Source organism: Congregibacter litoralis KT71 (genome assembly GCF_000153125.2).
Taxonomy (GTDB): domain Bacteria; phylum Pseudomonadota; class Gammaproteobacteria; order Pseudomonadales; family Halieaceae; genus Congregibacter; species Congregibacter litoralis.
Genome location: NZ_CM002299.1, coordinates 4,280,382 through 4,338,052, shown reverse-complemented (window position 1 = coordinate 4,338,052; position 57,671 = coordinate 4,280,382). Strand labels below are relative to the sequence as shown.

42 protein-coding genes and 1 tRNA gene (1 of these 43 only partly in view) are annotated in these 57,671 nt (G+C 57.8%); 31 read left to right on the top strand and 12 right to left on the bottom strand.

The features are described from left to right. From KT71_RS19480 to KT71_RS19470, 3 genes are all read right to left on the bottom strand, one after another. Positions 1–716 carry the start of an alkaline phosphatase gene (locus KT71_RS19480; RefSeq protein WP_008293592.1) on the bottom strand. The gene continues 925 nt to the left of window position 1, outside the view, so only the first 716 of its 1,641 coding nucleotides appear in the window; its start codon is at positions 714–716; its stop codon lies beyond the left edge, outside the window. 74 nt (positions 717–790) lie between these two features. After that, entirely contained in the window at positions 791–1,795 is a 1,005-nt protein-coding gene (locus tag KT71_RS19475) for an NAD(P)H-dependent glycerol-3-phosphate dehydrogenase (protein ID WP_008293593.1), read from the bottom strand. Positions 1,796–1,837: 42 nt separating this feature from the next. Then, a complete protein-coding gene (locus tag KT71_RS19470) occupies positions 1,838–3,571 on the bottom strand; it encodes an HAD-IB family hydrolase (RefSeq protein WP_008293594.1) in 1,734 nt (577 codons plus the stop codon). Positions 3,572–3,698: 127 nt separating this feature from the next. Here KT71_RS19470 and KT71_RS19465 point away from each other — a divergent pair, with 127 nt between their 5' ends. The 11 genes from KT71_RS19465 (at position 3,699) to KT71_RS19415 (ending at position 18,133) form a co-directional block, all read left to right on the top strand. Then, entirely contained in the window at positions 3,699–5,417 is a 1,719-nt protein-coding gene (locus tag KT71_RS19465; RefSeq protein WP_152025282.1) for a hypothetical protein, read from the top strand. Next, entirely contained in the window at positions 5,414–6,232 is an 819-nt protein-coding gene (locus KT71_RS19460; protein WP_008293597.1) for a class I SAM-dependent methyltransferase, read from the top strand. Before KT71_RS19465 ends, KT71_RS19460 begins: the two co-directional genes overlap by 4 nt. 83 nt (positions 6,233–6,315) lie before the next feature. Continuing rightward, a complete protein-coding gene (locus KT71_RS19455; protein WP_008293598.1) occupies positions 6,316–8,376 on the top strand; it encodes an SDR family oxidoreductase in 2,061 nt (686 codons plus the stop codon). Between the two features lie 71 nt (positions 8,377–8,447). Beyond that, positions 8,448–9,470: a glycosyltransferase family 2 protein gene (locus KT71_RS19450; protein WP_008293599.1), complete on the top strand. Its 1,023-nt coding sequence runs from the start codon at positions 8,448–8,450 to the stop codon at positions 9,468–9,470. A 40-nt stretch (positions 9,471–9,510) separates the two neighbouring features. Then, the gene (locus KT71_RS19445) at positions 9,511–11,196 is read left to right on the top strand and encodes a hypothetical protein (RefSeq protein ID WP_008293600.1); all 1,686 of its coding nucleotides are present in this window, start codon (positions 9,511–9,513) and stop codon (positions 11,194–11,196) included. A 24-nt stretch (positions 11,197–11,220) separates the two neighbouring features. Beyond that, entirely contained in the window at positions 11,221–12,912 is a 1,692-nt protein-coding gene (locus KT71_RS19440) for an amidohydrolase (RefSeq protein WP_008293601.1), read from the top strand. A gap of 73 nt (positions 12,913–12,985) precedes the next feature. Beyond that, a tRNA-Val gene (locus KT71_RS19435) sits at positions 12,986–13,062 on the top strand. Between the two features lie 170 nt (positions 13,063–13,232). Further along, on the top strand, positions 13,233–14,600 hold the full coding sequence (locus tag KT71_RS19430) for an MATE family efflux transporter (RefSeq protein ID WP_008293602.1): 1,368 nt from the start codon (positions 13,233–13,235) through the stop codon (positions 14,598–14,600). A 102-nt stretch (positions 14,601–14,702) separates the two neighbouring features. After that, positions 14,703–16,019: a Zn-dependent hydrolase gene (locus KT71_RS19425; protein WP_008293603.1), complete on the top strand. Its 1,317-nt coding sequence runs from the start codon at positions 14,703–14,705 to the stop codon at positions 16,017–16,019. A gap of 89 nt (positions 16,020–16,108) precedes the next feature. Next, positions 16,109–17,293, top strand: a complete 1,185-nt coding sequence (locus tag KT71_RS19420) for a prenyltransferase (RefSeq protein ID WP_008293604.1) — start codon at positions 16,109–16,111, stop codon at positions 17,291–17,293. A gap of 285 nt (positions 17,294–17,578) precedes the next feature. Further along, entirely contained in the window at positions 17,579–18,133 is a 555-nt protein-coding gene (locus KT71_RS19415; RefSeq protein ID WP_152025281.1) for a PepSY-associated TM helix domain-containing protein, read from the top strand. A gap of 307 nt (positions 18,134–18,440) precedes the next feature. On the opposite strand, the gene KT71_RS21190 is transcribed toward KT71_RS19415, so the two are convergent. Then, positions 18,441–19,031 (bottom strand): hypothetical protein, encoded by a 591-nt coding sequence (locus KT71_RS21190; RefSeq protein WP_238549445.1) that lies wholly within the window; start codon positions 19,029–19,031, stop codon positions 18,441–18,443. A gap of 248 nt (positions 19,032–19,279) precedes the next feature. Between KT71_RS21190 and tauD the strand changes: the two genes are divergently transcribed. The 8 genes from tauD to KT71_RS19375 all read left to right on the top strand — a co-directional run bounded on the left by tauD (position 19,280) and on the right by KT71_RS19375 (position 29,575). Further along, positions 19,280–20,101, top strand: a complete 822-nt coding sequence (tauD, locus tag KT71_RS19410; RefSeq protein ID WP_008293608.1) for a taurine dioxygenase — start codon at positions 19,280–19,282, stop codon at positions 20,099–20,101. 259 nt (positions 20,102–20,360) lie between these two features. Further along, positions 20,361–21,659 (top strand): hypothetical protein, encoded by a 1,299-nt coding sequence (locus KT71_RS19405; RefSeq protein ID WP_008293609.1) that lies wholly within the window; start codon positions 20,361–20,363, stop codon positions 21,657–21,659. A gap of 180 nt (positions 21,660–21,839) precedes the next feature. After that, entirely contained in the window at positions 21,840–22,769 is a 930-nt protein-coding gene (locus KT71_RS21265) for a hypothetical protein (protein ID WP_202962375.1), read from the top strand. An 81-nt stretch (positions 22,770–22,850) separates the two neighbouring features. Beyond that, positions 22,851–24,638, top strand: coding sequence for a hypothetical protein (locus KT71_RS19395; RefSeq protein ID WP_023660387.1), 1,788 nt, complete (start codon positions 22,851–22,853; stop codon positions 24,636–24,638). 72 nt (positions 24,639–24,710) lie between these two features. Then, positions 24,711–26,045 (top strand): serpin family protein, encoded by a 1,335-nt coding sequence (locus tag KT71_RS19390; RefSeq protein ID WP_008293613.1) that lies wholly within the window; start codon positions 24,711–24,713, stop codon positions 26,043–26,045. A gap of 215 nt (positions 26,046–26,260) precedes the next feature. Continuing rightward, the gene (locus KT71_RS19385; RefSeq protein ID WP_008293614.1) at positions 26,261–26,929 is read left to right on the top strand and encodes a LuxR C-terminal-related transcriptional regulator; all 669 of its coding nucleotides are present in this window, start codon (positions 26,261–26,263) and stop codon (positions 26,927–26,929) included. A 243-nt stretch (positions 26,930–27,172) separates the two neighbouring features. Next, complete coding sequence (locus KT71_RS19380) at positions 27,173–28,594, top strand: sensor histidine kinase (protein WP_238549561.1); 1,422 nt, start codon at positions 27,173–27,175, stop codon at positions 28,592–28,594. Positions 28,595–28,693: 99 nt separating this feature from the next. After that, positions 28,694–29,575, top strand: a complete 882-nt coding sequence (locus KT71_RS19375) for a hypothetical protein (protein WP_023660384.1) — start codon at positions 28,694–28,696, stop codon at positions 29,573–29,575. A 33-nt stretch (positions 29,576–29,608) separates the two neighbouring features. Here KT71_RS19375 and KT71_RS19370 read toward each other — a convergent pair whose 3' ends face one another. After that, positions 29,609–30,937: a sensor histidine kinase gene (locus tag KT71_RS19370; RefSeq protein WP_008293617.1), complete on the bottom strand. Its 1,329-nt coding sequence runs from the start codon at positions 30,935–30,937 to the stop codon at positions 29,609–29,611. After that, positions 30,934–32,271, bottom strand: a complete 1,338-nt coding sequence (locus KT71_RS19365; RefSeq protein WP_008293618.1) for a sigma-54-dependent transcriptional regulator — start codon at positions 32,269–32,271, stop codon at positions 30,934–30,936. The genes KT71_RS19370 and KT71_RS19365 overlap by 4 nt, the downstream gene beginning before the upstream one ends. A gap of 166 nt (positions 32,272–32,437) precedes the next feature. On the opposite strand from KT71_RS19365, the gene KT71_RS19360 reads away from it, so the two are divergent. Genes KT71_RS19360 through KT71_RS19350 form a run of 3 tightly spaced genes read left to right on the top strand, consistent with a single transcriptional unit; the run spans position 32,438 to position 36,840 of the window. After that, positions 32,438–33,688 carry an efflux RND transporter periplasmic adaptor subunit gene (locus tag KT71_RS19360; protein WP_023660383.1) on the top strand — a complete coding sequence of 417 codons (1,251 nt, stop codon included), beginning with the start codon at positions 32,438–32,440 and terminating at the stop codon, positions 33,686–33,688. A gap of 13 nt (positions 33,689–33,701) precedes the next feature. Further along, on the top strand, positions 33,702–34,412 hold the full coding sequence (locus tag KT71_RS19355; protein ID WP_008293620.1) for an ABC transporter ATP-binding protein: 711 nt from the start codon (positions 33,702–33,704) through the stop codon (positions 34,410–34,412). Continuing rightward, on the top strand, positions 34,402–36,840 hold the full coding sequence (locus KT71_RS19350) for an ABC transporter permease (protein WP_008293621.1): 2,439 nt from the start codon (positions 34,402–34,404) through the stop codon (positions 36,838–36,840). Before KT71_RS19355 ends, KT71_RS19350 begins: the two co-directional genes overlap by 11 nt. Positions 36,841–36,870: 30 nt before the next feature. Here the strand turns inward: KT71_RS19350 and KT71_RS19925 are convergent, their stop codons facing one another. Next, positions 36,871–37,938: an alpha/beta hydrolase fold domain-containing protein gene (locus KT71_RS19925; RefSeq protein ID WP_008293622.1), complete on the bottom strand. Its 1,068-nt coding sequence runs from the start codon at positions 37,936–37,938 to the stop codon at positions 36,871–36,873. A gap of 72 nt (positions 37,939–38,010) precedes the next feature. Between KT71_RS19925 and KT71_RS19340 the strand changes: the two genes are divergently transcribed. The 9 genes from KT71_RS19340 (at position 38,011) to KT71_RS19300 (ending at position 51,190) form a co-directional block, all read left to right on the top strand. Beyond that, positions 38,011–38,442, top strand: coding sequence for a helix-turn-helix transcriptional regulator (locus KT71_RS19340; RefSeq protein ID WP_023660382.1), 432 nt, complete (start codon positions 38,011–38,013; stop codon positions 38,440–38,442). A 167-nt stretch (positions 38,443–38,609) separates the two neighbouring features. Next, positions 38,610–39,578, top strand: coding sequence for a hypothetical protein (locus tag KT71_RS19335; protein WP_023660381.1), 969 nt, complete (start codon positions 38,610–38,612; stop codon positions 39,576–39,578). Between the two features lie 16 nt (positions 39,579–39,594). After that, the gene (locus KT71_RS19330) at positions 39,595–43,938 is read left to right on the top strand and encodes an anthrax toxin-like adenylyl cyclase domain-containing protein (protein WP_169729174.1); all 4,344 of its coding nucleotides are present in this window, start codon (positions 39,595–39,597) and stop codon (positions 43,936–43,938) included. Then, a complete protein-coding gene (locus KT71_RS19920; protein ID WP_008293626.1) occupies positions 43,929–45,254 on the top strand; it encodes a hypothetical protein in 1,326 nt (441 codons plus the stop codon). The genes KT71_RS19330 and KT71_RS19920 overlap by 10 nt, the downstream gene beginning before the upstream one ends. Positions 45,255–45,258: 4 nt before the next feature. Then, positions 45,259–45,777, top strand: a complete 519-nt coding sequence (locus KT71_RS19320) for a hypothetical protein (protein ID WP_023660380.1) — start codon at positions 45,259–45,261, stop codon at positions 45,775–45,777. Beyond that, complete coding sequence (locus KT71_RS19315; protein WP_008293628.1) at positions 45,777–47,957, top strand: TonB-dependent receptor; 2,181 nt, start codon at positions 45,777–45,779, stop codon at positions 47,955–47,957. Before KT71_RS19320 ends, KT71_RS19315 begins: the two co-directional genes overlap by 1 nt. Before the next feature lie 211 nt (positions 47,958–48,168). Beyond that, a complete protein-coding gene (locus tag KT71_RS19310; RefSeq protein ID WP_008293629.1) occupies positions 48,169–49,338 on the top strand; it encodes a sulfotransferase in 1,170 nt (389 codons plus the stop codon). Next, entirely contained in the window at positions 49,335–50,483 is a 1,149-nt protein-coding gene (locus tag KT71_RS19305; RefSeq protein ID WP_008293630.1) for a glycosyltransferase, read from the top strand. The genes KT71_RS19310 and KT71_RS19305 overlap by 4 nt, the downstream gene beginning before the upstream one ends. After that, complete coding sequence (locus KT71_RS19300) at positions 50,480–51,190, top strand: polysaccharide deacetylase family protein (RefSeq protein ID WP_008293631.1); 711 nt, start codon at positions 50,480–50,482, stop codon at positions 51,188–51,190. Before KT71_RS19305 ends, KT71_RS19300 begins: the two co-directional genes overlap by 4 nt. A 12-nt stretch (positions 51,191–51,202) precedes the next feature. On the opposite strand, the gene KT71_RS19295 is transcribed toward KT71_RS19300, so the two are convergent. From KT71_RS19295 to KT71_RS19275, 5 genes are all read right to left on the bottom strand, one after another. Next, positions 51,203–51,433 carry a hypothetical protein gene (locus tag KT71_RS19295; protein ID WP_008293632.1) on the bottom strand — a complete coding sequence of 77 codons (231 nt, stop codon included), beginning with the start codon at positions 51,431–51,433 and terminating at the stop codon, positions 51,203–51,205. A 171-nt stretch (positions 51,434–51,604) separates the two neighbouring features. Continuing rightward, complete coding sequence (locus tag KT71_RS19290; RefSeq protein ID WP_008293633.1) at positions 51,605–52,402, bottom strand: UDP-2,3-diacylglucosamine diphosphatase; 798 nt, start codon at positions 52,400–52,402, stop codon at positions 51,605–51,607. 43 nt (positions 52,403–52,445) lie between these two features. Continuing rightward, positions 52,446–54,161, bottom strand: coding sequence for a bifunctional ornithine lipid synthase OlsF (olsF, locus tag KT71_RS19285; RefSeq protein WP_008293634.1), 1,716 nt, complete (start codon positions 54,159–54,161; stop codon positions 52,446–52,448). 231 nt (positions 54,162–54,392) lie between these two features. Continuing rightward, positions 54,393–56,129 (bottom strand): GGDEF domain-containing protein, encoded by a 1,737-nt coding sequence (locus KT71_RS19280; RefSeq protein ID WP_023660379.1) that lies wholly within the window; start codon positions 56,127–56,129, stop codon positions 54,393–54,395. Beyond that, positions 56,110–57,390 carry an ABC transporter substrate-binding protein gene (locus tag KT71_RS19275; protein ID WP_023660378.1) on the bottom strand — a complete coding sequence of 427 codons (1,281 nt, stop codon included), beginning with the start codon at positions 57,388–57,390 and terminating at the stop codon, positions 56,110–56,112. Before KT71_RS19275 ends, KT71_RS19280 begins: the two co-directional genes overlap by 20 nt. Positions 57,391–57,671: the final 281 nt, after the last annotated feature.

Here is a 57,671-nt window from a genome sequence, read left to right as displayed (position 1 = left end):
TTCAAGCCCTCCCGGGATGCCAGAAACTGCGCAGCGATATCTTTGCATCCCTGGGTTTTTGCGTCCTCCGGTAGCTCTCCATCGTCTTCCCAGTCACGAGCGGCGGTTTTTGCGTAGGTAGCCGCAGGCGTGGCGTGGGTCATGCGCGCCGTGCTCACAACGCCCGTGGCCTTGCCGGCCAATTCTGCGATCTCCAGGAGGGACAGCAGCTCAATGCCCTGACTGCTTTGGCAGTCCTCCTGAATGACCCGCTCATCGACGCCAAACACGCCAATCTTGGTTTTTACACCGGTCATGATGGCGCTCATGGTGCCGGCGGAGTCGGGTGTCTGAGAGTCAACGTTGTAGGTTTTGACCAGACCGGTGACGGGGAAATTCTCAAAGCTGAGACGGTTTTCCTCACCGGGATTGCCGGCTTTCTGGCCCTGGAGAATTCGCGCTGCGGTAATGGTCGAGATGCCCATGCCATCGCCGAGGAAAAGCACCACGTTCTTTGCCTGCCCTCTCTCTTTGGCGGGTGCGCTCGCTACCCGGGATTGCGCATCGGTGTACCAGGGGCTCTCGCGCTGATAATCGGGAATGGGCGAGGTGCCCACGGTGGCGACGGCTGAGCGGGACGTAGACTGTGTATCGGAGGTGTCCGATTCAACCACGGTGATGTTCATGCATCCTGTCAGCAAGAGGCTCAGGGTCAGGGGATAGCTTGCGCGGATCATGGATTGGGGTCTCTTCATAGTTTCAATTTACGCGGTTTTTCAATCGGTTTTTCAATCGGCTTTTGCCTCAGCTTTTAACCGGGTTCTGACTCGGCGCCCGCCGCGGTCCTCAACAGGCCTCGGTAAGCGCCCCGGGCGTTAGTCTCGCCGGTCACCACGCGGAAGACATCCCGAGCGATAGGCATATCGATACCGTATTGCTCAGCCAGGGCCATTACGGCTGGCGCACTTTTTGCGCCCTCGGCAACCATGAACATCTCATCGGCGATCTGTTCCATGGTTTTGCCCTTGCCCAGCTGGATTCCCACATGGCGATTGCGGCTCTGGGCACTGGTGCAGGTGGCAATCATATCGCCCATCCCCGCAAGACCCGCAAAGGTTTCTGCGCGCCCCCCCATGGCTACCCCCAGGCGGGTGACTTCAGCCAATCCCCGCGTGATCAGCGCTGCCCGGGTGTTGTCGCCTGCGCCCTGTCCATCGCCCATACCCACGGCGATGGCGATAATGTTTTTGAGCACGCCGCCCAGCTCACAACCTATGACGTCGGGATTGGTATAGACGCGGAAAAGGCCGCTTTTAAAGATCTTCTGCAGGGCGCGCACGATAGTGCCGTCGTTCATGGCAATGACGCTGGCCGCGGCCTGTCCCGCCATGATTTCCCGCGCCAGGTTGGGCCCCGTCAGTACCCCCACGGGGTGCCCGGGCAGGATCTCAGAAATAATTTCGGTCATGCGCATGCGGGTGTCCAGCTCCAGACCCTTGGTGAGGCTGACCACGGGCACCCACGCGCGCAAATGCTTTTTGACCTCCAGGAGCACGCTGCGGAAGTTCTGGGAAGGAATCCCCATAACGACGACATCCGCATTGGCAACGGCTTCTCCAATGTCATTCGTGGCGCGCAGGCTCTCCGGCAAAACCGCATCGGGTAAATAGGTCTGGTTGCGATGGGCATTGTTGATTTCGTCTACCGTTGCAGGATTCCGGGCCCAAATCGTGACGGGGGCATTCCGCGTCGTCAGTGCTGCCACGGTAGTACCCCAGGAGCCGCCCCCCAGGACGGCGACATTCAGTTCGCTCAATTTATTCTCCTTATATGACGAAATGACTAATCTGCCGGTGTGTTAGCTCCCCGCTGACTTGGTGCGTGCTTTCGGTTGTGATTTGGGCCGTGCCTTGGCTGTAGTCTTTGGCCGCGCTTTGGCGGCGGGACGAGCCTTGGTCTTGGCGGTCGTTTTAGCCGGTGTTTTGGGAACAGCCTTGACCCTGGCTTTTGCTTTGGCCTTTGCCCTGGGTGGAGTTTTCGCGGTTGCCTTTGCCTGAGCTTTCGCCTTCGTCGCGGGTTTCTTTTTGGCCTTGGTTTTTGTCGTCGCCTTGGCTTTGGACTGCGCTTTTGCTTTAGTCTTCTTCGCGGTTGGCGCCTTTTCTTCAGGCTGCCCCAGGGTTCTCAAGAACATGTTGCGGACATCACGGATGTGCTCATCCAGGGTGTCGGCGCTCCAGTCACTGGTGTCTACCGGTGGCAGAACATCCACTTCCACGGTCGCGGGACGAAAAACAAAGTCGCCCTTCGGTGCCACGTCCCCGGCATTGCGAATCACCACCGGGACGATGGGTACGCCGGCCTGAATAGCCAGATGGAACGCCCCTTTTTTAAACGGTGCCAGGTTGGGGGATACGGTGCGCGTGCCTTCGGGGGCCAGGGCTACGGACTTCCCCTCATTGCGCATGGCATCCACCAGGGGCTTCATGGCTTCGATCGCTGAGGCGGCGTTCTTGCGATCGATCATGACCACGCCGCCCATCTCCAGCACTTTGCCGATCACCGGCATTTTCCTGATTTCCTGCTTGCCCACGCCGGCCATGTCACGGCGCAGGAGCTTCGCCCCGATGACCACGTCCGCCTTGCTCTGGTGGTTAAAAATGAACACGGCGGGCCTTTCTTTCCACAGGTTTTCTTCGCCGTTCACTCGAAGGTCCAGGTTGATAAGCGCGCTGGCGGTTTCGGCAAATAGATTGATGGAAAAATTCGTCGCTTCCCGCCGGGACCCGGTGAGTGCGTAAATAGGCAGCCCTGCGGCGAAGGTAGGCACCAGGCTCACTGTGGCGGCGATGGAGCGAACAAACTGTCCCAGTGTGGGACGACCCCGGCTACCAAAACTTGCCGTCGGCCAGTTGTTGTCTCTTGCCACTGCGCGCAGTTTGTCGCTGGGATTGAGGGCAACGGGATTGCCGACATGCTCCAGGAGCAGCTGGTCATCGGTGCTGTCGGAATAAAAGAAACCGTTATCCAGATTAGCGCCAACGCTGTCCGCAAGTACCTCGGCCGCATCGACTTTGCCCTGCCCGAAGCAGGTGGGTCTGACGACGCTGCCCGTAAACACGCCATCTATTACTTCAAGCTGGGTACACAGCACATTTTCGATGCCCAGATCCCGCGCTGCGGGTTCCACCTGATAGGGCGTGGCAGAGGAGATGATACCGACGGTGTGGCCCTTGGCGAGGTGCGCGTCAATGAGTGCGCGAGACTCGGGATACACCAGCCGGGCGATCTGCTTGGTGAACAGCTCTTCACCGAGCTCGGTGTAGGCCTGCTCTTCGATACCGCGAATAAACTGCGTAGTGACCGCCATCATGCCGGAGAAGCCGAGGTTTCCCAGTCCAAAGTTGGTCATGGCGCTGGCAAGCTCCAGAAAATCCCGCACGGACAGATCGCCCCGACGCAGCTGCTCGCGGATAAACGCGATGGCGGAATAACCGGAAATTATCGTGCCGTCAAAATCGAAGATGGCGCAAATTTCCGGCCCGTCGGGACTGGCCTCAATGGCCTCGAGGAGGGGCTTTACAGAGCTGCTCATGACGTCAACGTCCTGTACTTTGATTAGTCGCGGAACCTTTGAGTCTAGCATGCGACGATGGGTGCGACAGCGGCGTATTTACCCTCTGCTAGACTGCGCAAACTCCCGCCGTTATCGCGAGCCAGGCTTGTCTCTATCCCCTGACTTCAGTTCTTCGCCGCCACCCCGAGTGCTGTTGTTGGCGCTCCTTGTCCTGGCCTTTTTTCTGCGTGCCGTGCCCGCCCTGAATTATGGACAGGACTGGTATGGCGATGACGGTTTTACCCTGGTGAATTTTGATGAAGGCGGCTCCTGCAGAGCGGCGCTGCGGGGCTTTGATTACTCACCCTTTGTGGGCTGGCAGACCCTGGCGATAGCCGGTGCTCTCGGGGACTCGCCGCCCGAGGGAGGAGTTGGGAGTGCACAGACCGCAAAGGCCTTCTGCCACAGCGAAGGACATCTGCTGATCGCCAGACTGTATTCCGCAACTACCGGGGCACTTACCGTGGGAGCACTGTGGCTCCTTGCAACGCTGTTGTTTCCCGAGCGACCGTGGGTGGCTCCCACAGCCGGTGCCTTGCTGGCGCTCTCGGGCTGGCACATCAGTGAGTCCATGGTGGGGACCGTGGATGCGGCGTCCACCTTTTTTATCTACGCCTTTATCTGCGCTCTGATCTGGAGTTTGCGCCGGGGGGGATCGCGCTGGCTCATAGCGGTGGTGCTTCTTGCGCCTGCGATCTTCACCAAGTACTGGGTGTTTGCCGTGGCGTCCCTCGCGGCGTTCTTACCCCCGGGATTTCTGGCGACGCTGTTTGGGGGGCTGAGCCGTTGGCGCATTGCGATACTGCTTCTGGGCTACGCCGCTGTCTTTGGTTTGGTATCCAACCCTGAGCTGCCTCCTTGGGCCATCTGGCTGCTGCCGGCCGTTTTCTATCTGATTGTGCCCTGGCCGCGTCTGAGCGCAACAGGCAGAGGTTTTTTTCTGCTGGCGCCGTGGTTAGCGCCCCTGTTGATGCAGGTTGATGTGTTTGTGGCTTTTACGGCGGGAAGCCTCGAGGGGCGTTTTGGCACGGACTACGGTGCCATCGGTTGGCATAAGTGGCTGCGCAATCCCATTAACGTCTTCACGGTGCTTGTGATGGGCCTGGGTGTGCCGGCCTTCCTGGGGGCGGTGTATGGCGCAGGGCAACTGTGGAAGCGTGAGGCCTTTGATCGAGTCTGCTTAGCCCTCCTGCCGCTGCCGGCCTTTGCCCTTTACATGGCCTTCCTCGCTCCGGTGACCTACTACCGGCATTACCTGCCTTTACTGCCGGCGGCCTGTCTTCTCGCAGCCCTGGGCGTGAGCTACCTGAGACCATCGCGGCGTGGCCTCGCGGTTGCGTTGATGGTGCTGTGGCAGGCGCTCCTGGCGATGGATCTGGTATCTGATTACCACCTCGATCCCCGTCGTAAACTCATTGCCTGGTATGGCGAGCGATCTCCCACGCGTGTCCTTGTAAGCTATTACGTGAATCCTCCGCCCGATACCGGTGCAGTGCACAGACTCTTTCGCCCCGTTGACGCGGACTCCCGCAGTCAACGCCTGTCCCGGGTCGATGCTGTGATACTGAGCGAGAACTGGTACGACACGGCGTTTGCCAACGAGCTCAATGGCCCCCTGGTCCATGACCTCTCGCATCTGATTAAAACCACGCCCGAGTCTGCGCGTTTTTATCGCCGGGCCATCGCTGATGAGCATCCGATGCTGGTTAAGCGCGAACATTTCCGCGCGCCGAGCTTTATGCCGGAGTTGCTCCTGCATTACACCGTTTACGGCAGTTTTACGCAGTTTGTGGGCGATATTGTTGTCTTTGAGGTTCGGCCATGAGCCGCGAAGAGCAGCGGGTTGCACTTCAGGCCACGCTCTACGCATCGCGCAATCCGACCCGCCGCTATCTCCATTGCGCCCGTCGCGACTGGGTGTTGGCACAGCTTAGGGAGCTGGGGAGTCAGGGCTCTATCAAGCAGGCTCTGGAGCTGGGGCCCGGTTCTGGCGTGTACCTCCCCGCGCTTTCGCAGCTGGCTCAGCGTGTTGTCGCCTTGGACGTGGAGCCCGGTCACCTTCGGGCGGCGAAGCACCTTCTGGCTGCGGAGGGCGAAGCAGTATCCGTCGGGTTTGTGCAGGGGGATCTTCGCTCAGGAATTCTGCAAGGCGGTTCTGTAGATCTGCTTTTGTGCTCTGAGGTGATTGAACATGTTGCAGACTCGGCGGGGTTACTGAAGGCCATGGCCGGGGCATTGTCGCCTCAGGGTACCTTGATTCTCACTACGCCTCAGCCTCTGAGCCCCGTGGAGCTTCTCGGCAAAATTGCCTTTCTGCCGGGGATCATCCACCTGCTGCGCCTGGTTTATCGCGAGCCCGTCGAACCCACGGGACACATCAACCTCCTGTCGGCGGCGCAGCTCAAAACCCAATGCACGGCCGCAGGGTTCGTGGTGCGTAAACAGGCGCGGATGGGCTTTTATCTGCCGATCCTTGGGGAGTTTGGGGGCAACTGGGGACAACGATTCCTCGCGGCAATCGACAGGAAGCTTCAGGGATCACGGTTTGAAGCCGTGTTGTGGACCCAGTGTTACCTCCTCCGGAAAGCAGACGGTGCCGTTCATGGAAGCGCCCAAACTCCCTCTGATGTTGCCGCTTAAATTGATCTATCCTTGGGCACGATAACCACCAATAAAAACAGTCAAGGTCTGATCCAGGGGTCAGGCGCGGTTTGGAGAGCGATATGAATTATTTTGTGACCGGCGGTACGGGTTTTATCGGACGTTTTCTGGTGCCCAAACTTCTGGATCGGGGTGGCAAGGTCTTTGTTTTGGTTCGTCCCGGCTCCGTGCCCAAGCTTGATGCGCTCCGGGAGCTCTGGGGCGCGTCACCGGAGCAGGTCGTTGCCGTGGAGGGCGACCTTAGCAAGCGACGTCTCGGCGTGAAAGCGGCCTGGGTGAAGCAGCAAACAGGCAAGATCGATCACTTCTTCCATCTTGCGGCGATTTACGACATGGAAGCCGACGCCGAGAGTCAGCGCGTCAGCAATGTGAATGGCACCGCCCAGGCGATCTCGCTGGCAAAGGCCCTGAAAGCCGGCTGCTTTCATCAGGTTTCATCCATCGCCGCCGCGGGTCTTTACGAGGGCACCTTCACCGAGGATATGTTTGAAGAGGCGGGCGCTCTGGACCACCCCTATTTCGCCACGAAGCACGAGTCCGAAGGCCTGGTCCGCAAAGAGACCACTATGAAGTGGCGCATCTATCGGCCCGGCATGGTCGTGGGACATTCCGAAACCGGCGAGATGGACAAGATCGACGGGCCCTATTACTTCTTTGAGCTGTTGGACAAGCTCAGCAAGGTGACCCCCGAGGGTCTGCCCCTGATCATGAACAAGGCGGGCCTGCTGAACATTGTCCCTGTGGACTTTGTGGTGAACGCCATGGATTACCTGGCGCACATGGATGGTCCGGATCACGCCTGTTTCTTCCTCACGGATCCCGACGGTATCCGCGTCGGCGATCTCCTCAAGGTGATGATGGAAGTCGGACACGGACCAAAACTTCGGGCGGTGAATCTGCGGCTTCTCGATAAAGCCAGCAAGCTTGCGGGATCGGGAATCAGCAAGATCCCCACGGTGAAGTCCCTCGGGGAGAAGGCCGTGGCGCGTCTGGGTATCCCGCCGCAGGTCATCGGCTATATCAACTATCCCACGCGTTTTGATTCCACCAAAACCCAGGCATTTCTCGAGCCCTCGGGGATCACCTGCCCCAGCTTTGAATCCTATGCGCAGGTACTGTGGGATTACTGGCGGCACTTCCTGCGGGGCGACAAGGATTCCCTGATCCGTGAGGTAGACGGGCTGTTCAACGACTTCATCGGACGTCCCACGCTGGCGGTGCTGCGGCGCAAGGTCAAAGGTCAGGTTGTCATGGTCACGGGAGCGACCAGCGGTATTGGTAAGGAGTGTGCACTGCGCCTTGCCCGCGCCGGGGCCACGGTGCTCCTGGTGGCGCGCACGGTAGAAAAGCTCGACGAGACTCTTCAGGAAATCGCCCAGAAAGGGGGCGATGCCCAGGCCTATTCCTGCGATGTGTCCAGTGAGAAAGACTGCCAGAAGCTGGTCCGAGACGTCCTTCGGGATCATGGTCACGTGGATGTGCTTGTGAATAACGCCGGTCGTTCCATACGACGCTCGGTGCGTCACAGCTATGACCGCTTCCATGATTTTGAACGCACCATGGAGCTCAACTACTTCGGCGCCCTCCGCTTGATCCTGGGATTTTTACCGAGCATGGAAGAGCGGGAGCGGGGGCACATCATCAACATTTCCTCCATTGGCGTGCTCACAAATCCACCGCGTTTCTCGGCTTACGTGGCGTCCAAGTCGGCTCTTGATGCCTTCAGCCTTTGCGCTGCACCGGAATACGCGGCGAACAATGTGTCTTTTACCACCATTCACATGCCCCTGGTGCGCACGCCGATGATCGCGCCGACAAGCCTCTACAAAGCCTTTCCCACCTTGTCGCCGGAGCAGGCGCGGGACCTGGTGATCAAGGCGATTATTGCCAAGCCCAAACGAATGTCTACGGGATTAGGGGTGACCGGCGCCGTGGCCCAGGCCACGATTCCCAGTGTGACCGAAGCGTTTCTCAGTCAGGCGTACGCGCTGTTTCCCGATTCGCCCGCGGCACGCGGTCTGACTGAGGAGGAGGCCGCCGCCGAGCGCGCGAACATGCCTTCCAACAAGCTTGAGCTTGCGCAGAAAATGTTTGCCCAGGTAATGCGCGGCGTCCACTGGTAGACAATGAAAGCCGCAAGGACATCCGAATCCGCTGCTGAGTATGCCGTCGAAGCGATAGCTCCGGGCAAGTCGTGACGGAGCTGTTGTCCGTTGTGGTTCCCGTCTACAACGAGCGTGAGGTCTTGCCGACCTTTCACGATCGGATTCTGGCGGTACTCGAGTCTTTGCCGGTCTCCGTGCAACTGCTCTATGTAGACGATGGCAGCAGCGATGGCTCCAGCGAGTGGCTGGCCGAAAAACAAAGCGATGATGACCGTATCGGCGTTTTACGTCTGTCACGGAATTTCGGTAAAGAGGCGGCCATGTCCGCGGGCTTTGATCACGTCGAAGGCGATGCCGTGGTGGTGATCGATGCGGACCTTCAGGACCCGCCGGAGTTGATTCCCACCCTTGTGGAGCATTGGCGTGAGGGTTACGACGTGGTCTACGCGACCCGGGAGTCCCGGGAGGGTGAGCAGTGGCTCAAACGTCAAAGCGCAGCCCTGTTTTACCGGGTGATGGACCGGCTATCGGATGTCCCTATTCCCCGGGACACCGGTGACTTCCGTTTGCTCAGCCGCCGGGCCGTGGATGCTCTCGCCAAACTTCGCGAGCAGCATCGGTATATGAAGGGCCTCTACGCCTGGATCGGTTATCCCCAGAAAGCGGTTCCCTATGCGCGCGACGCCCGCTCCCTGGGGCGGAGCAAATGGAGCTACTGGCGTCTCTGGAACCACGCCCTGGAGGGCATTACTTCCTTCTCCGCCGCACCCCTGAAGCTTGCTACCTGGCTGGGGCTGTTCACGTCAGTCCTGGCTTTTGCCTACGGTTTGTTCTTTTTATTGCGCACGCTTTTTCTGGGTAATCCCGTGCCGGGCTATCCGTCGCTGATTGTGATCATGCTGTTTCTGGGCGGTGTGCAGCTCGTCTGTCTGGGCATTATTGGCGAGTACCTCGCGCGAACCTATAACGAGAGCAAGGGGCGGCAGCTGTACTTTGTGATGGACTACCGACCCAGCGGTGGCCTTCATCGCCGCGAGACTCTGGCTGACACCTCGGAGGAAACGGCAGTCAGCCCACGCTCCGAAGAAAACGAGCGCCTGCAAAACCCCTGATGCTCGTTACCCATCCTTAATGTCCCCGCTTTCGCCAGTATTGGACGGACCTTTACAGCGCAGTTGGCCCTGGCTGCTCGCTGGTGCGCTCATCTACCTTTCCTTCGGTTTCACCGAAATGATGGGCTCGGATCTTTGGTGGCATATTGCTGCGGGTCGGGAAGTCATCCAGCAGGGAAGCCCCTGGCTGGTCGATGACTGGTCCTTTACGGAGCAGGGCAGCGCCTGGCACAACCACGAGTGGCTGGCGGATCTGTTGTTCTATGGATGGGTGCGTGTCTTCGGTGTGGCGAGCCTGGTCATCTGGAAATGGTCCCTGATCATCGCGACCTTCTGTCTGTTTCAGCAGTTGCTGACCCGCATTAGCGGTAACGCCCTGGCAGCGCTTTTGGCCTGCACCGCGGCTGTGGCGATTGCAGCGCCTTTTCTGGACATGCGACCCCAGCTCTACTCTCTCCTTGGCTTGGCGGTTCTGCTTGAGCTGACGCTGTTTCGGTCGCCACGCCTGAAAGCCCTATTGCCGCTGTTTCTTGTCTGGGTGAACCTCCACGGCGGTTTTGTGTTCGGCCTGATGGTGCTGGCTATTGTGCTGTTTCCCTGGCGCGAATGTTCTTTGGCAGCCCTGCGCCGCGCTGCATTTACCTGGAGCGCCTGCGCGCTCATCTGCCTTGTAAATCCTGATGGCCTGCGCATTTTCTGTTTACCGCTGGTCTACGCACTGAATGCGGACTCGCCCTACCGAAGCCTGGGCGAGTGGCGATCGCCCTTTGAGGCCGGGGGGATTACCTCGGCGTGGTATGCCTACTCCCTGGTGATTGGCGCTGCCTTGAGCCTGACCTGGCTCCTACCCGCGGTGCGACGACGGGTGCGTTTTAGTCCGGAGCTTGTGGCTATCGCTGTACTCAGTGCCGCCATGTCCGCAACCAGCCGGCGCTTTATCATTTTGTGGGCCATGGCGTTTGCGCTCTTACTTGCCCCTTTTGCTGGCGCGTTATTGCGTCAAAAGCTCGTGCAGCCCCTAATGCTCCCGGCGCTATTAGCCCTGACTATCTGGGGAGGGCTTCGCGTCGCGCCTTACTCTTTAAGTTCAGGTATTGCCTTTCACTATCTCACCGCAGAGTACGTGTTTCCCCATGGGCTCGCGGACTTTGTCGAAGCCAATGACCTCCAGGGCAAGACCTTTGCTTTTTACAACTGGGGGGGCTATCTCCATTGGCGCAGCGATGGTGCTCTGAAGGTGTTTATCGACGGCCGTGCAAATACGCTGTTTGATGATGCGACTTACCTGGATTACGTCACGGTACTCGGCGCGCGCCCGGGATGGATAGAGACGGTAGAAGACTCCGGTGCGGAGCTGTTTATGTGGCCCCGGGGTCGCAATGGCGTCCGGTTGACCCGGGGGCTGTTGCAGACCGGGCGATGGCGATTGCTGTACGAGGATGTGCGGGGTGTGCTTCTGGCCCGCGAGGGTTTTGCATTGCCTGTAACCTTGCGTCTCCCGGACGATAGCGTAGATACGCAGCTCACGGCGGCATATCTCGCCTCAAAGAAAGGCGATACCGTCGCGACACTGGCCGCGGCGAGTCGCGCCCACGAACAGCGGCCCTGGGGGCGGGCGACCTGCACCTGGTTACGACGGAGTTTGCAGGCGAACGGTCAGCTCCGGGAAGCTGAATCGGTGATGGAGGCCTGTCGTGCCTACTTTCCCAGTAAGTATTTACGGTAGGCTTGCATTTGTTGAGCTGTGTTTATGAGTCGCCGGCGTTTTCCGGCGGGACTTCCCCATGAGGAGATGTTGATGAATATGCGTGGATGCTTTCTGGCAGCGCTGGTGGTGTTTCCCTTGCAGCTGTCGGCGGCGACCCTGATTCACAACGTGCGTGGTTACACCCTGCACGACGGTGAGCGCTTGTCTTTTACAGCCCTGGAATATGACAAAGGCGTAGTGACAGCGATTTACGACGATGCGGCGTCTGCATCAGCAAGCAAGGCAGCGGAACGTATCGACGGACAGGGGCTGACATTGCTGCCAGGACTCATCGATGCTCATGGCCATGTCGCTGGTTTGGGCAGCGCACTGGCCAGTGTGGATCTCACAGGCAGCGACAGTGAAGGAGAAGCGGTTGCGCGTCTGAGTGCCGTGGCCGAGAACGGAGAAGCTTGGCTGTTCGGTGCGGGATGGAATCAGGTGCTGTGGCCCTCCGGGGAGTTTCCTTCCAAAACGTCTCTGGATGCCGTGATTACAGATCGACCGGTCGCTTTGAGTCGCGTGGATCGTCACGCGCTTTGGGTCAACAGCAAAGCGCTGTCCCTGGCGGGTATCACCGCCGACACCCCGGATCCCGCCGGGGGGCAGATTGTCCGGGACGACGCGGGGGAGCCCACGGGGATTCTCATCGACAATGCCATGCGACTGATCGCCGAGGCGCTACCGGAAGCAACGGTGGAAAGTAAAAAGCGCGATCTCAGCCGGGCGATGCGCTATCTCGTGAGCCTGGGCATGACGGGTGCCCATGACGCCGGATCCACGGCGTTAGAAGTTGATGCCTACGACGCGCTCCTTAAGGACGGCGAGTTTCCCATGCGGATATATTCCATGTTGCGTATGGCTGATCCGCTGATCGAAAAGAAGTGGTTGGAGGGTCCGCGAAAAAGTACCGGCGGGTTGTTTGAGCTGCGGAGCGTGAAGATCTCGGCTGATGGTGCTCTGGGCTCCCGGGGGGCTGCGCTGTTTGAGGATTATTCCGACGATCCGGGTAACAAGGGGCTGCTGCTTTTGTCTGATGAAGAGCTGTCGAGGCAGATCAGCCGCTCCGCGGAATTGGGGTATCAGGTGAATGTGCACGCCATTGGCGATCGGGCTAACGCAAAGGTTCTTGATGAGTTTGAAGCGCTCAACGCGTCTTCCGGGCAGCGAGCCCTGCGCCATCGTGTCGAGCACGCGCAAATCCTCCGCCCCGTGGATATTCAGCGCTTTGCTGAGCTGGATGTCATCGCATCGGTGCAGCCCACCCATGCAACCAGCGACAAGAATATGGCAGGCACGCGATTAGGTGAGGACCGTCTTGAAGGGGCCTACGCCTGGCAGAGTCTTTTTGAGAGCGGCGCAAAGCTGGCAGGGGGGTCGGATTTTCCCGTGGAGCCTCCCAATCCCTTTTTCGGTCTCCATGCCGCAGTAACCCGTCAGGACCGTGATGGTGAGCCGCCCGGCGGTTGGCGCGTTGGAGAAGCACTCAGTCGTAACAAGGCTCTTTCCTTGTTTACGGAAGACGCCGCTTACTCGGGGCATGCCGAGACCCAGGTCGGCCGCCTGCTCCCCGGTTATGCCGCGGACTTTATCCTGGTGCGGGATGATTTCTTCGCGGTGCCACGAGAGCAGCTATGGAAGAACAAGGTTCACGCCACGGTCGTTGCCGGAGAGTTGGTCTTTGGTGAGCTCTGAAGGGCGCCCCGGGGCATTTGGAGAAGGTGGTTGTATCGACCTTGTTCGGGCACTTATAATCCGCCTCCCTTTCAGGACCATAGCTCAGTTGGTTAGAGCGCTACCTTGACATGGTAGAGGTCGGCGGTTCGAATCCGCCTGGTCCTACCAAAAATCAAAACCCGCCAAATGGCGGGTTTTGTGTTTTTGGAGGATTAGGTTTCGATGAGGAGCGTTTTAGACGGCGTCGCTGGCGACGGCGCCCCGCAGGGATTACAACAGGCCTTAGCCTGTTGTGATCAATCCGCCTGAAACGTCGAGCAAGGTCTAGAGCATTTCGAATGGTCTCAAGTATTAGCACCGCTTCTCCAATTACCTGGCGCGCACACCTGGGGGCTGTTGCGCGCCTCGGTCTGCCGCTGGTCGGCAGCCATCTGGCGCAGGTGGCTATCGGCGCGACAGACACGCTGATGCTGGGCTGGTACGGGGTTGGCGCACTTGCCGCGGGCTCTCTGGCTGCTTCTGTGTTCAACCTTCTGATGATCGTGGGGGCGGGCTTCGCCTTCGCCGTGATGCCCCTCGCTGCCGGCGCGGCCACGCGGGGTGACGATGAGCAGTTGGCCGGCGTGACTCGCATGGGTTTCTGGTTGTCGGCACTCTACGCTTTACTGGTGCTGCCTTTGATGTTCTGGTCCGGATCTTTGCTGTTCTTCGGGCAGGATCCTGCCGTGGCCGCCGGCGCCCAGAGTTTTCTGCGCATCGCCTGTTGGGCCATGTTTCCGGCGTTGTTTGCCATGGTTATCAAGAGCCACCTGTCGGCGCTGGAGCGCACGCGCATCATTTTGCTTGTGACCCTCATGGCGGCGGTGTTCAACGGTATCGCTAACTGGTTGTTGATCTTCGGGAAGCTCGGATTTCCCGAGCTGGGTCTGGAGGGTGCGGCGATCGCTTCGTTGATCGCGCACGGCGCGACGCTTGGCGGCCTGGTCGCGTATAGCCGCGTGTCGCCCCGGGCCTCCCGCCGTGGATTGTTCGAAGGTTTCTGGCGGCCCGACTGGGCGTGCTGTCAGCAGGTCTTTCGCCTGGGTTGGCCCATCGGCATCACACTGTTGGCCGAGGCCGGTCTGTTCGCGTTCAGCGCGATCCTGGTCGGCTTGCTCGGCGAGACGGTGCTGGCGGCACACGGCATCGCCATCCAGCTCGCATCAATCAGTTTCATGGTGCATCTCGGCCTGAGTCAGGTTGCCACGGTCCGGGCAGGGCAGGCGATGAGTATGGGGGACCTCGTGTCTCTCCGTCGCGGTGCCGTCGTCGTCGCCGCCTGTTCTGTTAGCTTCTCGATGTTGGCGATCGGGGCCTTCGTGTTCTCGCCGGAGTTTCTGATCGGCCTGTTTCTATCTGCAGATGATGCCCGCTCGCCGGCGATCGTGCCCATCGCCATCACGCTGCTAACGGCAGCGGCGCTGTTCCAGCTGGCCGACGGCGCTCAGGTCGTCGCTCTGGGCCTGCTGCGCGGGGTGCAGGACACGCGTATTCCGATGATTATGGCGGCCGTTATTTACTGGTGTATCGGTGCGCCGGCTGGCTATGTGCTGGGTTTCCATGGGGGCTTTGGTGGGCCCGGCGTGTGGTTTGGCCTGGTGGTCGGATTAGGATTGGCGGCGGTGGCCCTGTCGCTGCGTTTTATCCGACTATTGCCACAGCGCTAGCAGCGCACTGTTTCATTAAAATCTTGCGAAGCGGTTATCGGTATAGTGGGTTGCTTGCCGCGTTTACGCTTCGGCACTGCTCGCGCCATTTAAGGACTATTCATGCGTTTTTCTGTCAACCCAATTCTCCTGGCCGGCCTGATTACACTGCATATTGCGACCCTGTCTTCAGCGTCAGCCCAATCTGATTTAGAGGTAGATGGGGGTCGCCTGAACGGGACCATGGCGACCATGAAGACCTATGGGGGCACGCCCGAGGGTGGGTCCACCCGCGTTGCCTATAGCGATGCCAACAAAGCGGCGCTCGAGTATCTCGATGGACTCATGCGCGAAGCGGGACTTGTTACCCACATTGACGCAGCGGGCAATCTTGTTGGTCGTCGTGAAGGTCGCAGCAGCGACCTGGCGCCGATCGTTGCGGGATCTCATATCGACACTGTGCCCAATGGGGGGCATTACGATGGCATTGTTGGCGTGATGTCGGCTATTGAAGTCGCAAGGACGCTCCATGATCAAAAGGTTTCTCTCCGACACCCGGTGGAGTTTATCGTCTGGTCAAACGAGGAGGGTGGTAAAACCGGTAGTCGTGCAGTCGCTGGTGCTGTCAAACCCAGGGAGTACGCATTGCCCAGTCTTGGTCAGCGAAGCCTGGGCGAGGGAATGCGGTTTCTTGGCGGAGAGCCAGAGCAGCTGGATTCTGTGACCCGAAGCCCCGGCGACATAGCTGCGTATCTTGAGCTGCATATCGAACAGGGAGCCATACTGGATCGCAAGAGCATCGCTATCGGTGTCGTCGAAGGCATTGTTGGTATTCGCCGCTGGAATGTCACCGTCGATGGCTTTGCGAATCATGCGGGGACGACGCCCATGGATCAGCGCAGCGACGCGCTCTATACCGCTGCGCGGTTTGTGACCCTTGTACGTGACACCATCACGGACGTTCCCGGTACCCAGGTAGGCACGGTGGGACGCATTCAAGTGTTTCCGGGGGCACCTAATGTCGTTCCCGGACAGGCAGTTATGAGCCTTGAGATTCGTGACTTGAGTATGGATAAGCTGGGTCTGCTGTTTGATCGGATTTATAGTGCCAGCCAGATTCTTGCCAGGGAAACCGGCGCAAAAATCAGTTTTGAGCAGTTCTACGAGTCCATGGCTGCGCCGACAAACGAAACGCTTCGTCAGATCATAGAAGCGAGCACCGACTCCCTCGGACTGAGCCGCCAGCGAATGCCCAGTGGGGCAGGGCATGACGCACAGAGTCTTGGGACTATCTGCCCCATTGGTATGATCTTTGTGCCAAGCCGGGATGGTACGAGCCATGCGCCATCGGAATTTACCAGTCCACAGCAAATCACCAACGGAGCAAATGTCCTGCTCAGAACCTTGATGGGGGTTGATGCGCAGATAGATAGCGATTAACGCGCTCCGCCGGGGTCATAACAGGCCTCAGTTTGGCGTGCGCTCAGATTTTTAAGTTCTTCTCTACACGCTTTTCCGGAGCCTGATTCATGCTCAATCCCACACTTGCCGCGACCCTTGGGCCCATGCGCGCCCCGTTTCTGCTGTTGGTTCCTGCAGTGATAGCTCTCGCCTGGGCGTCGGCATTTTATGATGGTCAGCCCGTGCGGCTCTGTGATCTGTTACTGGCATTTTTCGGCGCCATGGCTGCTCATATCAGCGTAAATGCGCTGAACGAGTACGAGGATTTTCGCAGCGGTCTTGATCTGCACACCAAGCGCACGCCTTTCAGCGGGGGGACTGGCACATTGCCCACGCATCCCGAAAAGGCGCCTCTGGCGCTGTTGGTTGGGGTGGTCAGCCTGATGCTTGTTTTTGCCGTGGGTGCCTGGTTTGTCTACCGGCGAGGCCCGGCGCTGATTCCCCTGGGCCTGGTCGGTGTCGCCCTGATTGTTTTCTACACGCGCTTCCTCACCCGTTCACCGCTGTGGTGTCTGCTGGCGCCAGGACTCGCCTTCGGGCCGATCATGGTGCTTGGCGCGTACTTCGCGCTGACGGGTCACTATGGAGTCACGCCGGCAGTGGCGTCCCTGCTCCCGCTTTTTCTGGTGAGCAACCTCCTGCTGATGAACCAGTTCCCGGATCAGGAAGCAGATGCCACGGTCGGACGCTATCACCTGTTGCTGGCACGGGGCCCTGCGGCAGGGGTCGCGGTGTACGGGCTTTTTATCGCCGGCGCTTATGCGTCAGTACTGATCGCCGTGCTGACGGGGTATCTGCCGTTGGCATCGTTACTGGTACTGCTGTCGCTGCCTCCTGCGCTGCTGGCTCATCAGGGGCTGCGCCGTCACCACGCCGACATTCCGGCGCTGGTCCCACATATGGCGCAGAACGTTGCTTTGAACCTCTCGGCGCCACTGCTCCTGTCTCTCGGGCTGTTCCTCAGCGGTGATGGTCTGGCAAGGGACGAAGTGGCGGAGCGCTCCCTCAGTCAGCTTGTGAATCAGCAGCTGGACTATGACGGGCGTCTGGTGAGAGTGCAGGGAACGCTGCGCAGCCACCCGTCACCACTGCACTACTGGGTAGAGGATGATGAACTCCATCGTGTAGAAATCTCGCCGATGCCTGGTGTCACCGAGCTTCTCGGGATGATCGTATCGGTCGAAGGCGTGTTTCATTACCAGCGGGACAGGGGGCGGACTATCGATGTGCGCAGTCTGGTTCCGGTGGAGTAGTCGTTCGGAGTAAAGGCGTTTCTCACACTCCGCCCTGCCTGAGTTCTGCGTGATCCTAGCACGCGTGATCCTACCAAAAGTGCAGTAAATACTTGAGGGTGCGTAGCGAGTAGATATCCGCGCTGAACGCAGAAACAAACGCGCCTAAAACCGCTAGGTTTGCCTAAACATGCTCACAGAATGTAACCTCGAAGCCGTGTGCTTGTCACTGCACCCACGTAAAGCATTCATATCGGTAACCACTTCCCCGAAAAATGTTCCCAAGTAACCTGCTACGAGGCAGCCTTGACCACCACAGCATCCGACGCGCCGAGGCGGCGCAAACGACCAGCTAAAAAACTACGCGCCATAACGCGGTGGATGTTCTACAGCCACCTGTGGATCGGTGTCACCGTCAGCTTTTTAGTCGTAATGATTTCCGTGACGGGCATGATGCTGAACCACAAGCGCACATTTGGTTTTATGCCTGAAACAGCTTTTAAACAAGCCGAGGCTTTTGCCGCTTCCTTGCCTTTGCCCACGCTTGCGCAATTGGCTGAAGCTGCCGTAGCTCCCGAGGTGGCCGCTACGGGTATTGACCGCATGGACGTGCGACCCGACAAGGGAATCATTAAAGTGCGTTTTAATGACGCAAAGATCAGTGAAGTTACCCTCGCTTTGAATGATGGCACTTTGCTACTCGCGGGCCTGCGTAATGACAGCTTTCTTGAAAAGCTCCATTCAGGAGACGTTTTTGGCAAACGCGGATTCCTCCTCAGTGATGTGGCGGGCGGTGCTTTGGTGCTGCTTTTTCTGAGCGGTTTCTGGGTTTGGCTTTACCCCCATACCAAAGTCCGATGAACACCCTCGCATTGCTTTTGGGGGTTTTTGCAATTCCCCTCATTATACTTTTGTCATGCCACCGTTTTCGGCGCCTGGGGCCTCAAGGACGGCGGCGGGTTTGGGGTCTGGTGATCGGTTATGGATTCGCATTGATCGTGGTGCTTGCTGCCATGCTTTCGCCACCTGTTCTATGGACAGACAGTCAGCCCCTCAGAACGCTGCTGGTGTATTGGGGCCTGTTGACGTTTCCATTGCTTGGCACTCTTGGCGCCGCGCTGACGGGCCTGCTCACCGCAGTCCGGCGGGGAGGCCCAAGTCCTCAGCATTAGGCATCCTGTTCACTACCGCTTCGGCCATTGCTGACCGCTCTAGAGGCTGTGTATGGGCGGAACACCTTCGAGGGCGCATTGATCTTTCCGCACAACATTGGATTGGCGGCAAGTCCAAACTTGGCGCTGATACGCAGGGCAGCGCAGATAACGGTCATCGAAGTCGCCGGCACGGGCTTCAACCTCCCTACATTGCTGCGGTCGATGATGGTGTGGCTCCGATTGTGGCGGGCCTTGACTCCGTCAACGGTTTCAACATGCACCAGCACGGCTACCTGGCGAACACGGTGCTTAAAGGCGAACTGGGTTTCGAAGGTGTGGTCTTGACGGACTGAAATGGCGGGTTGCGATGGGGACCGCCTCACACGATTATCAACGCCGGTGTCGACATTGCCATGCAGCCCGGCAGCCAGGACGAATTTATGCACCGTCTGACGGCTTCTTTTCTGGATGAATTGGAAGCCGACGCAGACCATGCTCTCTTTAAGTTCGGCTACGGCTTGTCTGATTACTGAGAGCAGTGTCTGGCTGCGTAGTAGCTTCCGGCACGGGTGACAGATGGACAGCATCGGATATCGCTTTTTCATCCAATGCGGAGTACATATACATCGCGGATATCATGGATCGGTAGCTATGGAGCTACGATGCCAAACGGTACGAGCCCCCGGGCGTGTTTAGTCGCACCGGCCGGCGTGTACAGAAATCTGTGTTGAATGATATGGAGTAATCCCGAGATAGTTAGCCCCCCGAGACCTCGAAAGTCAGGCTGTAGCGACTTCGAGGTTTCAAACAGTGACGGTGGGGAGTTATCGATTCGAAGAAGGTTTGGAAGACGATGAACATTAAACCCGTGGCAGGCGCTATTGGCGCTGAAGTCAGCGACGTAGATCTTTGCAATCCGATGACCGACGATATGAAGCGCAGTCTGCGCGAGTTGGTAAACCGGCATGAGCTTGTTTTTTTTCGGGATCAGGCGATCACGCCCGCCCAACAACGTGACCTGGCGGCACTTTTCGGCCCACTCCAGAGTCATCCGGCCTACGATACGGTTCCCGATCTGCCCGAGGTGATGGTGCTCGAGAGCACGCCCGAAAAGCCGTCAAAGATTGAGGTGTGGCACTCAGATATGACCTTTCGCCAGCACCCTCCCTCGATCACGGTACTGCGTGGCGTGGAGATACCCAGCGTTGGCGGCGACACCCTTTGGGCGAGCATGACCGCAGCCTACGAAGCCCTGTCGCCGGGGATGCAGCGTTACCTCCAGGACCTGACAGCGGTCCACGACTTCTCCCAGGGGTTTAAGGAAAGCCTGTCAGAAGAGGGCGGTCGAGAGCGTCTGGCGGACGCCCTGGCAAACAACCCTCCGGTACGGCATCCGGTTATTCAGACGCACCCCGAAACTGGTCGTAAGGCCATTTTTGTGAATGCGCTCTTTACCACGCATATCGAGGGGATCTCTCCCCTGGAGTCCGCCGAGGTGCTGCAGTTCCTTTACAAGCATTCCACAACACCCGAGTTCACCTGCCGACTGCGGTGGGCTAAAGACACCGTTGTGATTTGGGACAACCGCAGTACCCAGCACAAACCGGTGAATGACTTCTTCCCCGCGCTCCGGAGCCTGCACCGCGTGGTCAGCGAAGGCGACTCGCCCTACTAGGGGAACGTTTAGGCGCAAGGATCCGCCATGGACCATGGACCATGGTCTAAATGGACATGTATGCCTAAACCTCCTGTGATCAATTTTGCCTGATGGTGGCGGCACAAGCGGCGATTGATGTCCGCAAACCATCTCTCGTATACCTGCGACTTATTTCCCATGCCCATGCATGCAATTTGGGGTTTTTACCCCATCCAATAGCACGCGTCTGATACGTAGCCTGTCCCCACGGTTAACGCAACAACGGGACAGACTCATCATGAAAACTCTTGCAAGCAAAGCAGCCTTGGTTTTTTCCCTGGCGCTATTTTTTACGCTACCCGCCGCAGAGCAGGCCCAGGCCGGCGCCAATTGTGGTGGTTTACATCAGAAAAGCTGTTGGAATATCAATCCAAAGAAATGGTGCGACAGCGGCTTGAGCTACCGCGGTAACGGTAAACCCGGGCAAGGCCGCTGTGTAAAGAAAAAGAGCACGTCCCGTCCTAAGAAAACATGCGGTGGACTTAATCAATCAAGCTGCTGGAACGCCAACCCAAAAAAGTGGTGCAAAGGTGACCTCCAGTACAAGCCTACGGGAGTGCCCGGCACGGGCACCTGTGTCGCCCGGAAAGTGAAGCAATGCGGTGGTTTGAACCAGTCAAGCTGCTGGAGTGCGAATCCAACGGAGTGGTGCAGCGGTGATCTGCAGTACAAGCCCACGGGCGTTCCGGGCAAGGGCACCTGCGTTGCCCGTAAGGTGAAGCAATGCGGTGGTTTGAACCAGTCAAGCTGCTGGTCGGTTAACCCTACGAAGTGGTGCCGGGGAGATCTGAAGTACAAGCCTACGGGCATCCCGGGTCAGGGTACCTGCATAGAGCGCATCGAAGATGAGGATCTTCGAGACGTTGCCGGGCCCATTGCTCAGCGCGTCGCGAACCTGGGCCAAAACAACCCCCTCGAACAACTTCGCTCTTGCCTGAAACGACCTGAGAACTTTGCGCGACTTCGCGATGCAATGAAAAATCGCTCAAAAAATGGCGTGAATAGCGTTCTGGCCAACTGCGGCGCATCACCACAAGCACTCGCCGAATTCGGAAATCAGATGCTTGGGTTTTCCTCGGGCAGCCGATCATCAGGTTTTCGCACCATGAATGGTACCCGCAACAGCTCACAGTCTGCGGCTAGTGCCAAAAGTTGGAACTTGTCCATTGCGGTCGTGGGCAGTGCCGTTGCCTACGGCGGTATTGAGGGCGCGATCGGCTATCACGTCACCCTGCGCAGTGCCCCCGAAGCCCGGTTCTATGTGGCAGGTGGACTCGCGGCAGGCGTTGGTGTCTCGGCAGGCGTCGATCTGGCTTTGGGCTTGGGCTATGAAGAGATGCCTAGCAATCACTGGGCCCGCTCCAACGGTGTAAGTGTGAGTTACTCAGGAAAGGCCGTGTATGGCGGTGGTGTAGCCGTCGACTTTGGAACGGACTCCGCAAAACCAATCGGTATCACCGTGAGCGGCGGAGCAGGCGCCGGTGCGGAAGTGGGTGTGGTAACCGGCACCGTCGCACAGTACCTCTACAACTTTTAATTGGTATATTCCCATCAGCGTTACGCAAGCTTTAGAAGCGTTGGTGGGGTTTTCTACAAAGCACATTTGGCAGTCACAAGCCGGTTAGGGCAGTTTGGGGGATTTACCCCATACCCGATGCCATCGTCCAGTCATAGACTAACTTCAACGCTTACGAAAGAACGACACCAGGAGTTCGACATGGAAAGTAAAAGAACAATCAAAGTTTCATCACTTATCGGCTTGGCGGCACTGCTGTTAGTGAGTGTCAAAAGTAACGCTCAAATCCCGGGCATCCCGACAATTCCGGAAGTCCCCCAGATACCCGCATTTCTGCCGATGATGACGGACGTGCCCGCCACGGACGCTATGCCTATCGATGGCGAGTGGATGATCAGTTCGATTCGCAAACGTATCCGCATTGATCGAGGCCGCGCCTATGTCGTTGATCCGTGGGTGCACATGTTCGTGCTCAAGGTCGAACCGATGATGGTCGTAATCAGCGAGCTGCGCCGCACAGGACCTGGACAATACACGGGCAAGGATCTTCCGCTGGTAGGCCAGTTTAACGCGACGATCACGCCGGACGGTCTGTTGGATGTGAACGTGGCAGGCATGCTTGGACCGGTAAAGTACAAGCTGATGCCGGTTAGCATCACGGATCAACAAGCTTTTGAGTTTGAAAAGTCCTGTATGACTTCAGGACAGGGCTGTGGCGCGCAGCCTGGTTTCGGTCAGCCGCCTGCTTATGGTCAGCCTCCCGGATATGGTCAACCGCCAGCATATGGCCAGCCACCGGGATATGGTGAGCAGCCAGGATACGGTCAACCACCAGCATATGGTCAGCCTCCCGGATATGGTGAGCAACCGGGATACGGTCAACCGCCAGCGTATGGTCAGCCTCCCGGATATGGTGAGCAACCGGGATACGGTCAACCGCCAGCATATGGTCAGCCTCCCGGATATGGTGAGCAGCCAGGATATGGTCAACCGCCAGGGTATGGTCAGCAACCGGGTTACGGTCAGCCACCTGCATATCCTCAGCCACAGCCTATTCCTGGTCAGCCCGTACCCGGTGAACCTACGGTTGACCCTGATCAAGGTCAGCCACCCGTCAACCCCTGGCAGTAAAGTGCGCCACGCGCATTCCAGACTCTTCTTTGTTGCGACCCAGGATTGTTGCGACCCGAGCCAAATAGACAGGAATTGAACATGATTACGCTAAACATCCGGGCCATGACATTTTTCTTCGCCATAGTGCTTGCGGCAGGTGTCTTACTACTTCCCAGCCCGGCATCAGCGAAAGACGACTGCGGCGGTTTGAACCAGAAAAGCTGCTGGAGTCTCAATCCGGACAAATGGTGTGATGGAGACCTCAAGTACGTAGGCAATGGCAAGCCGGGAGGTGGTCGCTGCGTCAAAAGAACATCAAAGCCTAAACCCAAGCCTTCCTGCGGCGGCTTGAATCAGAAAAGCTGCTGGAATGTAGACAAAAACAAGTGGTGCAAGGGCGACCTTGTGTACGTAGGCACAGGTAAGCCCGGCGAGGGACGTTGCCGAAAAGCTGGCACTGACCCAACACCGGACTGCGGTGGCTTGAATCAGAAAAGCTGCTGGAATATTGATCCCAAGAAGTGGTGTGATAAAGGCCTGGAATATGACGGCAACGGCCAGCCGGGGGGTGGGCGCTGCCTGAAGCCCGGATCCGACAAGACACCCAATTGCGGCGGTAAAGGACAGAAAAGCTGCTGGAATGTAGACCCGAAAAAATGGTGTGATAAAGGGCTGCAGTACTACGGCAGTGGCAAACCCGGCGATGGCACCTGCGTGGTTCCCGGCACAGACCCTACACCCAGCTGCGGTGGTCTCGGTCAATCGAGCTGCTGGAATGCCAATCCAAAACTCTGGTGCGACCCCGGTCTGGAATACGACGGCAACGGCCAGCCGGGTGGTGGGCGCTGCTTAAAGCCCGGATCCGACAAGACACCCAATTGCGGCGGTAAAGGGCAGAAGAGCTGCTGGAACGTAGATCCCAAGAAGTGGTGTGACGAGGGCCTTCAGTATTTCGGCAGTGGCAAGCCAGGCGATGGCACCTGCTTTGTACCCGGCACGGACCCGACCCCGAATTGTGGTGGTCTCGGCCAATCCAGTTGCTGGAATGTCAGCTCTGCAGCTTGGTGTGACGCGGGCTTAGAGTATTTTGGTACGGGCAAACCCGGCGAGGGCCGCTGCATTCGTCCGGGAACTGACCCGACGCCCAACTGCGGCGGCGATAACCAAAAAAGCTGCTGGAACGCTAACCCAAAACACTGGTGCGACGATGGGAATTCCTACCGCCCCGGGATCGTTCCGAACGAGGGTATGTGCTACCGCAAATATTCCAAAGAAGAGTACGCAGAAGCGGCGAAACAAATGTTTGCTGCGGTAGAGTCATTAGGGGTCGATACGCCCATAAACAATCTGCGCACTTGTTTGATGCGTCCTGAGAACTACGAAAAAATGAAGGAGGTGATGCGTCGTCGATCGGAGAATGGTGCTAATGAGCTCCTGAAAATATGTGGTGTCTCTCCGGATGACCTAAAAGAATACGGTGCACGAGTGTTGGGTTACTTCCCCAAATCTCTGGTTATCGGCCTGGGCGCTGGAGCAGTAGCAGGCGTCGGTGCTGAAGTCGGCGTCGGTTACGCGATACCCCTCGATCGTGCCCCAGATGGACGTTACCTGTTTTCAACGGGATTAAGCAGTGGCGCTGGCGGGGCCGCGGGCGCTGACGTCAGTGTGAGCCTGTCTGGTGAGGGTGTACCTACCAAGCACTGGGTCGTTGAACGAGGTAAAAGTGTGAGCTTCTCGGGCAAACTCCTTGGCTCGGTGGGCGTATCCATTAACTTCCCTGAGCGCGGCTTGGTGCCCACCGGCTTTAGCCTGGGCGGCGGCGTAGGGCTGGGTGCTGAACTGGGTGTCGTGACCAATACGCGAGATCAGTACCTGTATGACTTCTAGCGTTACCTGGTCTAGCGGCACTTTTTGCGGCGCCACGTGTAATGACCCCACCCATGGGGCGCCCTTCTGTCGATGCGTAAGGTTTTTATGAGACTCCGACTTTTTATTTTTGGTTTAGTAATGCACTGCGCTTGCTCCGGTTTGGTTAGCGCACAGTCCGGGGACATCAGCGCGGAATCACTTCGTCCCCAAGAGTTACAGGACGCAACGTCTATTAACGCTATAGCCAGCGATTTGTTGCTCGCCCGTCTGGAGTACGGCAGTCAAAGCAATGCCATGATTTCCTCAGTGTCTCTTTACTATGCACTGGCTCTACTTAGCGAGGGAGCGGGCACAACGACAAGGGATCTCTTGAACCGCCGCTTGCTTCAAAACAGTGACACGGAGTTGAGCGAAGTCGCGCCGGCACTCGCAAAAGCGATAAGTTCTCCGTTTCTCGAAGGCGTCTCCCAAGGAGCTTTCAGCCTCAGTAGTTCGCTGTGGGCCCACAGTGGTAATGATTCCCCCCCTGCATGCCAGCAGCGTACTGACGCCTTCGAGTTTAAGGACACTTTTCTGAAGCAAGCAGCAAGCCTCTATAACGCTGGCGATCGTTCACTGGATTTCGTGTCGCCGGAGTCTCCCGGCGTGATTAACTCCTGGGTTGAAGAGCAGACGAGGGGGTTGGTTCAAAAGGTTATTAACCAGAAAACACTGGAGTGCCTGGACTGGGCGATTATTAATGCGGCGACGTTTGAGGGAGCCTGGGCGATATCTGCGCGACGACTTCCCATCTACGACGGCTACCGTTTCGTCAACGTGGAGGGCAATCTGCAGCCGGCAGAAACGTTTCGCAGTAATGATCATATAGCTCCCGTTGCTGACTTTGCCGATGGGAGCTCTGCCTTTGAGCTGCCTTTTTCAGGCGGAAAGTATTCATTCATAGTGCACATGCCTTCAAGTGACACGGACGATGTCTGGTCGTGGCTGCTTCAGGATTCAATACCCGGCGCTCAGGAAGTCATCGCCGCCGTATTGTCTAATACGGGAGCGTTAAACGAATTGACTATTCAGATGCCTGTTTTCGCATTTAACGACGCCGTGGAAATGACGGCTACTAGCCAGCTGCCCAAGGCTATGGGGATTGAGGGCCTGTTTAGCCAAAGCGCCGATTTTGGGCGTATGAGTGAGTTACCTTCCTACGTTCGTCTGATCAAACAGGACACTCGACTGGAGCTTGATGAAAAGGGAGTGAAGGCGGCTGCCGTCACAGTTGTGCTCGGAAAGGTTGGCGTTACCAGTGTCAGACGATCTTATCCCCGCCGCGAAATCATAGTGGATCGCCCGTTCAGCTTCGCTATTGTAGAACGCTCTACAGGCACTATGCTTTTTAACGGTGTTGTAACTTCTATCGACAGCGCGGACTGAACTCGAACGAATGGGAGATTGACCCGATTTAGATAACACTGTTGGTTTGGAGACGTAGTCCAACAGCCACCGTCATTGCTCAGCCCTCCTTTGTACTCTATGTCTTTCCCCTGACAACACTTCGTGCTCCAATAACCACTCCCCAACCTTCGCGTCATTCGTATGGAATGTACGTTGCGTGCCCACACTAATCGTTGGCGAATTAAGGAGTGCGAATGTCCAGCGAAGCGCCCACAGGAACCACTACCGTTGTTATCGCCGACGACCATTCCATTATTCGTGATGCTATTTACGATTTGTTAAGTGTGGCGACGCTACCCGGAGCGGCGGATTCGCCCGGCAACTTCGAGATTGTCGGTACCGCAGAAAACGGGCTTGAAGCGATTGCCGCTATTAAGGCAAAACGACCAGGACTTTTATTTCTTGATGTTTCGATGCCCCTCGCCGGTGGCGCGGAGATTATTCACGACGTTCGACGCTGGAGTCCGGATACGCGGATAGTTATTTTTACCGGCGTTACCTCCCCAAGCGTTTTGGCGGGCATTTTGGAAGCCGGAGCAGATGCAATCTTTAGCAAGCTCAGCCCAGCGCGAGATATGCTGGCGAAGTTGCCGCTTATTCTGATGGGAGAACGATACGTCGCGCCGGAGCTTACGGACATCATTCGCAAAGGGCAGCAAGGTGAAACACTCACTGGGCGAGAGCGGCAGGTGCTCAACATGATTGTCATGGGAAAGTCGAATAAAGAAATCGCCCAAGAGCTGAATATCAGTCCTAAAACAGTGGAAAAACATCGCGGCAGCGTTATGTTGAAGCTGGAGGTGCACTCCGTTGCGCAACTTATGGCTAGAGCTCTCAAAGACGGTTTGATCGACGCTACTTAGCAATATGGGGTGAATGCCCCATGGCATCACCGAAGGCAATCCCCGACTATGCAAGGAGAATTCGGCGGTAATCAGGGATCCGGCATGGTGAAAACACTAGCTCATTTAATGCTCAAGCGCGCTCGTCCGGGCAGTGTGAGTCAGTCTCGAGTCTGTAAGCGGTTTCTGCGGCTTGCATGCGGCCTGGGCACTTTAGTGTGGGCGGCGGGAGCCTCTGCGCTCACAGAGAACTATGTGCCAGCAATGGGCGATGCCGTTTTTTACACATTCTCCATAACCATCATCGCCGTTTCGGCTGCCGTGATTCTGGCCTACCGAGAATTTCAGTGGATGGCGTATGTTGCCTTGTTTTCGCTGTTGCTCCTCAGTGTGGCCAGTATGGACGGCAACCTGGCTTATCTTTTAGGAGGCGGTGACTTTGTTGTCTGGGTGGTGCCGTTTCTTCTCCTGTCTTCTACGACAGCAATTGGTTTTATCATCGTCTCGGCAAGAATAGAGCTGCATCATCCTCTGGCACGGTTTAAGCCTGGTTTTAAATTGTTAGCGCTTATATCTGCGTGTTTTCCTGCCAGCTGTGTGTTTTGGCTCGGTAACATCTCTCTCGCTTTCATGTGGCTGCCGGTAAATCTGTTGTTCTTTTTGATGCTGGTCTCTCAGGCCCTACCACCGATGACCTGGTCCGTGAGAGACCCCCTGCAGCGAAGACTGACGCGCTTTTTCCCTCTCGGTTTTGCTGGTATAGCGATCGCAATACAAGTGGTTCATTACACCGGTGAGGGTCTTTCGCAGGCGCGAATGAACGAGCTCAACCGCTTCACTGCGCTCCTCTACGCCATGTCCTCGTTGGCGGCGGTGGTATGGCAGATCGTGGCCAATACCAGAGAGAAACTCAAAGCGGAGCGGCAAGTTCTTGAAGCAGAGCGTAACGAGGCGCAGTTGCAGCTCGCTCTGAGTCAGGCGCGGTCGGATTATCAGGATGCACTGACGGCCGCTAGCCAGCATCGATCCAGGCTTGCCACCGTATCGCACGACCTCAAGCAACCGGTGATTGCGCTGAGGCACGCGGTAGACCAAATGCAGCGCGCTGGGCAAAGCGACGATGCAGGCAAACTATCGAGAGCCATTGATTACATCGCCAGTCTTTCCCACGCCTATGTCGGGGATGACTCTGCGGATACCCACAGTAACGATGCCGAGCTTGAACCCGGTGATTCCACCTCCGGCGAAGCCGAAGCAGTCGATGTGCAAACATTCGCGCAAATGTTGGAGCAAATGTTCTCAGGACAGGCCGAAGAGCAGGGAGTCCGACTGCGCGTTGTTTGTGCCAAAGGTAGCGTTTTGGTCGAACCCTTGCCCATGATGAGGGTCATGACCAATTTGGTGTCCAATGCCCTGGCGCACGCTCAGGCAAAACGAATTGTCGTTGGTTTTCGGCGACGCGGTGCCAAGATGGTGTTTCAGGTTCATGATGATGGCGCTGGAATTGACAGCAACACATTAGAAACGGTGCTTGAACCTGGCGTCAAAGGCATGGACTCCGACGGCCAGGGACTGGGCCTGGGAATCGTAAGTGAGCTCTGCCGCAGTGCGAGCGCAGACTTCCGCTTGCTCTCCCGCGAAGGAAAGGGCACCTCTGCGTATGTTTCTTTACCGATGATTGATTGATTGACTGAGTGATGTGTTGATTGGGGTGTTTACCCCATTACTACCGTTTCAGTGGTAAGAGAAGATCCTCCCGACGGTTACGCATCAGGAGGATCTGAAATGAAAAGACTGTTCGCACTGAGTTTTTGTTTTTCTTTAGTATTGATCGCTTCGGCACGGGCCGATACAGCGATCGCTCCCGGGGCGGATGACATCGAAAGGCCGTCTTCAGTCGTCGTTGACTGTGTCCTTGAGAATCCTTCCAAGGGCCGTCTTTTGAGCATTATTGATAAGCGGCTGTCGATTTTTAGTCACCCCTGCTCTGGTGGCTTATATCTTCTGGATTCTCCGAAGGGCTCCGCTGCCGGCCTTGGCACTGGAGCCGTTGCCCCGGTAGTCCAGGGTTGGTTTTTTCAGGATTCTCTCAAAACAACGAGGCTTTCTGACGACGCAATACGAGTCTCCGCAAGGTTCTTAACGGGAGTAGGGCCAAAGGGATACAGACCGTTTCATGCCGTGGTTGTGGTTAAACGAGTGAACGGGCAGTGGCAGGTCAGTGAACCTGAGCACCGGCAGGGTGATGTGCGCGGCACAGGGTCGTCGAAGACTGTTTTCCTGACGCGAGCGCATACGGTGCAGTCCCAGCAAGAGCTCGATCGGCTCTCGTTCTGCCGGGGTCAGAAACCCGTAGACTTTGATGTCGATTTCTCTTTTGAGAGATTGTTCCTAGCGACCGTGTATCTTAATTCCGGCAAGATCCGGCTGCTTGATCCGCAGGCTTTTGAAGGACCCGATGGCGTTTGGCTAAGGTACACCCATACAAGCCCGGCTGTCGTGAGCCGCGATACGAAGCAAACAATTGTTTGGTACGTGCTTCCTAAAAACGGAAAGTCGCTGGGGTCTGGTAGGCCTCCGAGCTATGATTTACTAACCCCGCTAGCTGGGGCTCGTGGTGGCGTAATAGATCGCTGCAGATTTCAGATCAACGTGCCCTATCTCTAATCATTGGTCCATTGGGCTGTTCCGGCACAGGAATCACACAAACACCAGCCGCGTTCGTGTGCCTTCCGGGAGTCGCTCCATGATGACATCGCCGCCATGCGCCGTCATTATCTGTCGACTCAGCGAAAGCCCGATACCGCTGCCTTCGCGTTTGGTAGTGAAAAACGGAATGAACACTTCGTCCAGCAGGTCCTCTGGCACTCCCGGTCCGTTGTCCTCTATGTCGATCAAGGTGCGACCGTAGTCCAGGCGTGCTGTAAGCGTGATGAAGGACTGTTTCTCATCATGCAGCGCCTCGATGGAATTCTTTAACACGTTGATCAGCACCTGCTCGATCAATTGCCGGTCTGCGGTGATTGTCAGGGTTTCCGGCTGTACGGATAGCCGCGTTTCGACGCCATCCAGGGCCTGCTTCTCAAGGTTGATCAGGTCGCGCAGCAGGTCCGCCACGACTATCTCCGAGAGCTCCGGATTCGGCACCTGCATAAGCTCCCGATAACGGGTCACGAAGCGCGTGAGTCCGGAGCTGCGGCGTCCGATGGTCTCAACCGCTTCGCGTATATCGTCGATGGCGGGATCCTTACGAAGCGCGGCGCTTTCATTGAGCATACCGCTGGCAGTTTCTGCCAGGGAACTCACGGGGGTCAGGGTATTCATGATCTCGTGGGTCAGCACGCGAATCAGGTTGCGCCAGGCGCTGCTCTCCCGGGCCGATAGCTCACCGGATAAGTTTTCCAGGGAGTAAAGTCGCTCTACGGCGCCATCACGACGGATTTCTGATACGGACACGCGAAGTTCCGCGGGAATACCCCGCAAACGGGTTTGTAGCAGGCGTTGTTGCCCCGCCCCGATTTCACTTAGGGCGCCGGGTAGATCCGGCGCGAGCTGAGCCAGGTCGTCTAGATGACGTAAACCCGTCAGCCCCGTAAGTCGCCGCGCGGGGTTATTGACGATGGACAGGCTACCGTCGGCCTTGGCGGCCAGGAGCGCGACCGGCACATGGCGTACAACCGTATCGAGATAACCCGCCTGGAGTTCACGCTCGGCGCTGGCCGTGCGGAAACGCGCAAGAATGCGGTTAAAGGCATCTCGGAGTTCTCCGTCCAGGTCCTCTTCAAGGAAGCGCTTTGTAAAGTCCTCGTAGGCGACAGCGGCAAAAAAGTCTTCCAGCGCGTTTACATGCGCGTGAACCGAACGTATCAGAAGGAATAGCTGTAGCGCCGCGATCATACTCAATATCAACGGCACGGCACGGTAGTCCCTGCCCGTCAAAGAAAGCGCGAGCAGCGACAGCGTCACCGTCAGTAGCAAAACCTGAAAAATGGTGGCCCAACGAAACCGCTGCCGGAAGCGCTGCTTCACAGATCGAACTTTTCCATTCGTCGGTACAGCGCTGCACGGGTGATGCCCAGAGCGTCGGCCGCTCTCGACACATTCCCTTCGTACCGTTGGAGAGCCGTTTGTACCAGCCTGCGTTCATTCTCTTCCAGATTGAGCGTTTCAGCCGCGGCGTCTACCTGCCGGGACTTAAGATCAAAGTCTTCAATGGCGAGAGCATCACGCTCGCCCATGATCACGGCGCGCTCCATGGTATGCGACAGCTCCCGGATGTTGCCCGGCCAGCTCCACTGTGCCAATCGCTGAAGGACCTTTGCCGGAACTTCCTTGGCGGGCAGGCGGTACCGTCGTGCGGCCTGTGCGGCGAAGAAGCGCGCCAACTCCGGCAGATCTTCAAGGCGCTCCCGCAGGGGCGGCAGTTCAATGGAGATGGTGTTGATTCGGTAGAGCAAATCCTCGCGGAACTCGCCGCGGGCAACCATGTCCTCCAGGGGCTGGTTAGTGGCTGCAATGAGTCGAATATCCACGTCGATCTCTTGGTCTGCACCCAGGGGAGTGACTTCACGGTTTTCCAGTGCGCGCAATAGTTTTGTCTGGAGCGCGAGGGGCAGGTTGCCAATCTCATCCAGAAAAAGCGTGCCGCCGCTGGCCGCCTGAAAACGTCCCGCCCGATCACTGTCGGCCCCGGTAAAGGCACCGCGCCGATGTCCGAAGAGTTCGCTTTCAAACAGGCTCTCGGCGAGGGCCCCCAGATCGACGCTGACCATTGGCGCGTCGGAGCGGGCAGAAAGACGGTGCAGCTCTTGGGCAATCAACTCCTTACCCGTGCCATTCTCGCCCCGGATCAGGACGGTGGCGTCGGTGCCTGCGACTCGCTCCACCATTTTCATGACGCGCTGCATGGACGCAGATCCGGCGATCATGGTTTCTTCGGGCGGTGGGGCGGTCAGTGCGCTGAGTTGAGCCCGGGTGTGTCGCAAATCTGCGGCTACGCGTAGGGTCGCGATCAGTCTGTCGTTCTGCCAGGGCTTGAGCACAAAATCCGTCGCACCCTCACGCATCGCCGCCACTGCCGTGTTGAGGTCGCCGAAGGCAGTCATAAGAACCACCACGGCATTCGGGTCGCGCTGCCGAATGTCTCCCAGCCAGTGCAAGCCCTCTTTGCCGCTGTTTCTGCCGATGGCGAAATTCATGTCCAGGAGGAACACATCGATTGCCTCAGCGGCCATGAGTTCGGGGATTTTGCCGGGATCAGTCTGGGTAATCACACGGCCGAAGTGCCGGCGCAGGAGAAGCCGGGCGGCGGTTAATACGTCCTCGTCATCGTCGACGATGAGCAGGGTGGTCTTGTCAGTCATGGGGCCAGTGTAGTCCCTCAAGTGTTCGAATTCGAACACCTATTTGCATAAGTGAACAATGGCGGCGGCGACTCCGGTCCTAAGTCATTGATTTTATTACTGGTGAAGTTGGGCCGATCCTTGCGTTACAGAAGCTATGAATAAACAAACGCAAGCTAGCTCGAGTATGGATCGCCCGATACAAGGCCAAACTCTTCCCCGATGGCTCGTCCCCGCTCTGGTTGTTGCGGCCCTGGTCGCTGCCGGCGTCTGGTTTGCCACTCGTGATTACTCAACAAGCTTCACCCTCGACGGACAGCGAATCCGCACGGACACGGTGACCACGGGCACCTATGAAGATTACATCCCCCTGCGAGCCATTGTTGAACCCGGACGGAGCGTGTTTCTCGACGCGATCGAAGGTGGCCGGGTAGAGCGTCTTCTGGTGGAGGAGGGGGCTACCGTTGCGGCGGGGCAGCCTCTGGTGGAGTTAAGCAACACCACCCTGCAGCTCGACGTTATCGCGCGGGAGGCCGAGGTCAGCGAGCAGCTGAACAATCTGCGAAACACGGAGCTGGCTATCGAGCAGAATCGCCTGAGCCTGAAGGGCGACCTGGTGGAGATTGACTACCAGATGACTCGCCTCGGGCGCCTCGTCAAACGCTACACCGAGCTCGAAGGTAAGGAGTTTATCTCTCGCAATGAGTATGAAAATGCCCTGGACGAACTTGAGTACTGGAGCAAACGGCGGGAAATCACCCTGGCGAGTCAGGCCCAGGATGAGCGCATCCGCGTTGCGCAGATGCAACAACTTCAAGCCTCGGTTTCACAGCTGGAGCAAAACCTGACCCTGGCACGGGCGAATCTGGAGAACCTGCTGATTGTCGCCCCACGCAGCGGACTGCTCTCATCCTTCGACGCCGAGATTGGCGAGTCTAAAGCCCGCGGTGAGCGCCTGGGACAAATCGATGACGTCGATCACTTCAAAGCCTCTGCCCTGGTCAATGAGTTTTATCTGAATCGGGTCAGTGTCGGCCAGCGAGCGAGACTGGAGCTTGACGGAAAGGCCTACACGCTAGAGCTCAGTAAGATTTATCCGGAGGTCTCCGGTGCACAGTTTGAGGTCGACCTGCGCTTCCTGGATGACACCCCGGGCAACATTCGCCGCGGTCAGACTTTGCAACTGCGTCTGATGCTCGGTGATACCGAGGAGCAGGCAACGCTCGTGAGTAACGGGGCTTTTCTTATCGACACCGGCGGCGCCTGGGTATTCGTTCTCAGTCCGGATCGCAGCGTGGCGACGCGCCGCGATGTTCAGCTGGGCCGTCGCAATCCAAATCAAATTGAAGTGGTCTCGGGCCTACTGCCCGGGGACGTAGTGATCACGTCCTCCTACAGCAGCTTCATAAACGTTGATCGACTCTTCATAGACCGCTAGGCAGGAACAAAAAATGATCGAGATGACAGACCTGTGCAAGGTATACCGGACCTCTGATGTGGAGACGACCGCGTTAGATGGCATCAACCTACAGATTGAAAAAGGAGAGTTCATTGCGATTATGGGCCCGTCGGGCTGCGGCAAATCTACGCTCCTCAATGTACTGGGAATGCTGGACTCCGCCTCTGCCGGCACCTACTCCCTCCAGGGTGAAAGGATCTCGGGTTGCTCGGAACAGGAACTGGCTGTCATTCGCAAGAAGCGCCTGGGTTTTATCTTTCAGAGCTTCAATCTCATCGACGAACTATCCGTTCGCGAAAACGTTCAACTGCCCCTGCTCTATCAGAAGGTAAAGCCCGCCGAGCGTGAGCGCCGCGTTATGGAGGTTCTTGAGCGCGTGAACATTGCTCACCGCGCTGACCATCGGCCCCAGCAGCTGTCCGGCGGGCAGCAGCAGCGCGTTGCCGTCGCCCGGGCGGTGATCAGTAATCCGGCGCTCATTCTGGCGGATGAGCCGACAGGAAATCTCGATAGCAGCAACGGTGAGGAAGTGCTTGCTCTACTCAACGATCTGAACCGGGAAGGAACCACCATCGTTATGGTCACCCACGACCCTGCCCATGCCGACCATGCGACGCGGGTTGTGAATATGCTCGATGGGCGCATCCTCTCCGAAAACGTCATGGCGAGGCAGCAGATGGATGAGATAGCCCATGTTTCTTAACTACCTGAAAATTGCCCTGCGTACCATCGGAGCTAATCCGCTTTTCAGCGTGATTAATATTCTTGGCCTGGCCATTGGTCTGGCCTGCTGCATCATTATCACGGTGTTCGTGAATTACGAGCTTTCCTACGACAAGCACTGGGATAACGCGGATCGTATTTATCGAGTGACCCGCGATTTCTTCGGAAACGACCTGAAGCTGGCCAGAGTCGCCCCGCCCATCGGGCCACTGTTGCAGGAAGACTTCGCTGAAATTGAAGATATGACCCGGATTTTTCAGCCTGGCCCCTTAAACATCATTCACGGCAGCGAGACGACCGTTGAGGAGGGCATCGTTATTGCCGACCCCAATGTTTTTGAGTTCTTTAATCTCGAGTTTGTGGCGGGCAGTCGGGACAGTGCCCTGGCGACACCCAATAACATGGTGCTATCTGAGCGTGCTGCGCAGCGCTACTTCGGGAGCGAAGATCCCCTGGGTCAAAGCCTGAACCTCATGGGACAGGTGGAAGCAACGGTTACCGGCGTGTTCAGGGATCTTCCGGAAAACACCCACATGGCTTTTGAGATGGTTGCCTCCATTGATGCCGTTCCGGGGTTCATGGGTGCTGACGAGCTGACAAACTGGGGTAGCAATAACTACTTCACCTATATTCGCTTGCCCGCGGGCTACGAGCCCCAGCGCCTGAGCGCCCGCTTTGATGATTTCCTGATCAAGCATCGCGGCGCTGATGCACCCTCAGGAACAGCGCTGGGTCTGCAGCGCCTTACGGATATTCACCTGACCTCTAACCGGGATTCCGAGTGGCGGGCCAATGGCAGCCTGAGCACGGTTTACACCTTTAGTGCCGTAGCCATGGTGGTGCTGCTCATCGCCTGCGTAAACTTCATGAACCTGACCACGGCCCGCTCAACGCAGCGCGCGCGGGAAGTCGGCATCCGCAAGGTGGTGGGCGCCACCCGGGGTCAGATTATTCGTCAGTTTCTGGGCGAGTCCGTGTTGCTGACCGCATTTTCCATGCTGTTGGCTGTGGCGCTGGTGGAATTGGTGCTGCCACCCTTTTCCGCTTTCCTTGAAAAGCCCCTGGTTTTTTCCCCGGCAGACCCCCAGACCCTCCTGACCCTGGTGGTGGGTACGGGGCTGGTAGGGCTGGTGGCAGGATCGTACCCCGCGCTTTATCTGTCCCACTTTCGACCCGTGGAGGTGCTCAAGGGCGCCGCTGCCGGGAGCGGATCGGCGATGCTGCGCAAATCGTTGGTGGTGTTTCAGTTCACTACCTCGATTGCGCTGCTCATCGCCACCGGCGTCGTGATGGCTCAGATGCACTACACAAAAAATCTCGATCTCGGTTTTGACCGCTCACGCAATGTCGTGATGAGTCTGCCGTATTTTGTCGATCTTTACGAAATCTACCGGCCCCTGCGGACAGAGATGGAAACCCATCCGGGCATAGAGTCCGTGGTGTATTCATCGCGGGTGCCGAGTATGCAGAACCTCGATGGATCGGGTTATGTGGCTCAGGGCAAGCAAATGGTGTCGGACAATATCCTCGCTATTGCTGATCTGAAGGTGGACGCCCACTGGTTCGAGCACTACGGCGTTTCTTTTCTGGCGGGGCGCACCTTTCGGTCCAACGAATTGCGACCTGAGGAGCCATCAGACGAAAGCCCTGTGACCCAAGCCTGGGTCGTTTTGAATGAGTCCGCCGCACGGCGTTTCGGTTGGAGCCCCAAAGAGGCTGTAGGCAAGGTGATTGTTCAGCCTGTTAGCCGCGAGCTGGACAGACTGGTGAACCGGGAAGTGATCGGCGTAATTCCCGACCTCTACTTCTCCTCCCTCCACGACGAGCGCAAGGCGACGATTTACTCGGAGCCGCATACGCGCTACGGGAGACGGTTATCCGTCAAGTTGGCGCCGGGAAACCCCCAGGCAGCCATTGCGCACATGGAGGCCGTATGGAAGCGAGTGCTTCCCAGAGATCCCATTAACTGGGAGTTTCTCGATGATCGCTTTGATGCCCGCTACCGGGCCGACGACAAGCAGGCGAAACTGTTCGGGCTTTTTTCGGCCTTCGCGATTTTTGTGGCGACTCTCGGCCTCTTCGGTCTCGCATCCTTCACGACGGAGCGACGCACCAAGGAAATCGGCATCCGTAAAGTCATGGGCGCCTCCGTTGCCGACATCGTCATTTTGCTGACCACGGACTTCACCCGTCTGGTTGTGATTGCCAGTGTCATCGCATGGCCCCTGGCGTTTTATGCAATGAGCCAATGGCTGACGCGATTTGCCTATGCAGCGCCTGCCTCTGAGTGGGCCTGGCTGTTCATTGCTGCCGCTGTGGGGGCTTTGCTCATTGCATGGCTGACCATTGCCTACCAGGCCGCGCGGGCGGCCCTTACCCGGCCTGTTTCCGCCTTGCGTTATGAGTGAGACTGACAGCGCGTCAACGCCCGGGCTGAGTCAGGGAGCTACACCTCTCACGTCCAGGTGACGTCGCAGAAACCCCGATGCCATCTTTAGCGATGCATTCGCCGCTTCGCTATCAAAGCGTTCCAGATGGTGCCGGGGGCTGTCCCAGTAGCGGATTTCGCCATGCCCGTCGCCTTCGCTGATGCGCTGAATCAAACTCAGCGCGTCATCAAAATGCATATCAAAGCGGCTGGTGTGAATCGCCAGCGCGGGTAGGTCGTGAAGCTCCGCAAACACCGCTGAGGCCAGGGGGTTGCTGGCTGGCACGTTACCTAGATATGCCCGCGCACAAAACGCAGCGGTTTCCATGCGAAAGGGGCTGTCCGCGGTGGCGCTCTTGGTGATGTAGGACCAGCCCGACAAACTGAGGTCGTTCCAGGGAGAAAAAAGTTGTATCGCTGCGGGTAGTTCCGCCCCCGCATCGCGCATCTTCAGAAGGGCGCCAAGACTGATACTCGCCCCGGCTGTATCGGCCGCCAGCACGACGTTGCTTGCGCCGTAGCGTTCGCAGGCCCAGGTGATGAGACGTTCGGTGTCGTCTATGGGTTCCGGGAACGGCGCCTCTGGCGAAAGCGCATGGAGGTTGATCAACGTGTCGGTCCCACACAACTCTCCGAGACGCTGTGCCGCCTGTATCTGGGGTTGAGACGGTGGCAGAAGAAAACCGCCGCCGGCGGTGTAAATCAGAACGCGTTCCAGCCGCTGCTCTTTGCCCAACCAGGCGGCCGGTAGAGGCACATCCTCGGCAGCCTCCAGGGGAGACGCCGATCCAGCTGTTACCGATAATGTCGCTGCATTGCCCCGCGCATAATCCTCGCGCAGAGATACCAGGATCGCTCTGAGCGCCTCAGGGTTATCAAGGTGATCGAATGCTTTACGAATCCGCGAGAGGAGCACGCGTTCGATGAGGCGATTTTCCCACCGCGCGTAGAAGTGATCCCAGGCTTTCTGCCAGCGCCGACGTTCGTCTGCTACGCGAATTACGAGTCCTTGGGCCTGTAGGGCCACCAGACGTTGCTCCGGGGCAAGGGCTATCGCGGCGGTAAAACTGTCGCTCATTAGCAGACGGCCTTTTTTTTCCTTGCGTCTATACTAAGGTCCAGAGCATCGTTGAACAATGGATCGGACGCTATGGCTGATTCGAAGTCGGACCGGAAAAAGACTCATAACGATGAACCATTGCTCGATGATTTACGGGATATGGTTCAGGCCAGTGGAATTCTGGGCGTGGATCGGAAAGACGATCCTGAGCAGCTGGAGCGCGTGCGCGAAGTGATGGCGCTGTTGCAGCCAGAGGTGCGTGTTGACCTTGTGGCCCGGATTACCTCTGAGGATGCAATAAAGTCCCTGCGTATCAAGCGCTTCTGTGAACATCATAATTTGACCAGTGCCGAGCGCCAGCTCGTGGAATCCCTTTGCGCGGGAACCACCTCCAAGGAGTATGCGAGGGAACACTTTATCAGTCCCAACACCGTGCGGACGCATCTTCAGCGGGTGCGTCAGAAAGTAGGCGTTACTCGCCAGGCGCAGGTTATCAGTCAGGCACTTTCCTGGGACTCCTGAGCTCCTTCCCCACAAAAGAAATCCTTCGTCTCAGCAAAATACGTCAATAGACGTATGGGCTTTGTGCCTTCCTCCTAGCATCCTGAACACTCAGCGCGTTGTGCGGTGCCGTCAGCAACCATCAGCTCTCATGGTTCTGTACAGCGATGAACTCAGGGGATGCACGTATGTACCTTCGTTATCGCCTTTTATTGATGATGCTGGTTGCCTTAACCCAGGGGCTCAGCTTCGGGCAGCTTGCCTTGGCGCAGGTGGTGGCGCCCTGGTCCAACGAGACTCCCCCGGAAGGCTGGGCTGATACTCAGCACGACGCCTTCGATGACCCCTACCATCCCCTCAAAAACCCCTCCGTGGATCCCGGCGCAGCAACGGCTGGCTCGGCCGAAAGCCCGGCGGTAAGTCAGTTTAGAGCCGACTGGAACTGGGGGGAGCGCTACTTCTCCCAGGAGTTTCCCGTTGTTCTCACAATAAGCAATAACTGTGAAACACAGCAGTTGTCACGCATTTTTGTAAACGGTCCGCCTTACCTTGAATTCGAGCGTGAGGAAGTGATGGTCCAGCGTAAATCTTCCAAGAACATTCGCGGGAAAGTGAAGCTCCCGGGGCCGCCCAAGCCTCCGCCGCCGCAACCCGGCGGTGTGCCCAGCCCGGGCTTTGGCTGGGTCGATCCACCCAATCTGGGTCCCCAGCCTCTGGGCACACCCCCTCCCATATTTCATCAACCTAACTGGGTGCCCATTGATGGAGAGGTGGTCGTATGGCATCCCTGGGCGCCGGATGGACCTGACGGGGAGTGTCTACCGGAGCGAACGCGCTACACCATCGGTGGGCATATGCACTGGCGTCCGCCCGGCGATAGCGATGAGGACGTTGATAAGGGGCCGTTCACGCTGGCTCGTAGCGACCCCTGTGAAGTGTGGTGGAACAGCTACGAGGAGCCGGCGCAGCGGGAGGGTGACTGTACCCGGGCGATGCAGCTTCTTGCGGAGCGCTTCCTTCTCAAGGTCGTGCCGGATTACTGGCGCAATGCACCGGAGGAGTGGGGTTGGTTGGTGCGCTTCGGCGGCGTCGACGACAAGAGCGTTGATCAACTGCTGCAAATGAAAGCGCGGGCCAGCGCAATTATAGGCCGGTGAGATGGTGCTGCAGCCCATGAAATCTCTGTATTCCCTGCCCTTGCTTTGCATCTCGCTGCTCCTGACGTCCGTCGAGGTGCTTTCGCAGTCATCCGCCGAGGCGATCAATACAGAAATCCTGATCAACGAAATAGATCTGATTGAGTCCGAAGCGGCTTATGAGGAGATCCTCGCGCCCATAGAAAAAAGCCTGAATCTGAATACACGCCTTTTCAAAGAAGCCCAGGCGCGTAAGAGGGCCGCGGACGCGGCGTTGGCGAAGAAAGGAAAAGGCAAGAACTGGGCCCAAAAGCTCATTGACGACGAAGAAACGGATCGGCTTCAGATTGAACAGGGCGCTGCGGAGATGGCGATGTCCGCTTACGGTCGCAAGATTCAGAGACTCGAAGGACAGATAAAGACCCTCAGGAATGAGCAGCGCATCCTCGAAGATCGCCTCAAGCTGAATATAAAAAAAGCGGACGAGACAACCCGGGCTGCGGAGCAGAGGCGGAGGGAGCAGGAAGTCGAAGATTTGAATACTGAGTTTTTCACCGCTAGGGCAAAGCGGGTGGCCACGGAGCGGGTGTTCGATGAAAAGTTGGCGGTCTTGAACAAACTGATCGACGAAACAGCGGCGCAGGGGCTAGACGAGGGCGTTGCCGCGCTCGAAAAAGACCGCGAGACGCTGACATTGGTGCGCGACCAATGGCTGACGGGTATTGAGACAGAGATAAAATCAGCAGCGCGCAGCCTCAATGCTACGTATCGCAAGAATGCCAATGACGAGATTGGTCCCACCCATTCTGATATCGAAATAGAAACAAAAGCCGACGAAGCGGCCTATGTCGATAGTTCCCGGATTGCACTAAGTGTTCAGCGTTCAAAGAACGTCGCCGGGAACGCCCTGGCCAACACACGTCATGACATCACTTTGGCCACAACGCTTGAAGATTACGGCAACACTGCACTCAGAGATGAGAAGACCGGGGAGTGGGAGATCGGCAAGTTTCCGATCAAGAGTGTCGATTGGGAAAAAGGTGAAGTCGAGTGGACGGGGGTTGCGGAACGCTACGGCTATTACTGGAAAGGCGCTGGCATAGGCGCAAAGAACATCGTGGTCGATCTGCTCACACTGCTGGCGGTGGGTACGGAAACGTTGGCACAGGCGACGGAGGTCGCCGCGAACAGCGTGCGAGACAAGGACAATCAGACTAACTTAACCGGCACCGACAAGATCGATGCGGTTTACACGGGGGGTAACTTTCTCGCTGAAGCTGCCGCGGGTGATCGCAAGACCGCAGCCCGACGCAGAGAGCAGATGGCAACCGCAGCCGAACGCGGAGGCTCTGCCGTTCTTCGAAAGGTTGAGCAAACCGCCGGCAAGGGAAAGCAAGGCTATAACGAGGCAACGCAGTTCGCCGGTCAGGTCGCTACGGAAGCCCTGGCAGATCTCTGGCTTGGCGGTTCCAAAGCCAGCAAGCTGGATGATGTGGCCGATGCAGGCAAGCTCAGCAAGGCAGATGGGGATGCCATTCTTGCACGCATCAACGCCGACGACCTCGCGAAGCGAACACGCGTGTCTAATCAGACAGCGGAGGAGTTCGCTGAAGGCCTGAAACGCACAGGGCTTGAACCCAAGCGAACTCTGGAAGTACGCGGAAAGAAATACCACGTCAGCGAGCCCTTCGAGAGCCAGGGCCGGACAATGGTGATCGCGCTGGAAGAGGGCGCTGATGGCTCCATGATCCCAAGGACTTTTGCACTCAGTGGCGAACATGGCGTTTGGCGCGCGGTTCCCGCCAAGAGTATGGGCGATGGCGTTCTGAACAAAGGCCCGAGGTCCGCCGACGGTGGTTTTATCAATGAGGGCGCCGTAGACCTTGACGCCGCGCTGCAGTCCAAACTCGACAGTCTGACCAATGAATTTGAGGTTCGTAAACTCGATGGTGACGACGAGATAACCATTGGCCAGGCAGCAATTGATATTGCTGACCCTAACCGCCTCGGCGCACCGGACTCCCTCGGTGCCGATGCGGCGGATTTAGCCCGCGATCTACCTGGGGTAAAACCCGGGGATCCTACACCGGTGGCAGGCAAGGCAGCCGTCCCGGAGCAGTTGCCTGAGGGAATGCGTCCGGATTGGGCTGACGGAATGGTGTCCCAGTCGACGATTGATCATTCGCTGTACGGGAAGTTGGAGCGCTTCGTTTACAAGTCCCTTGATGGGAAGACCGACTGGATAATCAATCGCGCGGAAAACGGCGATGTGTGGGTTGCGAGTATGCAGGATGCAACCGCAGAGATCTCAGCACTGGGGACTCGAACCAAAGCCTGGCAAACCAGCGGAATAACCGCGCAGCCTCTTACCAAAGGCGATGGGGTCTATGTCCCAGCCGAGGGTTGGAGGAATCCTTTCAACGAATATATGGCTGATCACCTGCCCAATGCCCCAGAGGCAAGTTCCAAAGCACCCGATGGGTCACCTTTAGTGTCGCCTGACGGTGGACGACCCCGTACGGGGACGGGGTCGCGTCAGGCTGCGAAAGCGGGCGATGGTCCGTCCGAGCGCGACATTGCCATCGCCAGTTCAGCCATGGTGCCGGAGCATGCGGAAGCCTTTGTAAAAATAGCTCAGGAGCGGGGAGAGATCATCATGATCCGTCCCGTCAATCCTGATTCCACGGCAAAGATAGCGAGTGATGCCGCTACAAAGGGCATGAACATCAAGGGCAAAAGCACTGACTGGGGCCCCAAAGAGGTGAAGGGTCTGATCCCCACCGATGCCAGCTACAGCAAACTCGGAAACCCTGATGCAAAGGTCAAGGCGTCGCCCAAGGACATCAAGAAATACTCAGAGCTCAATAAAAAAGCCCTGGGTGAACCCTGGGAAGAGTATGTCGATGGTAAGTGGGTAAGGCGCGATCCCGTAGAGCCTATCGCCATGCGCAAAAAGTTGTTCGACAAGGACGGCAACCCCGTCCTGGCGGAAGACGGAACGCACCTGGAAGTTCTCGCTGAGCGAAAGCTGGTTGTTGGCAAAGACGGAAAGCCGCTACTGGACGCGAATGGCAATCGGCAATACGAGGCGGGCAACCCCATCACGGCGGATTATGACCTGTTTGCCGTCGGTATCCGGGGAGAGCGGGGCAGGCTTATCGAGAACGATCCGGAAATGGGTACCATCGCTGAGAACGAAGTGGCGACGATGAAGGCCCTGAATGATGCGGTCAGAGAAACCGGCTACAAGGGCGGCAAGGTAGTCCATCACGGGCCGGCAAATCGCTTCGCCAATGAGTTCGAGGCAGCGGATTTCCCCATCGGCGTGGCCTTACCCAATGGGGATTTCATGGTGCTGCGCTCGGCGAGCGATGTACGCAAATTTTATGAGCGTATGGCCAGAGCCGGCTACAACATGGACGCGATGCCCGGGTGGGACTTCGGCATCATCGATCCCGCAGAGCGCGTAGCGAAAGCGCGAGCTGGTGATGCTAAACGTGCGGCGCAGGAAACTGACAAGGCACCGTTGCCCGATCAAGGGTCGAAACGCCCGGGAACTCTGGCGCCGAGGGTGGTTACGGGTGCAGCCAGTAACGCTCAGGAACAAAAAGATAAAAAGGAAAAGGCCGACCGGGAGAAGTTCATCATTTCCCTTGGGGAAACGCCCCTGTCTATCGTCGTCGATCCGATTTACTTCAGTTTTTATCGCAGGAATTTTGATGGTGGAATCGAAGGGCGGGAGCCCGATGATTCGACCTACATTGCCCTTGGTAACGATGTCGGTTTTGAACTCGAAAGCGCCATCAGTCTGGATGGCACAAACACGCATTCCCAGCTCGCTCTGGCCGCAGAGTTTTTACTGTCTGAGGAACGCGCTAAAGCGCCTCCGGCGGCGCCGCCCCAGAAGCAAGCGCCGCCCCCGCCGCCACCTTTGCAGAAACCGCCAGAGGTTTTGATCGGTCAGCCAGAACCTCCTATCCAGGAGGAGACGGAACCGCCTGAGGCCCCCCTCGAAGAGAAGACCTCTCCGCCACCACCTGCGGAGCCAAAAAAAGATAAGAAAAAGATCGGCATTGGAACGGGCACCGGCGGTGTCACCCATTTTTCCAGCTACAGCGTTGCCTGTTTCGGCCTCAGGCTGGTGGGTGACCTTGCCTATGTGGATGAAGCACAGGTGGAAGTGTCCGGGCCCGGTGGTTCGCAGCTGTATGACCTTCGGGTTAACGGCAGCGAGATTCGTCTGGAGCACGAGATCTATTCATACGGTAGCTATGCCTATGCGCTGGAGAATGCCACCGATAAAGACGGTGAAGCGATGACCATTACCGGCGACCCGAGGGGTAGCTACGAAGTGACCGCGGAGGACAAGCCATGTTGGTAAAAAGAGTGCTTGGGGAGGTGCTGTTTAGCGCTGTGCTGCTGATTGCCCTGTCGTCGACGGTGGGCGCGCAGGAAAACGAGCCGGCGGCTTCGGATGCAAGCCGCGATCTGACGCCTGAAGACATTGTGAGCTTTCTCGAAGAGGAGCCGCAGGATCGCGATGGGGGTTGGGGTTCCTTCCTTGGCGTCGATCCGATGAACAGCGCCACAGATCCTCGAATTGCAACGATTCCCACACCATCGGCGACCTGCCGGGCCTGCGAGAAGCTGGCGCTGCGCTTGAGCGAGCTGGAGGATAAGCGTCTTGGCAAACTGAGGCTGATGGATGAATACCTTTCGCAAATACGTCAGCTAACGGTTGCGCTGGAAACGCGCGGTGACAGTTTGCGGCTTAGCGATGCGGACGCAGTGGGTCTAAACCTTTTTCTACCTGGTGGGGTCGAAGACTATGGGATCTCCGCAGACAAAAAGTTGCGGGAACTTGCAACGGAGTTGGCGTCTCTCGTGGATCGGCAGAAGAGTCTCGCCGCCAGTTTTCAGGATCTGCAGAACGCTGCGGCGGTAACGCTGAGCCGATTCAAGCGCTGCGAGGAGTACTACTGTCCGGTTTCTACGGCGCGGGAGCTTGCTTTTCTGCAAGGGCAGTCCGCCGGAGATGTTTACTGGGAAGCAGAGCAGGCAAATAGCTATACCGGGCTAAACATCCACAGCGCTTTTGCTTTGCGCGACGAACTTAGTGTCGACTTTTCGGGTGCCCAGGCGGATCCTCCTGCTCCGCCACCCGTGGCGAACCCAAATCCGGCCCCTGTGCCTGAACCGACCCCGGACCCGGGTCCCGCGCCCGATCCGGCCCCCGATCCGGCTCCAGATCCGAGCCCGGCTCCTGGCCCCGCGCCAGCCCCGGATCCTACTCCCGACCCTCCGCCACCTCCGGAGCCTGCCCCGGGTCTGTTGCTTGTCAGTGGACCGCGCACAATCAGCGAAATCCACGAAGTCGGGGGTGACGCCTGTCCCCAGGCCCTTGGCACGCTGACGCTGCGCAACGATGGAGAAACAGCGCTTAGCTTCGACATCATCGGTGTTGCCCCCTGGATGAGCATCAACGGTGGTCCTTCCGGAAACAACGTCACGGGCACCTTGGCGCCGGGGGAGAGCCGTAGCTTTGTGTTGGATTTCGTCTGTGACTTCTTCGGCGACTTTCCGAGCAAGGGCAATCCAACGGACGTCATGACCACGCTGGAAATTGAAACCTCTACCTCCGGGGCTACCGGGGGTAGTTCGGTTCCCGTGGATCTGCGCATACAGGACGAGGTCTAGGGCTATGAAGACGCTAAAGCAACTACTTATCCTCACGGCTTGTTGCGGCATGCTGCCACCAATATCAGGCGCATTGGCCAAGGAATTCCGGTCCATCAAACCGATCAATGCAGCCGCGGTAATGCCCGAAGGCGCGCAGCCGCCGCGGGAGTTTAAGCCGGTACCGGGCGAACTGGTGGATCAGGCGGTGGAAAAGCTCATGGCGTCCTGGGGCTCGCCGCAAATGCAGGATTACCTGAGCAAAAGCTTTTTTGACAAGGATCGCCTATCGGACGTCATTGACACCCTGGTACCTCGTGACGCCACGATACGCATTCTTTCCGTCCAGGGCGTTCAAACCCTGCAACAGTGGGAGGAACCCAATCCGGTTGAACCCGCCGGGATGTTGCGCGTAAGTCGCGTCTCCGTGGTTGTCCGCACACAGCTCGAGTTCACCCGCCCCGATGGAGTGCTCGAGACCAAACCCGGAACAACGGAGTACATCCTCAAATTCAAGGAACGTATTGAAGGGGAGGGCGCGTGATGGTTAAGAGCAGACAACTGGTCGCAGCTGCGGTCCTCAGCCTGGGTATGAATGCGGCGCTCGCACAGGGTTGGCTAATCACCGGCAACAACAGCGCGCGATCCGAGTACTACAACACCGATGGCGACTTGACCGGCAGCCCCTATGCTTTTGAAGGCGCTCAGTCCTTCAATGAGTTCAACCTGAACTTTGCGAACAGCTTTTCCGGCTACCGGGAATTCAAGGGTCAGATCTACGGCGTTGCCAATAACTCTGATTATCGCTTCCCGGATACGGGGCTGCAGGCCGAGCGAATCAATCTTCTCTATGAAAATGGCGAGGCGGGTACGCCGTATCGGCTGGAGGGCGGTGATGTTTACAGTTATCTGAGTTACCGCACGGTCCAGCGCTCCCTAAAAGGCGCTCAGCTGGATATTCAGCCGCGCTTTGACGAATCGGGCCGTAAACACTCACTCCTTTTTTTCAGCGGTGCAAACCAGAATCGCTGGAATGATTTTGATTATGCGGTGGACAACAGCTCAGGTTTTTCCTGGTTGGTCGAGGACGGCTCCCTGGGAAGCCTAAGCCTGAACGTGGTCTATAACGACGCGAAGGGCGCCACACCCCAGGCCCTGGACAGGCAGCAGTGGATCACCAGTATCGCTGCCGATACCAACTTCAACCTTGGAAACCACAATCTGAATCTCGAGGGCGAAGTGGTTTATTTTGATGGTGATCACGAGGGTGATTTTTCGACGCAGGACGGTCAGGGACAAAGTGATCAAGGGTACTTTGCGGAGTTAGTCGGCAACGCTTACCAGCGACTCGACTACCGACTGCGCTTTGAGCAATACGGACAGCACTTTCGCCCGAATGCTGCGGTCGTGGTTAACGATCGGCGCTCTGGCGAAGCCCATGTCGGCTGGCAGTTTGCTAGCGGGATCAAGCTGCGTGGTCGCGCCCAGCGTTATCAGGATCGTTTCGATTCCATTAACCAGCTGGACACCGACGTGCTGGGTATTGATCTTAGTGGGTCCCTCGCGTTTGTCGGCCTGGAAGAGGCGAGTGGCCGTCTGCGTGCCTATCGGCAGACCAGCTCCGATGAGTTTGGTGACGTTGATCGAAACGATGATGTGCTGGACTTTAATCTCACGACGCCCCTGGGCGAGCAAATTAATCTCATTGGCGATCTTTCCATCCGCGATCAGAAGAACGACCTGGATACATCCTTGGACGCTACAACTACGGAGTTGGGTCTGTCCCTGAGCCGCGGTTTCCAGATTGGTGATGCCGTGGGATCCGTGACTGCAGGCATTCAGTATCGCGATATTGACGGGGGGATACGCGAGGCGAGGGAAGTAACGCCGCGTCTGGCACTGAGCCTCAGTGGAGGCGCGCATACGCTGCGACTCAGCTATGACCACCTGGATCAGAATCGCGGGTTTACCGCCGGTCCCGATGTGGAAACCGCGACCGCAGCCATCCACTATGACCTCCGCTGGAAAAGCCACGAATTCGGGCTTGAGGCTAACTATTTTAATCGCGATATTGATGTAGGTATCGACACACTGGCGTCCCGCGTGTCGCTGTACTGGACCTGGTATTTTGATCAGAAGTCGAAAGCGACCCTGGCCGGTGCGGGCGGCGTCAGGCTCTCACCGGCGAGTGGGCTGGATAGTCGACTAAATGTGGCCTCACCGGCCTTACTCGAGCAACTTGCCCCGGGGCAGTGGCTGGACCAGCTCACGGCGGCCATGGTTGATGCCAGCGCGCCCTTACCTGCGGTGAACGGCCAGAATCTGGTGTATGAATTGCCGGTGCTGAACCGTGTTGATCAGCGCCAGCGTTTAGCGGTGAGCTATCGCGCTCAGCTTGTCGATCGCGTGGCATTGATTGTGGACCTGGAGCGAGACGGCAGTCCCAGGGCCGCGGCAGAGCTGTACGATCGGATACTTGAAGACCTGATAAAGCAGTACGGTCGACCTCAGCGCAACTTTGCTGTTGGCGAATTTGGGCCCCGCCTGGCGGCGGATCTGAACAGCGATCGGTTCCAGCGGGTCGTTGAGTGGGACAGCTACTTCGGCGTAATCCGCTACGGTATACCGCGGCGAATGGACGGCATGGTACGCATTGAACTTCAGCACATAGGGCAGCAACTCGCGACCAGTGACACTTTCTGGAGCATGGAGGAAATACGCTGACTGGGTAATCTCCTCCAGGTACCCGCGGAGCCGCGTTATTGCGATGTCGGCGGGGGGGTTCGATCCCGCCTCTGTCACAGAACGTTCACACTACGGGTCTAAACCGTAAAGGCACTGTCACAATTTAGACCTACCATCCGAGCATGTTACGTCCTGACAGCTGTTTACCCGCAAGTTTCTGCAGGCGAGCGATGCAGCGGGCCTGGCGGCAATGGCCCCTGCGAAACGCGGTTCCGGTGACGCTCTGATGCGCCTGTTTTTTGAGGCCATGGCGATCTATACCCGGGCGTGGCTGGGCGCATTCGGGAGCGGGCAAAGAGTAGCTGCGCCCCTGACACCGCGGCGCATCCTGCTGCTGTTGCTGTTCCCTGTTTTCATGATCGTTCAACTGCTGCACTGGGTGTGTCTGGCCCTGGACCATGTCTTCTTTCCGGCCTTTCGTCGCCAGTCCATCCATCGGCCAGTATTTGTCCTCGGCGTTCCGCGCAGTGGCACGACGTTTTTGCACCGAGCTCTGGCGGATGATGGTGCATTCACCACCACGCGCACCTGGGAGCTTCTTTTTGCCCCTTCGCTGTGTCAGCGCTATCTCATCCGCGGCCTTATCGGTCTCGATAAGCTTATGGGCGCACCCCTTGCGCAGGTGCTGCGCTGGCTGGTGAAGCGCGGTGGTCGGGAGTTGGAGGCGATCCACGCCGTTGGTCTCGACGCCGCAGAAGAGGATTACCTGGCTCTCCTGCCAGCGGCGGGCTGCTTTTTTGCCTCCCTGGCCTTCCCGGGATCGTCCTCCCTCGCCGCTCTGGGTAAGTTCAACACGATGTCTGAGGGACGGCGGCGCCGGTTGATGGACCATTACCACGCGCTTATGCAGCGCCATGTTTATGCTCACGGTGGACGGCAGCTGCTGTCCAAAAACGCTGCCTTTGCCAGCTGGGGTGACGCTCTTAGGGAGCGGTTTCCCGACGCCGTTATGATCCTGTGCATTCGTGAACCCCTGCGTGCCGTCTCCTCCCAGGTCTCTTCCCTCCAGCCCGCACGATCGCTTTTTGCTACGGACCCGGACGGCGAGGAACTGCCGCGCCTGTTTCGGCAGTACTACGAGCGCTGGTTCACGGATCTCGCGCGACTTGCGATTCATCGCCAGGCTCTGGTGATTGATCAGGAGTGGATGGCCGGACACGGCGATGAGGTTCTTGATCGGATCTATAGTCGTCTGGGACGGGAGCGGCCGGAAAACGCTGGAGCGGCCGCGACGGCCCCGGTTTCTGCGCCGCCGCATCGTCACGATCCCGGTCACTATGATCTGCAGCGGGAATCCCTGGACGCCACACTCTGGGAAGCCTACGCCGCCCTGAGCCGTCAGGCACTGTTGCAGCGATGAGCGCCCTGCAGCAGCCCCTGGATAACGCCGTGGCACCTCCGGACATGCCTCTGCGCGTGGCGTTTTTTTCCGATGCTTTTCCCGAGCGTAACGGCACGGGGGCTTATTATCATGATCTGCTGCCGCAGCTTGCACCCCGCGTGGAAGGGCTAGAAGTCTTCCAGCCGGGTGCCGGCGTTGCAGCGCCACGGGTGAGCATTCCCATGCCGGGCGATCCCGGGCAGCGTCTTGTGGCACCGCCCCTGCGACACATTCGTCGACGCTGCGACGCCCTCCGTCCCCACGTTGTCGTCGCTGTGACTCCCGGACTCTACGGGCTTCTCGGTGCCTGGGAGGCACGTCGCCACGGTGCTGTTCTCATCAGTGCTTTTCACACGGATTTTGATCAGCTGGCGGGCATGTACTGGCGGAATCCCGTATTTCGCTCGGTGGTAAAACTCGTGGTGGGGACCGCCAATCGGATTCTCTGTCGGCGCAGTCGCTCCGTGCTCATTAACAACGCGAATCTGGAACCTCAGGTCCGCCGACTGGGCGCGCAGCATGTCGAAGTCATTGGCACACCCTTGTCTCGGGAGTTTCTGGAGTCGACACCACCGCGTATTCCCGAAAAGTTGCGCCGCGTCTGTTTTGCCGGACGCCTGGCGCCGGAGAAAAACGTGGAACAGATTATCCGGGCGGCAAAGTCCCTGCCACAACTGGAGTTTGTCATCTGCGGCGAAGGCCCATTGCGCAGCGCCCTCGAAGCGCAGGCGTCGGGCATCGCAAACATTCGCTTTACCGGTTGGCTGGATCGCGCCACGCTGGTTCATACCCTCGACAACTCGAGTCTCCTCCTGCTTCCGTCCACCTTTGAAACCTTCGGCTCCATCGCCCTGGAAGCCATGGCCCGGGGCAGGCCTGCCCTGGTCTCTGTTACCGCGGGAATACACAGCTGGCCAACCTTGCGACCCGGTTTGTTTTCCATGCTTCGGCCGGAGGCGGTGACGGGACAGCTCAAGACCCTCCTCGAGTTGACGCCGGAAAAATGGCAGGAAAAGTCCTCCGATGCCCGAAACGTGGCCCTGACTTTGAATCGCCAAACCGTGGAACATTGGTTGGGCCTCCTGCGTAAGCAACGGGGATCACGGAAACAGGCACGACCATGACGGTGGCGCCTCAGGCTCTGTTGTCGATCCACGATGTCATGCCGGAAACCCTGAGGCAGACGGACAGTATCCTAAAAGACGTGGCCGCCCACGGCCGGAGACCGCCTGCGCTGCTGGTGGTGCCGGGACGGGATTGGGATTCGGGACAGATTTCGCGCCTGCGTCAGTGGCAGCGTGATGGCTGCGAGCTCATTGCCCATGGATGGCACCACGAAACGCAGCCACGCAAGCCCTGGCACCGGATTCACGCCGCGCTGATATCTCGCAACGTAGCGGAGCATCTCGCCCTGGACCCGGGCGGTATCGCAGACCTGATGTGCCGGTCTCGGGAGTGGTTTGGCGAAGTGGGGCTGGTCACACCGACGGCTTACGTTCCGCCCGCCTGGGCCCTGGGTATGGGCGCCGGGCACCTTTCCCCATTGCCTTACGTTTGCGTTGAAACCCTGGGCGGCGTGCACCTGCGCGGCAGCGATGGGCGCTGGCTGTTCCGCCGGCTACCGCTTGTCGGCTTTGAAGCGGATACCCGATTTCGCACCGGATTCCTGAACATCATGAACCGACTCCAGTGTCGTCACGGGCGCCGACGAGGGCTACCCGTACGTATCGGCATCCATCCCCGGGACCCCGAACTTCTGCTCGCCGACGCCCTGGAACAACTGCTGCGCCAGGACTGGACCGCCCTACGCTACGCGGATCTAATTTCGTAATGCCGGGGACTCCTATTCCCTGGCTTTCGGCGACATGCTCATGCCCAGTTTCGCCGCCAGCAGCATCCAGGGCGTGCCGTGCATCAGTAGATCGAAGATGTCCACCGCCCTGAATAATTCGCCGCCCGCCAGCATCTTCAGCTTTTCCCACACATGGGGTTCCGGGTTGAACGGGGCGAGTCCCAGCATCAAACACAGCACGATTAACGGCAGTAAGGGAATTCGCTTGAGAAGGTCGCGCATGATGAAAGGCCTGCGAGGGGATCGTTTCGAAAAATGACCTACAACGCTTTTGAGTGCAACTCTTTCTGCGCGACCCGATGGGAATGGGTGTTGAGCTGAACTTCTCCACCAACTTCTGGGCCGCGCCAGGACGGCGGCCCCATGGGTGCCAATCCCCGTCAATACACAAACTCACGCAGCCTGCGGATACACCAGTTCCAAGGAGGGTGTCGGCAGCTCAAGTCCGCTGATCAGCCGCAGTTCCCCGCTGAAGTCCTCGATGAGGGCCGTGCAGTTTTCGACCCAGTCGCCGTCGTTGCAATACAGCACGTCATCGAACTGCTCCACCGTGGGATAGTGGAGATGCCCGCAGATGATGCCGTCCAGCCCCTTATCTCGAACCATATTTACCGCGGCGTGCTGGTAGGCGTGGATCGCCGCCTCGGCCTGGGACACATTCACCTTGACCCACTTCGCCAGGGACCAGTAGGGCTTGCCCATAAGCTTTCGCAACTGATTCACGCGACGGTTTACCCACATCAGGATTTCATAGGCGATATCGCCAATAAAGCGGTTCAGACGGCTGTAGCGAACCGCATAATCCAGCTCGTCACCGTGACTGACGAGCATGCGTTTGCCCTGGCCGGTCTCGTGAATCACCTGCTTGCGGATGCCTATGTTGCCGAAGTCCGACCCACAGAACTCTCGAAAATTGGCGTCGTGATTGCCAGGGATATACACCACGTCCGTGTCGCCGCGAGAGATCTTCATAATCTTGCGGAGCACTCTCGTGTGAGATTCGGGCCAGTGTACGCGCTTGGTCATGGCCCACACATCAACAATATCGCCAACCAGATAGAGTTTGCGGCACTCCACTCGATCCAGGAGGTCGAGGAGTTCCTCGGCCTTGCAGTGCACGCTGCCCAGGTGAACGTCGGATATCCAGAGGCTGTGACAGCATACGGGACCGTCCGGGGTAAAAGCTTGCATCGCTACGTCTCCTACAGTGAGTCTTTGGTATCGGTGCCGGGGTTTATGCCAGGTACCGTTGCCGCTTGCGCGGCGTCAGCTTGTGAAGATCGGCGATGACGAAGCTGTCAACGCAATCACCAAAGTCGCGATCCACGTTGAACGCCGTGAACGCGACTCCATCCGGTGAGGTCGCTTGGGAGTAGTGTTTGTAAAGGGTGGGGAGGGGCAGGCCTGCCGCCGCCAGGCTCTGGCGGAGAGACTTCAGGTCTTCATCGGCGTCGACGCCGGTAAACTCTGCGCGAAGGGAGGCGTCAATCTCATCCGGGATCACGAAGGGTATTCTGGGCGTGACGTCCAGGTCTGCACCGCTGTAGTGACAAGCAAAGTAGTAGACGAGGCGCGCCGTTGATTGGGTGCCATAGAAGCGGCTAATGGATGCGGGGCCAAAAAGGTAACGTATGTGGGGGTGGGCCTTGATATAGGCGCCGATGCCAAACCACAGGTAATCGAGGCTGTGGCGCGTCTGGTAGCGGGGCTGAACAAAGCTGCGACCCATCTCCAGGCCCTGTGAAATTTTGGATAAAACCCCGGGGCCGTATTCGAACAGTGTGTGGGAATAGAGACCCTGCACACCTTGTTCGTCGATGACGCGGCCCGCATCGGCAAGGCGATAGGCGCCTGCGATCTCCATGTCGTGATCGTCCCACAGCACCAGCTGTTCGTAGTGGCGGTCAAAGCGGTCTATGTCTCGGGGCTGGCCGCAGCCTTCACCTACGGTACGAAAAGTCATTTCGCGCAGGCGACCAATCTCCCGCATGACACAGGGAGCACTGTCCATGCGACACAGGTAGATCGCCTTACCATCGCGGGTTTCACCCAGGCGCTGGGCCGTTGAGAGTTCCTGACGCAGGAGCACGCGGTTCTCAGCGGGTGCCACGGTTTCCACGGAGCGGAAGATGGGCCGACCCCGTGTGCCCAGTCGGTAGACGTGCTTACGAAACATGCGGGCCAGCTGCTTCGCTGAAAACCCGTTTGCAGAGTAAACCTCACAGGGGACCGGGCGTCCGATGCGTGCATCGACGGTATTGTGGCTCTGCTTGAACATCTCCCGCACCAGCCAGATTGTCGACAGGGGTTTGGCCAGGGCCGATAGACTGTAGAAAAACAGGGAGTTCCTGCCAGCTACGTAGACCGGGAGAATCGGTGACCGGGTGCTGCGGGCGAGCTTTACGAAGCCGCTCTGCCACTCGCAGTCCCGGACGCCTGTGGCACCGAGGCGCGATACCTCACCCGCAGGAAAGATGATTAGCGCGCCCTCGCCGTGCAGGTGCTCCTTGATTGCGCGCAGCGCATCCCGAGCGGTGCCGCTGCCGGCGCCCATATTGACCACGGGCAGAAGTACCGGGTGTAGGGGGGCGATGGCCGTCAGAAGATCGTTGGCAACAACTTTTACATCCGGACGAACGCTGCGCACAAGATTCAGCAGTGCGAGTCCATCCAGAGATCCAATGGGATGGTTGGCAGCTATGACCACGCTACCCGTGGACGGTATTCGGGCACGCTCCGATTCCGTTAATCGAAGGTCGAAATCGAAATAGCGCAGAACCTGCTCGATGAATTCGAAACCCTCGAGGTGTGGATATTGCTTTGAGAAGTTCTGGAACCGGGTCTCGTAGAAGAAGAACCCGAGGAAGCGGCTGAGCGTGCGCGCCGTGCGGCGATGACGTTCAAAGAAATCCGGATAGCGAATCTCGAGGGTGCGATGTACGTTCAGCATGCCGTATCAGTCGCCACTCGCGAGATTTTGCTGAAGCTGCTTTTCTACAACGTTGACATTGACGTGCTTATCCATAGACGGATCCTCGCGAACTGTGCACATCCTGAGGTTCGTCTATTGCAGAATCTTGATAGTTCTTTGAACTTTTTGTGATGGAGCCCGCGGGTGTAAGTCCGCAAACTGCTTACCCTGCTACCAGAATGCAGCCACCTCGAGTGCGTATCTCACTATTTAAGAGAGTTTTTGCGCTGTGTTTTCCGACGGCGCCGCACTCAGATCCGAATATACCCTGACGCAGTTTCTTCCCTGACTCTTGGCCATATACAGTGCCCGGTCGGCCCTTGCGACCAGTGCTTCTGCCGTATCGTTATCGCCAAGCACGGATATGCCAATGCTGATGGTGATCTTTGAGGCTGGGCGAAAGTCCGTCTGCTCAATGCTGGAGCGAATTTTTTCCGCGATGTTTCGCGCCTGCTCAAGACTGGTCTCCGGGCAAACAATGAGAAATTCCTCGCCGCCCCAGCGACCCAGAATGTCAGATCCCCGAAGCTTTTGTTGAATCTCCTTCGTCAAAGTTACGAGCACCTTGTCGCCTGTGAGATGGCCGTAGTGATCATTGACCTGTTTGAATAGATCAATGTCCATTAGCAGCAGCGATAGAGATCGTTGATATCTCTTTGCACGGGCAAGTTCTGTGGACAGGGCGGCGTCCAGTGCTCTGCGATTGAAGATATCGGTAAGTTTGTCCACGGACGCCAGATGATCGAGCTCTGCATTTTTGGTTTTGAGTTCCCGGGTGCGTTCCGCAACCTGTGCTTCCAAACTGCGGCTGAGTTCACGGTAGTCCGCCAGGAGTTGTCGTTCACGAATATTTTCCTGCCGAAACGCCTCCGCCGCCTTGAAAAGATCGCCAATTTCGTCATTGGTTTTGGCTGCGCCCACAATGACTTCCTCGGAGCCGGTGGAAAGCCTGCGAAATTGTTCTGACAGTTGTCTAATTGGTTTTGTCAGGGAGTTCAGAAGCCAGAAAAAGATGGGAACACTGGTTAAAACCACGAGCAAAATGATCGAAAAGTCCCAGAGATAAAACTGTCGCCGATTCCGCTCCATCTCAGATGTTAGGGAGACAATCTCTTCGCGAACCTTCTCGGCGGCACTGTTGGCGAGATACTCGAGTTCCCGCGCTTCGGAGGGCATGACGACGTTTACCAGATACGCATAGCTCCGAATTCGCTGAATGTTCTCGTAGACCGTGTCCTCGACGAGGCTGACGCTGAATAAGGGGGCTTCTGCTGGCAGGTCTGCGTTGATGTCACCAAGGCGGCTGATCAGATGCCTTTGCAGTTCCTCCAGGTGAGCCTGCGCATCGAGAATTCTCTGCGGGTCGGACGTCGCCATGTAAGCGCGGAGCGTCGCTTCAATAGTCGAGATATGGTCGTTAATACTATGCAGATATAGAGGCGGAAGATCTTCTTCTGTCAGCGCTATCGCCGATGCCCGTATGCCGGAAAAATCCTGCGCGAGGGCGTCTTTTACACCGCTACGCGATCGTTCCACGAGGGTGAAGGCGTCGAGGAATGCCTGCAAATGCACCTGAATGGCGTCGGCTTGCTCGGGGCGAAGACACCGCTGCTCCCTGCAGGCGCTGACCTTACTCATCCAGTCACCGAGCGTTGAAGACACCTGCTGGCGAGCTGAATCGTGACCCAGGTACACGTATCGTGTCGCCGCAAGTTGTATCTCCGTTGCGCCATGGGCGAGCTCGTTCACAAACTCCAGTTGTGCCCCCGCGGCTTGCAGCTCCTGACTCTGTCGCGCATTAAAGTCGACCGCCGCATAGTTCATGAATATCAAAATGAGGATAGCGACGGAGCCTGTTACAAACACCAGGCTCAGGCGCATTCTCAGGGGTAAGCGGCTGAGTACTCCGGAGTGGTTTACGGTGTCCTCAGGCAATGACGAATTCATTCCAGCGCTGAACCGTCAGATCAAAGGTGGGCATCACGGTGTTCCACACGGCGATGTTCGCAAAGCGTCGGGCGTAGCTACCCCCTCGGCGGCGCTCACCGCTTTGTACGGTTATGTTTCCGTCTGGTCCTGTCAGTTGCGTATTCGCGGGCTGCCCCTCGTACCAGTAATTCCACTCATCTTCGGGCATCTGGCTGCGTGAACGTTCGGGATTGCTGATGTAGTAGCCCTGTCGACTGATGAAGGCACCGGGCCAGCCAGACAGCCACCAGTTCATGTATTGATAGGCGGCTTCTTCCTGTTCGCCACGGGTATCCCTGGACAGACACATAACGCCCTGCCAGGCCCGGTATCCCTCCTTGGGTGCCGCATAAATACAGGGTGTCCCTGCACTTCGCACCATGGAGACTCCGGGAGAAAACATGCTTTGCACGTCGACCTCGCCCCGCGTCATGAGCTCGGCCGAATGGGGTACGGAGTTCCAGAATCCCCGAAAGTGCCCCTCCGCTTTGAACCGCATAAGAATATCGAACAGCTGTTTCACCTCCTCGCGACTCATGTTGCCTATGTCTTTAAACTCCATGAGTCCCCGGGCTTGGGCGGCGAGAGCGAGATCGAATACCCCGATACTGGGTGCATTAACAATCGCCACGCGCCCGCGGTATTGAGGATCCAGTAGCCAACCCCAGCTCTCGGTTTCGTAGGCCTGCCCCTCGGTAACACGCTGGGGGTTGTAACCCAGGGAGTCGGCGTTGTGGACATAGGGGAGGTAGCTCACTTCGCTACTGGGACGAGGGCCAAGGGACCCGTCAGCCTGTACATAAAGCAGGAGATGGGGCGCGTCGCCTGCACCTATGGAGTCCTCAGGTGACAGCCGGCCGGTTTTACTCAGGGCGTTGATTTCGTCCCAGCGTTCGATGCGATCCGGGTCTATGGGCTGTATCGCTCGGGCCTGCCAGAGCACCCGCATGCTGTTGGACCACTGCTCGTAGACGTCAAAACTTGAGGGGTCCATGGATGCCCTGAACAGCACCTGTGCACTGCCGCCGGGGCTGAACTCCAGGTTGATACCCAAATCCTGCTCTGCTCGCTGTCGGATCTTTTCCTGAAGCGTTACATGCGTTCCAAGGACGCGCACGGTGGGTTTGGCGTTTCGTGCCGAAATAATTGCAGGGAACCCGATAACACTGGCAGTCAGCACGGTGCTGGCCCGTTTCAAGACCTGACGTCGGCTAAGTTTTATCGTTTTTCTATGGGTCATCGTGCGCCCTCGATACCGTCTGCGGTGCACCTTTTTTATCAGTATAAACCTCGAGGTGGTTTTTTGTAGTGGTTTCTGCCTCCCTTAGCGCTCCTTCAACTGCGGTGATTTTTGTTTATCCATCGATGCTGCTTGCTTCCATCGATGTACGACATCGCTGTGCCGAGTCGATGGGGAAAAGGTACCGTGGAATGGGTGCGTGCAGATGAGCTGAGTGAGTGCCCTTGTGTTGCCAATGTCGTATTCTTCGGTTCTCACCGAATAAAGAGAAGTAAATTCCC

What these genes read in the sequence shown, in the direction of transcription:
- KT71_RS19470 (WP_008293594.1), bottom strand. Translation starts at nt 3,571, where the DNA reads ATGAGCAGCTCTGTAAAGCCCCTCCTCGAGGCCATTGAGGCCAGTCCC.
- KT71_RS19460 (WP_008293597.1), top strand. Translation starts at nt 5,414, where the DNA reads ATGAGCCGCGAAGAGCAGCGGGTTGCACTTCAGGCCACGCTCTACGCA.
- KT71_RS19455 (WP_008293598.1), top strand. Translation starts at nt 6,316, where the DNA reads ATGAATTATTTTGTGACCGGCGGTACGGGTTTTATCGGACGTTTTCTG.
- KT71_RS19440 (WP_008293601.1), top strand. Translation starts at nt 11,221, where the DNA reads ATGAGTCGCCGGCGTTTTCCGGCGGGACTTCCCCATGAGGAGATGTTG.
- KT71_RS19430 (WP_008293602.1), top strand. Translation starts at nt 13,233, where the DNA reads ATGGTCTCAAGTATTAGCACCGCTTCTCCAATTACCTGGCGCGCACAC.
- KT71_RS19425 (WP_008293603.1), top strand. Translation starts at nt 14,703, where the DNA reads ATGCGTTTTTCTGTCAACCCAATTCTCCTGGCCGGCCTGATTACACTG.
- KT71_RS19420 (WP_008293604.1), top strand. Translation starts at nt 16,109, where the DNA reads ATGCTCAATCCCACACTTGCCGCGACCCTTGGGCCCATGCGCGCCCCG.
- KT71_RS21190 (WP_238549445.1), bottom strand. Translation starts at nt 19,031, where the DNA reads ATGAAAAAGCGATATCCGATGCTGTCCATCTGTCACCCGTGCCGGAAG.
- tauD (WP_008293608.1), top strand. Translation starts at nt 19,280, where the DNA reads ATGAACATTAAACCCGTGGCAGGCGCTATTGGCGCTGAAGTCAGCGAC.
- KT71_RS19405 (WP_008293609.1), top strand. Translation starts at nt 20,361, where the DNA reads ATGAAAACTCTTGCAAGCAAAGCAGCCTTGGTTTTTTCCCTGGCGCTA.
- KT71_RS21265 (WP_202962375.1), top strand. Translation starts at nt 21,840, where the DNA reads ATGGAAAGTAAAAGAACAATCAAAGTTTCATCACTTATCGGCTTGGCG.
- KT71_RS19395 (WP_023660387.1), top strand. Translation starts at nt 22,851, where the DNA reads ATGATTACGCTAAACATCCGGGCCATGACATTTTTCTTCGCCATAGTG.
- KT71_RS19390 (WP_008293613.1), top strand. Translation starts at nt 24,711, where the DNA reads ATGCGTAAGGTTTTTATGAGACTCCGACTTTTTATTTTTGGTTTAGTA.
- KT71_RS19385 (WP_008293614.1), top strand. Translation starts at nt 26,261, where the DNA reads ATGTCCAGCGAAGCGCCCACAGGAACCACTACCGTTGTTATCGCCGAC.
- KT71_RS19380 (WP_238549561.1), top strand. Translation starts at nt 27,173, where the DNA reads ATGGGCGATGCCGTTTTTTACACATTCTCCATAACCATCATCGCCGTT.
- KT71_RS19375 (WP_023660384.1), top strand. Translation starts at nt 28,694, where the DNA reads ATGAAAAGACTGTTCGCACTGAGTTTTTGTTTTTCTTTAGTATTGATC.
- KT71_RS19365 (WP_008293618.1), bottom strand. Translation starts at nt 32,271, where the DNA reads ATGACTGACAAGACCACCCTGCTCATCGTCGACGATGACGAGGACGTA.
- KT71_RS19360 (WP_023660383.1), top strand. Translation starts at nt 32,438, where the DNA reads ATGGATCGCCCGATACAAGGCCAAACTCTTCCCCGATGGCTCGTCCCC.
- KT71_RS19355 (WP_008293620.1), top strand. Translation starts at nt 33,702, where the DNA reads ATGATCGAGATGACAGACCTGTGCAAGGTATACCGGACCTCTGATGTG.
- KT71_RS19350 (WP_008293621.1), top strand. Translation starts at nt 34,402, where the DNA reads ATGTTTCTTAACTACCTGAAAATTGCCCTGCGTACCATCGGAGCTAAT.
- KT71_RS19925 (WP_008293622.1), bottom strand. Translation starts at nt 37,938, where the DNA reads ATGAGCGACAGTTTTACCGCCGCGATAGCCCTTGCCCCGGAGCAACGT.
- KT71_RS19340 (WP_023660382.1), top strand. Translation starts at nt 38,011, where the DNA reads ATGGCTGATTCGAAGTCGGACCGGAAAAAGACTCATAACGATGAACCA.
- KT71_RS19335 (WP_023660381.1), top strand. Translation starts at nt 38,610, where the DNA reads ATGTACCTTCGTTATCGCCTTTTATTGATGATGCTGGTTGCCTTAACC.
- KT71_RS19330 (WP_169729174.1), top strand. Translation starts at nt 39,595, where the DNA reads ATGAAATCTCTGTATTCCCTGCCCTTGCTTTGCATCTCGCTGCTCCTG.
- KT71_RS19920 (WP_008293626.1), top strand. Translation starts at nt 43,929, where the DNA reads ATGTTGGTAAAAAGAGTGCTTGGGGAGGTGCTGTTTAGCGCTGTGCTG.
- KT71_RS19320 (WP_023660380.1), top strand. Translation starts at nt 45,259, where the DNA reads ATGAAGACGCTAAAGCAACTACTTATCCTCACGGCTTGTTGCGGCATG.
- KT71_RS19315 (WP_008293628.1), top strand. Translation starts at nt 45,777, where the DNA reads ATGGTTAAGAGCAGACAACTGGTCGCAGCTGCGGTCCTCAGCCTGGGT.
- KT71_RS19310 (WP_008293629.1), top strand. Translation starts at nt 48,169, where the DNA reads ATGGCCCCTGCGAAACGCGGTTCCGGTGACGCTCTGATGCGCCTGTTT.
- KT71_RS19305 (WP_008293630.1), top strand. Translation starts at nt 49,335, where the DNA reads ATGAGCGCCCTGCAGCAGCCCCTGGATAACGCCGTGGCACCTCCGGAC.
- KT71_RS19300 (WP_008293631.1), top strand. Translation starts at nt 50,480, where the DNA reads ATGACGGTGGCGCCTCAGGCTCTGTTGTCGATCCACGATGTCATGCCG.
- KT71_RS19295 (WP_008293632.1), bottom strand. Translation starts at nt 51,433, where the DNA reads ATGCGCGACCTTCTCAAGCGAATTCCCTTACTGCCGTTAATCGTGCTG.
- KT71_RS19290 (WP_008293633.1), bottom strand. Translation starts at nt 52,402, where the DNA reads ATGCAAGCTTTTACCCCGGACGGTCCCGTATGCTGTCACAGCCTCTGG.
- olsF (WP_008293634.1), bottom strand. Translation starts at nt 54,161, where the DNA reads ATGCTGAACGTACATCGCACCCTCGAGATTCGCTATCCGGATTTCTTT.
- KT71_RS19280 (WP_023660379.1), bottom strand. Translation starts at nt 56,129, where the DNA reads ATGAATTCGTCATTGCCTGAGGACACCGTAAACCACTCCGGAGTACTC.
- KT71_RS19275 (WP_023660378.1), bottom strand. Translation starts at nt 57,390, where the DNA reads ATGACCCATAGAAAAACGATAAAACTTAGCCGACGTCAGGTCTTGAAA.